The following is a 57,671-nucleotide window of genomic DNA, read 5'->3' on the forward strand; positions in this document are numbered from 1 at the left end:
CAAAGTTAGACTTAATTAACGGTGGCGAAAAAAGTGCCGATTTTAAAAATATTGCCGATGTTGTTAATAAGTCGTTCGAACAAATTGAACAAAATTCAAGAACTGATGAAACAGTAACTGGACTTGCTTCGGGTTTTCCAGCGTTAGATAATTTAACAACAGGCTTTCATGAAGGAGAAATGATTATTATTGCTGCTCGTCCGGCCGTAGGTAAAACGGCCTTCGTGCTAAACATTGCGCAAAAAGTGGCGGTTGCTGATCCGACATTGCCAGTGGTCATATTCTCATTGGAAATGCCAGACACGGCGTTAGTTAATCGTATGTTAGCAGCAGAGGGTAATATTAATTCACAACATATGCGAACGGGACAGTTAGAGTCAGACGAATGGAACGCATTGGCCGTGGCAACTGGTTCATTAGCACGAACGAACATTTACATTGATGATACACCAGGTATTAAGGTGACAGAGATTCGCTCAAAGTTACGACGCCTTTATAAGCGTGAAGGACGCTTAGGACTTGTGATCATTGATTATTTGCAATTGATTGAGGGAACTCGTAATGAAGGACGTCAACAAGAAGTCTCGGCAATTTCACGAGCAATCAAGATGATGGCGATGGAAATGAATGTGCCAATCATTGCATTGTCACAATTATCACGTAGTGTTGAGCAACGCCAAGATAAACGACCAATGTTATCAGATATTCGTGAATCTGGTTCTATTGAGCAGGATGCGGATATCGTGGCATTTTTATATCGTGATGATTATTATGAAAAATCAAACGATGATGCGGATAACCAAAATGATCCACGTGAGGAAGAGCAGCAAGATATTGGTGAAATTGAAGTTATTTTAGAGAAAAATCGTTCTGGTGCTCGTGGAACTGCACGATTATTATTTGTAAAATCATACAATAAATTTTCTAATATTGATTTTCATAATGAAGAGCCAGGTGGCTTTGGTTAACATGTAGATGTCGTAAATCGTGAAGAACGAGGTTGATGATTAAATTCATTAACCTCGCTCTATTTTGTGTGGGCAAAATGAAAAGAGGTTTATCATGCAAAGTACTGCGCAAGGAATGTCATTGCGCTGGTTATTAACAGCAAGTTTTATTAATAGTTTCGCGTTTGGCTTTATTTGGCCACTCACTTCGGTTTATTTATACAATGAGTTGTATCAAACCCTTGTAACTATTGGGTGGGTTATGATGGCGAATGCAATTGGTCAAGCAATTGGTTCAATTATTAGTGGACGTTTATTTGATCGCTTTAAACCCTATCAACTGATTCAGTTTGGTGTGATATTGATGATGATTTTGCAAATTGCGTTCATTTTATGGCATGGTTGGCCAATATATGCCATTATTTTAACGATGGTTGGCTTTTTTGGTGGCTGGTTGACAGCCGTAATTAATGCCTATGGGACACAAGTTCGGTCACATGATGGGCGATTCGTATTTAACATGCTGTATTTTATGAGTAATTTTGGGATGGTATTTTCAACAGCTTTAGTTGGACCAATTTATCCTTTCGGTATCACATGGTTATTTTTATTGGCGTTACTATTGTATATCGTGTTGTTTGTGATTGTACACGTGAAATTCCGGATTGATTTGGGCAATCAGAGTCGGGAAACATTAGCAACAAAAATAAGATTACCGAAATGGAATCTCGTACTTATTTATGCAAGTGTGTTAGGCTTAGTGATTTTATGGATTTCATATGCGCAATGGCAAGGAAATGTTTCTGTTTATATGAATAGTGTTCTGAAATTACCGCTTTGGCAATATTCTATTCTATGGACGATTAATGGTGTATTAATTGCAATTATTCAATTAGGGATGAATGCCTTAAATTTATCGGCTAATCGACGATCAATGTTTATTCAAATATTTGTCGGTATTATTATGTTTGGTTTGTCCTTTCTAGTGTTGCCTTTTAGTCACCATTTTGGTGGTTTTGCTTTGGCCATGATTATTACGACGATTGGTGAAGCAACTGCTTTCCCAATGATTCCTGCATTAGTTAATGAATTAACACCAATGGCTTTGAAAGGACGTTACCAAGGATTATCTGCTGCTGCACCTTCTGTTGGTAGAGCTGTTGGGCCTTTAGTAGGAGGTTTTATTATTCAGGCGCAAGGCTATCATACCTTATTCTATGCTGCTGCAGCATTGACGTTTGTGGCATTTACAGGTGTATTATTTAGTATTTTAGTGGGGTATAAACACACCATTCGTTATGAAGAAGACTAAGCAATCATGCTGAAAAAAGCGTATAACAAAAGATGATTTGAAAATCTCAATCTTTTGTTATACGCTTTTTAAATTATTTTGCTAATTTATCAATGCTATATTAAGATTAGATTAGAATACCGACAGAGGAGTAATGTATGACAGATCAAGAAAAAATAACGCTATTAAGTGATTTAGTTGCAATAAATACAGTGGCTGGTCATGAAGAAGCAGTTGCAAAATATTTACAGGCGTATTTTTTAGCACATGATATTAAAAGTCAATTAGTTTATGTGTCACCAGGCAGAGCGAATTTAGTTGCTGAAATTGGAGATGGACAAGGACCAGTGTTGGCTTTTGCTGGCCATATTGATACTGTTCATGAGGGGGATACAAGCACGTGGCAAACAGCCCCCTTTCAACTTGATGAACGTCATAACAAACTCTATGGTCGTGGCGTGACTGATATGAAAGGTGGCTTGGCCGATTTTGCCATGGCAATGGTTGAACTTCATGATGAAAAGCAATCGCTCCATGGAACGTTACGATTTATTGCGACTGTTGATGAAGAAGGAACAGAGACTGGTGCAAAAAAACTAGTTGCTGATGGTTATTTGGATGACGTTGATGCTGTCATCATTGGTGAACCCACTGGTGTCGCACTATCAGAAATTTCAGATTATTTTGCTAGTGGTGGTGCGGTTATCGATGAGCAAACGCTTACTAATTTAAAACAAGCAATGACTAATGCGACGGCAAAAGAACAACACTTTATATTTTTCGCTCACAAAGGATTTTTGGCATATGAAGTGACAGCAACTGGTAAAGCTGCCCATAGTTCTATGCCAAAATTAGGAATTAATGCCATCGATCATTTGATTACCTATTATCAAGCAGAAAAAAAGTTTTACGATGATTTAACTGAAGAAAGTCCAGTCTTGGCAAAAACGATGCAAGGGGCTAACGTTATTCGTGGTGGGAGTCAACCCAATTCAGTACCTGATTCTGCGACACTAACTGAATTTGCACGACTTATTCCTGAACTGCCAGCTGAAGAATTGATCGCACGACTAAGCCAATTAGTGACTGACGTTAATCGTACTGATGATACAATGCAGTTAAGTTTGCGTGTCAAGGCATACGATGATGCTGTTGTTGCACCTAAGGATGGACCGTTGATTAAAATGATACAATCAATCATTCCAAGTTATTTGTCTGAACCAGTTGCAGCCCCAGCAATCGCTGTATCATTGGGAACAGATGCGACCGAATTTTTGCGTGGTAATCCTAATATGCAGTTAGCCATTATTGGTCCAGGTAATACAACTGCGCACAAAGCAAATGAATATGTTGAACGTGATACTTATTTCGCAATGGTAGACGTGTATCGTCATATTGCACAACAGTATTTGAAGTAGCTTTAAGTTGATGAAATAAGGGGATGTTATCAAAAGGGCTTGGCTGCTCGTTTTTAAAAATGAGTAGTGCCAAGCCCTTAAAAGTCTAAAAAGTTTTAGTTGATATTTTTGTTGCTAGTGAAATGATGGCTAAATTAGTTTTCTTTTTCAATAAATCAATTGTTCAATTACTAGAACGATAAGCAACTTTCATGGTAGTCATTGTCTCACAAAAAATATGGATGCAATGCAGACCAACACCTTAGCGTTTTATGCTGCTTTATTATAACAAGACATTGTTTCGTAATTAAAAGCAACTTGCTATAATTAGAATAACTTGTGAAAGGATTTGGCTACGATGGAAGTATTAGAACAAGCATACGCAAAGTTAAATATTAGCCTTGATACCCCTTTTATTCATAAAAATGGTGAACAGGAGTGGGATATGTTAATGGTGGCCATCGATCTAGCTGACACGGTGACTATTCGCACAACGACTAATCATCAAAAAATTATTGTTGAATCAACAAGTGGCTTGTTACCTTTGAATGAAAAAAATTTAGCCTACCAAGCGGCGAAATTAATGCGTGATATGGCTGGTAAAAATGAAGGTATTGAAATTCATATTATGAAACGCATTCCAGTTGCAGCAGGATTAGGTGGTGGTTCATCGGATGCAGCAGCTGTATTACGTGGCTTAAATCGTATTTGGCAGCTGCACTATACAGAAGAAAAATTAGCAATTATTGGGCTACGTATTGATGCCGATGTCCCCTTTTGTGTTTATTCACGACCTGCTCGGGTACGTGGGCGTGGGGAAATTGTTGAGCCATTGCAACGGGCGTTACCAGCACTATGGATCATTGTCTCTAAACCAGGCATTAGCGTATCGACACCTAAAATTTTAAAGTTAGTTGATTATTCAGATATGCAACACGGTGATATGATTGGATTGATGCATGCAGTGAATGCAGGTGATTTTCAAGCGACTTATCATAAAATGTTCAATGTTCTTGAAACAATTACAGGCACAAAATATCCAGAAATTTTGAAATTAAAGCAAAAAATGTATGATTTTGGTGCTGATGCAGCGCAAATGTCTGGTACTGGGCCAACGGTTTTTGCAATTTCGGAAAAGGAATCTCGTGCGAAGCGGATTTATAATGCAGTGAGAGGATTTGTGCCAGAAACATACCTTGTGCGACTCGTAAATTAGTTAGTAAAATTAAGGTAAAATGGCATTGTTCGTCTTTTGTCTTATTTTTTTTAATTATTTAGCTTTAATAACCATAAAAACGAACAAAGTGCTTTACTTTTTGTTAACTACCCATTATATTTATATTGTAATTCGTAATAGACGAACAATATTGGTAATCATTTAGTAAAAGGGGATAAAAAATGGCTTCAAACGCAAAGATGTGGGTAGCAGGTGCTGCAGTGGTTATAATTGCAGGAGGCGCATATGCTGCCTTATCTGGAAACAAGTCAAATGATGCAAAGAGTGATAAGACTTCAATTGCTTTGGTAACTGATGGTGGTGGGATAGATGATAAGTCATTTAACCAATCAGCTTGGGAAGGTATGAAGTCATGGGCAAAGGCAAATAATGTCAAGCAAGGTAAGGGTGGTTATGCTTATTATCCTTCAAAGACAAGTGCTGATTTTACGACAAATATGGACCAAGCACGTTCAGATGGTTTTAAAAACATTTATGGTATTGGGTTCCAACTTGTCTCAACAATTAACGAGCAATCAAAAAAGCATCCAGATACAAATTATATGATTATTGACGATGTTGCTAAAGCTCGTAAGAATACCGTTTCAGTTACATTTAAATCAGAGCAATCATCATATTTGGCTGGTGTTGCAGCAGCAAAAACAACTAAGACAAATAAGGTTGGTTTTGTGGGTGGTATGAAGTCAGCTGTTGTTGAAACGTTTGAAGCTGGATTTACTGCAGGTGCAAAATCTGTTAATCCTGATATTAAAGTTGATGCACAATATGTTGGTAGCTTTACTGATGCAGGAAAGGGTAAGACGATTGCCTCAACGATGTATCAAAATGGTGCCGATGTGGTCTATTCTGCAGCTGGTGGTTCAGGTGCTGGTGTGTTTACTGAAGCAAAGGACTTAAACGAAAGTAAAAATGCGTCAGATAAGGTTTGGGTCGTTGGTGTTGACCGTGATCAAAATGCTGATGGTGCCTATACTGCCAAAGATGGTAAATCTAACTTTACACTAACGTCTGCTGTTAAGCGTGTTGGCAAGGCTGTTGTTGATGTCACGAACAAAACAGCGAAGGGTAATTTTCCTGGTGGAAAGCATTTGATTTATGGGTTAGATGATAAAGGTGTGGCTGTAACACGTGGTCATATGTCAAGTGATGCTTGGCAAGCTGTTCAAGATGCGAAGAAGAAAATTATTGATGGTGATGTGAAGGTACCAGCCGAATAATGAATAAAATCTAATTATCCAGATTAAGTTAAGAACAATAGTGCCTTAATAAGGCAACCCATAGAGTTGAATGAAAAACTGTCGATTATACCATTATAATTTGGTGAATTGATGGTTTTTTAGATTAACAGTTATAACTGATGATTATATTTTTTGAAAATGATCATACCAGTGAATTAAACGTAATGTTCGTTTTTGTATTAACTATGCTAGTATAATCCGAACGCTTTTATATTTTATTGATAATAAAATATAAAAATAACGTAATATGATCAAATAAAATGGATTATATATTTACTTTAAGTGTTATTTAAGGTATTATGAAGTTACTGCTTGAGGGGAAACGCAAAATATATTAGAAACACATATAGAGATATAATCCAGTATTATGGTATTAATATATTTCTAAGTCAGTGATGAGTGTTTTATAACCAATCACACTGAAAAAGTTAGACAGAAGATGGTGACAATGGTGTCATTATTAGTAATAATGCATATGTTTATGGAGTTAACAATCAACTGTTTGACTACCACCTATCCGTCGAAAGTGTCATAGAGATCGATAATAACGACACTGGTCGAAACCGTCCGCATGATGCGACGATGTTCGGCTTTTTTAGTTTGGCACAATAAAATTATGACAACTTTTTTGAGTAACATTCAGTAACCAAATATTTTTTAATATTTATAAAAATGTCGCCCACTGACAAACATATTGATTTCCGTTATACTTATTAACAAGTAATGAGAGCTGATAAGGAGAATATTAACGCATGGATAATGATGAAGAAGAACTACGTAATGACAAGTTACTAGATGCGATAGCAGTTTTTCGTGAAGAACAAAATGAGGTCACTGAACATAACTTTATCCAAGCACTAATTGATGCTGTTTTTATTGCACCAGTTAATTTTTCAGAACCTCCAATTATTAAAGATGATGGTGATGTAGAATTACCAGATGATGCACAAATGCAGTTAGTCACCTTTGAATTGGAAAATGGTAATGGTGTTTTCCCAGTATTTACGGATCTTGATGCCTATAATGCCCAGTCAATCGAGTCTGAATTACCGGTTTATCCATGGGGGATGGCACTAGCCGATTATTTGCCAATTTTGCAAAACGATGACGCTCAAAGTATTGAAGGATTAGCACTTAATCCATTCACAAATGGTATGCCGATTACACGTGATAATATTGCTTATATTGCCCAACAAGTTGCAGAACAGCAAACAGATGACACGACAGAGTCAACAGAGGGTGACAATGATATGGAAATTTCATCTGCTGAAGAAATTATTCCAACACCATTACGATACGAGTTGATTGGTATTGCAGATGATGCAATGGGGACTATCGAAAGTATGTATTTGCTGTGGTTAACAAATAATGATACAGATACGTCTAATTATCTGTTAGTGATCGATGGACCAGATCGGGATGCCGTTCAAGCGTTATACCAACAAATTGCAACTACTTTTGAAGAAAAGGCTGGGGATGAAGGTAGTGCGGTGGACATTGTTTTTGCTGATGATTTCCAAGTTGACTTATCTGAATTTGATAGTTTATATAATCGGACATTAGACTAACGTTGTGGGTTAATTTGTAAGATAGGAAGTTTAAGAGATAATGAATGAAGAAATTGATTTGACGATTATTGGTGCAGGACCTGTTGGGATGTTTGCAGGCTTTTATGCAGGATTACGTGAGTTAAACGTTGTGATTGTTGAAAGCCTGGCAGATTTAGGTGGTCAGGTGACTAACTTTTATCCCCAAAAAACCATTTTAGATATTGCTGGTTATAAAAATGTTACCGGTGAAGATTTGATTACTGATCTAACAACTCAGCTGTCTCAATTTGACCATAAAATATTACGGGGAACAACTGTAACAGATATTATTCCTGAGGATGATGGTTACCATATCCAAACAAATAATCAACAAGATTTTCATACGAAAGGTGTTTTGTTAGCGACAGGAGCAGGAGCTTTTGAACCACGTCAGATTGCAAGTGATTTATTGGGTGAGCATGTCCAAGCCAACATTCATTATTCGACACATGATATTGATACATTTCAAAATAAACGTGTCCTAGTTGCTGGTGGCGGCGATTCAGCAGTAGACATGGCATTGCAATTAGAATCAGTTGCAAAAACAGTCACTTTGACACATCGACGGGATAAATTTAGAGCACTAGAGCATAGTCTAACTAAGTTGGCAAACTCATCAATTGTGCTAGAGACACCATATACGATTAAACAAATTACTCGTGAAGAAACGGGCGCATTATTGGTGACATTACAACTAGCTCGTGCGGAAGAAACAAAAACAGTATTAGTTGACGAAGTGGTGATTAGTTATGGTTTCCAAACTGAAAATAAAATCATGGCAGGGTGGACAATTCAGCCTGAAGTTAATCAGCAGAATCAAGTATTAGTTGCTCAAAATATGGCAACCTCAGTTCCTAATATTTATGCCATTGGGGATGTTGCTGCTTACAATGGTAAATATGATGTGATTGCGACTGGTTTTGGTGAGGCACCCACGGCAATCAATGACATCATGACACGCATTTTGCCTGACATTAAAGGACCTGCTCATTCGACAGCATTAGTCGTTGAAGATGGTATGGTAAAACGTTAGTGATGCTTTTGTGAAAGCTTTATCAATTACTACTAAATATCATGAAAATTTGTTACAATAATAACGAACAAAATTAGAAAAAGAGGTGTACCAATGGCAAAGTTGGTTTTAATTCGTCACGGTCAAAGTGAATGGAATGCATTAAATTTATTCAATGGATGGGTTGATACAAAGTTAAGTGACAAGGGAATTGCACAGGCAAAGACGGCTGGTCAATTGTTAGCTAAGGAAGGTATTCAATTCGACCAAGCTTATACGTCAGTATTGACACGTGCAATTACGACATTACACTTGGCGTTGGAAGAAGCAGATCAATTATGGATTCCTGAAGTTAAGTCATGGCGTTTGAATGAACGTCATTATGGTGCTTTGCAAGGATTGAATAAGGCTGATGCAGCAAAGAAATGGGGTGATGAACAAGTTCATCAATGGCGTCGTTCATATGACGTTTTGCCACCATTACTAGAAGAGCAATCAGAAACAATGACCATTGATGGTAAGACGTATCCAGCATTGGATCGTCGTTATTCAGATGTACCTGCAGGTGAATTACCAAAAGGTGAAAACTTGAAAGTTACCTTGGATCGTGTTTTGCCATTTTGGGATTCAGATATTTCAAAGGCATTGAAGGACGGTAAGAATGTTGTTATCGGTGCTCATGGCAACTCATTGCGTGCCCTAGTAAAGCATGTTGAGCAAATCTCAGATGCTGACATTATGGGTGTTGAAATTGCTAATGGTGAGCCATGGGTTTACGACTTGGATGAAGACTTGAACGTTGTTTCAAAGAAGATTTTGAAGCCTGAAGCTTAATCTATAATAATTAATAAACAAACGATTTCATCAATCGTTAAAAAAGCAGGATTTCCTATTTTTGGAAATCCTGTTTTTTTATGTAGCTATGAAAATTGACACAAAGTTAGGAATTAATTAATTTTCTTCAGCAATAAACTTTTCATGTTTGACTTTAATAACCAACTTATATAGTTTTAGCCAATCTGCCATTTCTGGTAAGTTTGCCCAAATGACTTGAGGTTTATCAAAATTTGGGTTGTAAGTATCAGATATATAGATATCCGTTTTATCATCGATATCCTCATACGCCATAATATTGAGATTTGTCAGGGATTGACATTCTTTCAAAACATGTTGTGTTAATAAACGACTTTGATTAAAGTTGACGGCAATATAAACAGTATCCTGAAAAATATTTGCTGGTAGAGCAGTTGAAATATAGATACCAAAAAGATAACGACATTGCTTTTCATCAAGTACCATATTGTCTACTTGAGAAGAATGACTAAGAAGAATATCTGTTAATTGTTGACATAAATGATCAATGCCAGGATGTGATTCTTTATGCCACATCATTGTCTTATCATTCATACAATCTTGCATTGGCACAATTGGTAGGAGAGCGGCAACATTAATTGCGGCTAAATTATCTGCAAAATCTTTAAATTCTTTTATATTAGCTTGATCACCTAATGTTTTTCGAGCAGCTTCTACTTGTAATGCAGTAATTTGTTGTATCTCTTTCGCATTGTTCAATCGATTAATATTTTTATTTGGCAATGAGCCATGGTATAAGACATAAATTAAAATCATGTTGGTGCTTTGAATAGCGAATTCACGAGAAGTATTTAATTTAGACATAATTCGATGAGTAAATTCTTGAACATTTTCAGAAGACTCATAATTTACTAAATAGTATTTCGCAGGAATGCTTCGAACACCGCGAATTAATGAACGTACATAATTAATCATTAATAAATGCATGCAACTACGATATACATCTTCTGGTAATTTAAAATCCCAAATATCCTTTGAAAGAGCGATAAATGGTTCTAAATCATCGACATGGTAATCCGTTAAATAGTCAAAGTAGTTGAAGTAGGTCAATGCATCGAATATTAAAAAACGGATTTGCATTTCATCTAAATGGTCTAGGTTAAGGTCATTGAATAAGCGTTTTCTGATCCTAAAGTAAGTAGCACTACTAATATTTAACTTTTGTTGAAATTGTTCTTCAGGAGTATGCCGTCGCAACATAACATTAAAAATAAAAATTTGAAATGGTATAGATTGATTGGCAATATATGATTTTAGATTGTTAAAAGTAGTGTAACTAATTGTGTTGAAGGTAATGTGTGTTTTGTCAAATACAAGATCCAGTTCAGAAAAATTTGAACTGATTTCTTGTGCTCTTGTGAGGGTAACATCTAATTTATATTTACTAATATCTAATTTTTGCTGTAGTTCAATTAACGATAGTTCATTATTTTCTGATTGAAATAATAACTCGAAGAAAGAAAAAATAAGCGTATTTTCTCGTCCTAAAAATGGTTTGAATTTTTTAAACATGTGCAACTCCAATAATACGTACATTAAAACTAAGTATATTGTTAATCGTAAAATTTTATAACAAAAAAATCTATTATTCCCATAATAAAATAAGAAATTGTTACATAATATCAAATTATTTAATATTTTTTTAAAAAACTGAAATAAGTAATCTAACTATTTTATAAAATTAAAAAAATCGGATAGGCACATCTCATTTTTTAGTAATAAAGTAAACGCAAAACGGAGTTTTTTAATTCCTGTTTTTGATAGTTAATTCCTGTTTTTGATAAATTAGGGGGTAGTCAGTTATGGAGCTGAGAAAAATTGTTCGATTTAAAATGTATAAAGCTGGGAAAAAATGGATGTTCGCAGGTATTGCAACGCTAAGTTTAGGCCTTGGTATTGAAGGGACTACTCAAAGTGTTCATGCGGATGATACGTCAGCTAATCAAAATGATAGTACCCTTGAACAGTCTGCAGCATCAAGTGATGCAACAGCTGGCTTTAAAATAGTCACAAGTAGTGATAACGGCGTTAGTTCAGAGGATACACAAGTCAGTGAATCAAGTAATGTTGCAGCCAGCTTGGCAACGTCTAGTCAAGCAGATAGTGTTGCAGTCAGCTCGGCAACATCTAGTCAAACAGATAGTGTTGATAATAACTCGGCTAGCTCAACAAGTGTGACTAGCAATAGTGCAAGTTCATCAATGGCTGATAGTACAGCAAATACTGCTGCAAGCCAAACGACAACAAATAGTATTGCAACATCAGCTAGTTCAGCAAGTGCCAACGTTGCAACAAGTGATGCAACAGAAAATGAAACAACGGCATCAACTGCTCTTACGTCTGATTCAGGAGCAAGTACGATTGCATCTTCTGCTGCAAATAATGCTAGTAGCGTATTACAAAGTAGTCAGTCAAGCTCGTCGGCAGCGTCATCAGCCGCAAGTACAACTAGCAGTACGTCTGTTGTGAATAATGTAAACAGCGTGACGACACAAGATAATCCGCAATCTGAAAATGCTATTACTGTAAGCACGGCACAACAACTATCAGATGCAATTGCTAAAAGTACGTATAATACGATTTATATTGCTAATAATATTGATATGTCTGATTTAAAAAGTGGTAATTGGATAATAATCTCTAATTCAAGAAGTATTACAATTACCTCGGTAGCAGGCAGTCATTACATTCTTGACATGGATTCTTATTATTTTAGTGATAGTGGTAACGGTATTATTACTATTCAAAATTTGGATATTTTTGGTTGTAGTTATTATGGTGTAATTAGAAGTGCGAAAGAATATCATTTTAGTAATGTTAACTATGTTGGCTCACAGTTTGTTTATTCGCCCAATGCTGATATATATATTCATGATAATGTCACAGTGACGACGGTTGCTCAATATAGTAACGGTATTGATGGCCATTCACAACTAAAAACAACACAAGATTCGAGTGTTAGTCGTGGAAACAATCAACAAGTTATTCAAGGGTCATCGGTTACTTTTACAACTGGTAGTCATTTTATTGCAACAACCAGTAATGGTAATGTTTTGCAACTAACAAATGGTGGTAAAGGTGCTGTTTTGGAAGATGGTGCTATTGTTGATCTATACCCTCATACAAATGCAAATGGTACAGGTGAGGGAGTTCAAAACGGGGCATCCTATGCTATCTTAACGAATGGTAATGTGACATTAGGGAAGAGTGCAAAGTTGAACATTTATTTAAATGTCGACTCGACGGACGCCGGTGCTTCTGGTGCCATTGCCTTAGGAAGTAATGCACAAGTAACAGCAGCAGATAATGCTGAAATTAATATCGTAGCTAATGGTAAATTATTAGCTGAGCCAATTTATTTCAATGGGTCTAATGCATCCATTACGATGGATGCTGGTGCAAAATTTAATTTTCAGGGAAATAATCTGGATAATACAACAAAGAGTATTTTTAGCATCACAAGGAGTAATGCAAACTTTATTATTAATAAAGGGGCATCCTTCAATGTATCCATTGATGGTACAGGAGCAATTGCGATTTTTAATATCTCAAGTGGTGGTCAATTTATTGTCACCGATCCGGCACATTTTGTGATTGACCGCTCAAAAAATACCAATGCGAATAGTTCGGTTATTAATAACGCTAGTTTAACGTTTAATGATGTTCGTGTTAAAGATGGGGATAGTTATACAAACTCAGTTAAGACTTTAACGTTAAACTTTAGCAATGGTAAAGTCACTGTTAGCAGTATTGAGGGTAAGACACAGGATACCGAAAATAGAGTTAATGCATTATTAAATAATCAATCGGTCAATGTTCTTGATTTCATTTCTGCTGGGGATGATGTTGTTATTGACGGTGTGAGATTAAATGATAAGACATTGACTGGAAATCTTGTTGATGGTGTATCTGGTGCTTATATTAATGTTGGTATCAAACATGCGGATGGCACCATTGATAGTCTTGGCACAATTAATCAGTTAACTAGTCCCTATTGGAGGGACGGTAAGTATTATGCAGTCATGACTAATGATGCAGGGCAATTCGTTATTGATTTATCAAGCGTATCGTTGAATAATACTGACACGATTGTCATCTATGCAACCAAGGAATTCTTAGAAGATACAGAAAGTTATAATGTTGGAGACTTAAGACTAGCTAATAAGAAAATCCTTGATAAAGAAGACTTAGTTGCATATGGTAACCAAGCTAAGAATAAAATTGACACAACAATGCCTGGGTTAACAACTGATGAGAAAAAACAATATGAGTCTGATATTGATAGTGAAGTGACTTCTGGGAGTTCAGCTATTGATGCGGCGACAACTGAAAATGATGTTGATACATTGCTAGGTCAATCAAAAACTAATATTGATAATGACGTCACTTTAGCTAATGAACGGAGCGCTGCAAAAATCGCACAAGCTAAGCAAGACATTATTGATACTGCTAGTCAAACTAAGCAAGATATTGACAATGATGCCACATTGACAACGGCAGCAAAGACGCAACAAAAGGCAGATGTAGACCAAGCAGTAACGGCAGCAGATGCAGCAATCGACGCAGCAACAGATGCTGATGGTATTGACCAAGCGGTGACGACAGGCGAGACAGTAATCGCAGCAGCGCACCAAGCTGGACAAGCGCTAACGGATCAAAAGAGTGCAGCAAAGACGGCTATACAAACGGCGGCTGATGCAGCGAAAACCGCAATCGAAAACGACGCCACATTGACAACGGCTGAAAAGACGCAACAAAAGGCGGATGTAGACCAAGCAGTAACGGCAGCAGATGCAGCGATCGAAGCTGCTACGGATGCCGACGGCATTAACCAAGCGGTCACAACAGGTGAAACGGCAATCGCAGCAGCGCACCAAGCTGGACAAGCGCTAACGGATCAAAAGAGTGCAGCAAAGACGGCTATACAAACGGCGGCTGATGCAGCGAAAACCGCAATCGAGAACGATGCCACATTGACAACGGCTGAAAAGACGCAACAAAAGGCGGATGTAGACCAAGCAGTGACGGCAGCAGATGCAGCGATCGAAGCTGCTACGGATGCCGACGGCATTAACCAAGCAGTAACGACGGGTGAGACCGCTATTGCAGCAGCACACAAACCTGGTCAGACAACCGATAACCAAAAGGAAGCAGCCAAGGATGCGATCGAAGCCGCAGCAAATCAAGTCAAGCAAGACATTGACAACGATGCCACGTTGACAACGGCCGAAAAGGCGCAACAAAAGGCGGATGTAGACCAAGCAGTAACGGCAGCAGATGCAGCGATCGAAGCTGCTACGGATGCCGACGGCATTAACCAAGCGGTCACCACCGGTGAAACGGCAATCGCAGCAGTGCACCAAGCTGGACAAGCGCTAACGGATCAAAAGAGTGCAGCAAAGACGGCTATACAAACGGCGGCTGATGCAGCGAAAACCGCAATCGAGAACGATGCCACATTGACAACGGCTGAAAAGACGCAACAAAAGGCGGATGTAGACCAAGCAGTGACGGCAGCAGATGCAGCAATCGAAGCTGCTACGGATGCCGACGGCATTAACCAAGCGGTCACAACAGGTGAAACGGCAATCGCAGCAGCGCACCAAGCTGGACAAGCGCTAACGGATCAAAAGAGTGCAGCAAAGACGGCTATACAAACGGCGGCTGATGCAGCGAAAACCGCAATCGATAATGATGCCACATTGACAACGGCCGAAAAGACGCAACAAAAGGCGGATGTAGACCAAGCAGTAACGGCGGCTAATACAGCGATCGAAGCTGCTACGGATGCCGACGGCATTAACCAAGCAGTCACGACGGGTGAGACCGCTATTGCAGCAGCACACAAACCTGGTCAGACAACCGATAACCAAAAGGAAGCAGCCAAGGATGCGATCGAAGCCGCAGCAAATCAAGTCAAGCAAGACATTGACAATGATGCCACATTGACAACGGCTGAAAAGACGCAACAAAAGGCGGATGTAGACCAAGCAGTGACGGCAGCAGATGCAGCGATCGAAGCTGCTACGGATGCCGACGGCATTAACCAAGCGGTCACAACAGGTGAAACGGCAATCGCAGCAGCGCACCAAGCTGGACAAGCGCTAACGGATCAAAAGAGTGCAGCAAAGACGGCTATACAAACGGCGGCTGATGCAGCGAAAACCGCAATCGATAATGATGCCACATTGACAACGGCCGAAAAGACGCAACAAAAGGCGGATGTAGACCAAGCAGTCACGGCGGCTAATACAGCAATCGAAGCTGCTACGGATGCCGACGGCATTAACCAAGCAGTCACGACGGGTGAGACCGCTATCGCAGCAGCACACAAACCTGGTCAGACAACCGATAACCAAAAGGAAGCAGCCAAGGATGCAATCGAAGCCGCAGCAAATCAAGTCAAGCAAGACATTGACAATGATGCCACATTGACAACGGCCGAAAAGACGCAACAAAAGGTGGATGTAGACCAAGCAGTAACGGCAGCAGATGCAGCAATCGAAGCTGCTACGGATGCCGACGGCATTAACCAAGCAGTCACGACGGGTGAGACCGCTATTGCAGCAGCACACAAACCTGGTCAGACAACCGATAACCAAAAGGAAGCAGCCAAGGATGCGATCGAAGCCGCAGCAAATCAAGTCAAGCAAGACATTGACAACGATGCTACGTTGACAACGGCCGAAAAGACGCAACAAAAGGCGGATGTAGACCAAGCAGTAACGGCGGCTAATACAGCAATTGATGCTGCTACGGATGCCGACGGCATTAACCAAGCAGTAACAACGGGTGAGACCGCTATCGCAGCAGCACACAAACCTGGTCAGACAACCGATAACCAAAAGGAAGCAGCCAAGGATGCGATCGAAGCCGCAGCAAATCAAGTCAAGCAAGACATTGACAACGATGCTACGTTGACAACGGCCGAAAAGACGCAACAAAAGGCGGATGTAGACCAAGCAGTAACGGCGGCTAATACAGCAATCGATGATGCTACGAATGCCGACGGCATTAACCAAGCAGTAACAACAGGTGAAACGGCAATCGCAGCAGCGCACCAAGCTGGACAAGCGCTAACGGATCAAAAGAGTGCAGCAAAGACGGCTATACAAACGGCGGCTGATGCAGCGAAAACCGCAATCGAGAACGATGCCACATTGACAACGGCTGAAAAGACGCAACAAAAGGCGGATGTAGACCAAGCAGTGACGGCAGCAGATGCAGCGATCGAAGCTGCTACGGATGCTGACGGCATTAACCAAGCAGTCACGACGGGTGAGACCGCTATTGCAGCAGCACACAAACCTGGTCAGACAACCGATAACCAAAAGGAAGCAGCCAAGGATGCGATCGAAGCCGCAGCAAATCAAGTCAAGCAAGACATTGACAATGATGCCACATTGACAACGGCCGAAAAGACGCAACAAAAGGCGGATGTAGACCAAGCAGTAACGGCAGCAGATGCAGCAATCGAAGCTGCTACGAATGCCGACGGCATTAACCAAGCGGTCACAACAGGTGAAACGGCAATCGCAGCAGCGCACCAAGCTGGACAAGCGCTAACGGATCAAAAGAGTGCAGCAAAGACGGCTATACAAACGGCGGCTGATGCAGCGAAAACCGCAATCGAGAACGATGCCACATTGACAACGGCTGAAAAGACGCAACAAAAGGCGGATGTAGACCAAGCAGTAACGGCAGCAGATGCAGCGATCGAAGCTGCTACGGATGCCGACGGCATTAACCAAGCGGTCACCACCGGTGAAACGGCAATCGCAGCAGCGCACCAAGCTGGACAAGCGCTAACGGATCAAAAGAGTGCAGCAAAGACGGCTATACAAACGGCGGCTGATGCAGCGAAAACCGCAATCGAGAACGATGCCACATTGACAACGGCTGAAAAGACGCAACAAAAGGCGGATGTAGACCAAGCAGTGACGGCAGCAGATGCAGCAATCGAAGCTGCTACGGATGCCGACGGCATTAACCAAGCGGTCACCACCGGTGAAACGGCAATCGCAGCAGCGCACCAAGCTGGACAAGCGCTAACGGATCAAAAGAGTGCAGCAAAGACGGCTATACAAACGGCGGCTGATGCAGCGAAAACCGCAATCGAGAACGATGCCACATTGACAACGGCTGAAAAGACGCAACAAAAGGCGGATGTAGACCAAGCAGTGACGGCAGCAGATGCAGCGATCGAAGCTGCTACGGATGCTGACGGCATTAACCAAGCAGTCACGACGGGTGAGACCGCTATTGCAGCAGCACACAAACCTGGTCAGACAACCGATAACCAAAAGGAAGCAGCCAAGGATGCGATCGAAGCCGCAGCAAATCAAGTCAAGCAAGACATTGACAATGATGCCACGTTGACAACGGCCGAAAAGACGCAACAAAAGGCGGATGTAGACCAAGCAGTAACGGCGGCTAATACAGCAATCGATGATGCTACGAATGCCGACGGCATTAACCAAGCAGTCACGACGGGTGAGACCGCTATTGCAGCAGCACACAAACCTGGTCAGACAACCGATAACCAAAAGGAAGCAGCCAAGGATGCGATCGAAGCCGCAGCAAATCAAGTCAAGCAAGACATTGACAACGATGCTACGTTGACAACGGCCGAAAAGACGCAACAAAAGGCGGATGTAGACCAAGCAGTAACGGCGGCTAATACAGCAATCGATGATGCTACGAATGCCGACGGCATTAACCAAGCAGTAACAACAGGTGAAACGGCAATCGCAGCAGCGCACCAAGCTGGACAAGCGCTAACGGATCAAAAGAGTGCAGCAAAGACGGCTATACAAACGGCGGCTGATGCAGCGAAAACCGCAATCGAGAACGATGCCACATTGACAACGGCTGAAAAGACGCAACAAAAGGCGGATGTAGACCAAGCAGTGACGGCAGCAGATGCAGCGATCGAAGCTGCTACGGATGCTGACGGCATTAACCAAGCAGTCACGACGGGTGAGACCGCTATTGCAGCAGCACACAAACCTGGTCAGACAACCGATAACCAAAAGGAAGCAGCCAAGGATGCGATCGAAGCCGCAGCAAATCAAGTCAAGCAAGACATTGACAATGATGCCACATTGACAACGGCCGAAAAGACGCAACAAAAGGCGGATGTAGACCAAGCAGTCACGGCGGCTAATACAGCAATCGATGATGCTACGAATGCCGACGGCATTAACCAAGCAGTCACGACGGGTGAGACCGCTATTGCAGCAGCACACAAACCTGGTCAGACAACCGATAACCAAAAGGAAGCAGCCAAGGATGCGATCGAAGCCGCAGCAAATCAAGTCAAGCAAGACATTGACAACGATGCTACGTTGACAACGGCCGAAAAGACGCAACAAAAGGCGGATGTAGACCAAGCAGTAACGGCAGCAGATGCAGCGATCGAAGCTGCTATGAATGCCGACGGCATTAACCAAGCAGTCACGACGGGTGAGACCGCTATTGCAGCAGCACACAAACCTGGTCAGACAACCGATAACCAAAAGGAAGCAGCCAAGGATGCAATCGAAGCCGCAGCAAATCAAGTCAAGCAAGACATTGACAATGATGCCACATTGACAACGGCCGAAAAGACGCAACAAAAGGTGGATGTAGACCAAGCAGTAACGGCAGCAGATGCAGCAATCGAAGCTGCTACGGATGCCGACGGCATTAACCAAGCGGTCACAACAGGTGAAACGGCAATCGCAGCAGCGCACCAAGCTGGACAAGCGCTAACGGATCAAAAGAGTGCAGCAAAGACGGCTATACAAACGGCGGCTGATGCAGCGAAAACCGCAATCGAGAACGATGCCACATTGACAACGGCTGAAAAGACGCAACAAAAGGCGGATGTAGACCAAGCAGTGACGGCGGCTAATACAGCAATCGATGATGCTACGGATGCCGACGGCATTAACCAAGCAGTCACGACGGGTGAGACCGCTATCGCAGCAGCGCACAAACCTGGTCAGACAACCGATAACCAAAAGGAAGCAGCCAAAGATGCGATCGAAGCCGCAGCAAATCAAGTCAAGCAAGACATTGACAACGATGCCACGTTGACAACGGCCGAAAAGACGCAACAAAAGGCGGATGTAGATCAAGCAGTAACGGCGGCTAATACAGCAATCGATGATGCTACGAATGCCGACGGCATTAACCAAGCAGTAACAACAGGTGAAACGGCAATCGCAGCAGCGCACCAAGCTGGACAAGCGCTAACGGATCAAAAGAGTGCAGCAAAGACGGCTATACAAACGGCGGCTGATGCAGCGAAAACCGCAATCGAGAACGATGCCACATTGACAACGGCTGAAAAGACGCAACAAAAGGCGGATGTAGACCAAGCAGTGACGGCAGCAGATGCAGCGATCGAAGCTGCTACGGATGCTGACGGCATTAACCAAGCAGTCACGACGGGTGAGACCGCTATTGCAGCAGCACACAAACCTGGTCAGACAACCGATAACCAAAAGGAAGCAGCCAAGGATGCGATCGAAGCCGCAGCAAATCAAGTCAAGCAAGACATTGACAATGATGCCACATTGACAACGGCCGAAAAGACGCAACAAAAGGCGGATGTAGACCAAGCAGTCACGGCGGCTAATACAGCAATCGATGATGCTACGAATGCCGACGGCATTAACCAAGCAGTCACGACGGGTGAGACCGCTATTGCAGCAGCACACAAACCTGGTCAGACAACCGATAACCAAAAGGAAGCAGCCAAGGATGCGATCGAAGCCGCAGCAAATCAAGTCAAGCAAGACATTGACAACGATGCTACGTTGACAACGGCCGAAAAGACGCAACAAAAGGCGGATGTAGATCAAGCAGTAACGGCGGCTAATACAGCAATCGATGATGCTACGAATGCCGACGGCATTAACCAAGCAGTCACGACGGGTGAGACCGCTATCGCAGCAGCGCACAAACCTGGTCAGACAACCGATAACCAAAAGGAAGCAGCCAAGGATGCGATCGAAGCCGCAGCAAATCAAGTCAAGCAAGACATTGACAATGATGCCACGTTGACAACGGCCGAAAAGACGCAACAAAAGGCGGATGTAGACCAAGCAGTAACGGCGGCTAATACAGCAATCGATGATGCTACGAATGCCGACGGCATTAACCAAGCAGTCACGACGGGTGAGACCGCTATTGCAGCAGCACACAAACCTGGTCAGACAACCGATAACCAAAAGGAAGCAGCCAAGGATGCGATCGAAGCCGCAGCAAATCAAGTCAAGCAAGACATTGACAACGATGCTACGTTGACAACGGCCGAAAAGACGCAACAAAAGGCGGATGTAGACCAAGCAGTAACGGCAGCAGATGCAGCGATCGAAGCTGCTACGAATGCCGACGGCATTAACCAAGCAGTCACGACGGGTGAGACCGCTATTGCAGCAGCACACAAACCTGGTCAGACAACCGATAACCAAAAGGAAGCAGCCAAGGATGCGATCGAAGCCGCAGCAAATCAAGTCAAGCAAGACATTGACAACGATGCTACGTTGACAACGGCCGAAAAGACGCAACAAAAGGCGGATGTAGACCAAGCAGTAACGGCGGCTAATACAGCAATCGATGATGCTACGAATGCCGACGGCATTAACCAAGCAGTAACAACAGGTGAAACGGCAATCGCAGCAGCGCACCAAGCTGGACAAGCGCTAACGGATCAAAAGAGTGCAGCAAAGACGGCTATACAAACGGCGGCTGATGCAGCGAAAACCGCAATCGAGAACGATGCCACATTGACAACGGCTGAAAAGACGCAACAAAAGGCGGATGTAGACCAAGCAGTGACGGCAGCAGATGCAGCGATCGAAGCTGCTACGGATGCTGACGGCATTAACCAAGCAGTCACGACGGGTGAGACCGCTATTGCAGCAGCACACAAACCTGGTCAGACAACCGATAACCAAAAGGAAGCAGCCAAGGATGCGATCGAAGCCGCAGCAAATCAAGTCAAGCAAGACATTGACAATGATGCCACATTGACAACGGCCGAAAAGACGCAACAAAAGGCGGATGTAGACCAAGCAGTCACGGCGGCTAATACAGCAATCGATGATGCTACGAATGCCGACGGCATTAACCAAGCAGTCACGACGGGTGAGACCGCTATTGCAGCAGCACACAAACCTGGTCAGACAACCGATAACCAAAAGGAAGCAGCCAAGGATGCGATCGAAGCCGCAGCAAATCAAGTCAAGCAAGACATTGACAACGATGCTACGTTGACAACGGCCGAAAAGACGCAACAAAAGGCGGATGTAGACCAAGCAGTAACGGCAGCAGATGCAGCGATCGAAGCTGCTACGAATGCCGACGGCATTAACCAAGCAGTCACGACGGGTGAGACCGCTATTGCAGCAGCACACAAACCTGGTCAGACAACCGATAACCAAAAGGAAGCAGCCAAGGATGCGATCGAAGCCGCAGCAAATCAAGTCAAGCAAGACATTGACAACGATGCTACGTTGACAACGGCCGAAAAGACGCAACAAAAGGCGGATGTAGACCAAGCAGTGACGGCAGCAGATGCAGCAATCGAAGCTGCTACGGATGCCGACGGCATTAACCAAGCGGTCACAACAGGTGAAACGGCAATCGCAGCAGCGCACCAAGCTGGACAAGCGCTAACGGATCAAAAGAGTGCAGCAAAGACGGCTATACAAACGGCGGCTGATGCAGCGAAAACCGCAATCGATAATGATGCCACATTGACAACGGCCGAAAAGACGCAACAAAAGGCGGATGTAGACCAAGCAGTCACGGCGGCTAATACAGCAATCGAAGCTGCTACGGATGCCGACGGCATTAACCAAGCAGTCACGACGGGTGAGACCGCTATCGCAGCAGCACACAAACCTGGTCAGACAACCGATAACCAAAAGGAAGCAGCCAAGGATGCAATCGAAGCCGCAGCAAATCAAGTCAAGCAAGACATTGACAATGATGCCACATTGACAACGGCCGAAAAGACGCAACAAAAGGTGGATGTAGACCAAGCAGTAACGGCAGCAGATGCAGCAATCGAAGCTGCTACGGATGCCGACGGCATTAACCAAGCGGTCACAACAGGTGAAACGGCAATCGCAGCAGCGCACCAAGCTGGACAAGCGCTAACGGATCAAAAGAGTGCAGCAAAGACGGCTATACAAACGGCGGCTGATGCAGCGAAAACCGCAATCGAGAACGATGCCACATTGACAACGGCTGAAAAGACGCAACAAAAGGCGGATGTAGACCAAGCAGTGACGGCGGCTAATACAGCAATCGATGATGCTACGGATGCCGACGGCATTAACCAAGCGGTCACAACAGGTGAAACGGCAATCGCAGCAGCGCACCAAGCTGGACAAGCGCTAACGGATCAAAAGAGTGCAGCAAAGACGGCTATACAAACGGCGGCTGATGCAGCGAAAACCGCAATCGATAATGATGCCACATTGACAACGGCCGAAAAGACGCAACAAAAGGCGGATGTAGACCAAGCAGTAACGGCGGCTAATACAGCAATCGATGATGCTACGGATGCCGACGGCATTAACCAAGCAGTCACGACGGGTGAGACCGCTATTGCAGCAGCACACAAACCTGGTCAGACAACCGATAACCAAAAGGAAGCAGCCAAGGATGCGATCGAAGCCGCAGCAAATCAAGTCAAGCAAGACATTGACAACGATGCTACGTTGACAACGGCCGAAAAGACGCAACAAAAGGCGGATGTAGACCAAGCAGTAACGGCGGCTAATACAGCAATCGATGATGCTACGAATGCCGACGGCATTAACCAAGCAGTCACGACGGGTGAGACCGCTATTGCAGCAGCACACAAACCTGGTCAGACAACCGATAACCAAAAGGAAGCAGCCAAGGATGCGATCGAAGCCGCAGCAAATCAAGTCAAGCAAGACATTGACAACGATGCTACGTTGACAACGGCCGAAAAGACGCAACAAAAGGCGGATGTAGACCAAGCAGTCACGGCGGCTAATACAGCAATCGATGATGCTACGGATGCCGACGGCATTAACCAAGCAGTCACAACGGGTGAGGCCGCTATCGCAGCAGCACACAAACCTGGTCAGACAACCGATAACCAAAAGGAAGCAGCCAAGGATGCGATCGAAGCCGCAGCAAATCAAGTCAAGCAAGACATTGACAACGATGCTACGTTGACAACGGCCGAAAAGACGCAACAAAAGGCGGATGTAGACCAAGCAGTCACGGCGGCTAATACAGCAATCGATGATGCTACGAATGCCGACGGCATTAACCAAGCAGTAACAACGGGTGAGACCGCTATCGCAGCAGCACACAAACCTGGTCAGACAACCGATAACCAAAAGAAAGCAGCCAAGGATGCGATCGAAGCCGCAGCAAATCAAGTCAAGCAAGACATTGACAACGATGCCACGTTGACAACGGCCGAAAAGACGCAACAAAAGGCGGATGTAGACCAAGCAGTGACGGCAGCAGATGCAGCGATCGAAGCTGCTACGGATGCCGACGGCATTAACCAAGCGGTCACAACAGGTGAAACGGCAATCGCAGCAGCACACAAACCTGGTCAGACAACCGATAACCAAAAGGAAACAGCCAAGGATGCGATCGAAGCCGCAGCAAATCAAGTCAAGCAAGACATTGACAATGATGCCACATTGACAACGGCCGAAAAGACGCAACAAAAGGCGGATGTAGACCAAGCAGTGACGGCAGCAGATGCAGCGATCGAAGCTGCTACGGATGCCGACGGCATTAACCAAGCAGTCACGACGGGTGAGACCGCTATTGTAGCAGCACACAAACCTGGTCAGACAACCGATAACCAAAAGGAAGCAGCCAAGGATGCGATCGAAGCCGCAGCAAATCAAGTCAAGCAAGACATTGACAATGATGCCACGTTGACAACGGCCGAAAAGACGCAACAAAAGGCGGATGTAGACCAAGCAGTGACGGCAGCAGATGCAGCGATCGAAGCTGCTACGGATGCCGACGGCATTAACCAAGCGGTCACAACAGGTGAAACGGCAATCGCAGCAGCGCACCAAGCTGGACAAGCGCTAACGGATCAAAAGAGTGCAGCAAAGACGGCTATACAAACGGCGGCTGATGCAGCGAAAACCGCAATCGATAATGATGCCACATTGACAACGGCTGAAAAGACGCAACAAAAGGCGGATGTAGACCAAGCAGTGACGGCAGCAGATGCAGCGATCGATGATGCTACGGATGCCGACGGCATTAACCAAGCGGTCACAACAGGTGAAACGGCAATCGCAGCAGCGCACCAAGCTGGACAAGCGCTAACGGATCAAAAGAGTGCAGCAAAGACGGCTATACAAACGGCGGCTGATGCAGCGAAAACCGCAATCGAGAACGATGCCACATTGACAACGGCTGAAAAGACGCAACAAAAGGCGGATGTAGACCAAGCAGTGACGGCAGCAGATGCAGCGATCGATGATGCTACGGATGCCGACGGCATTAACCAAGCAGTAACGACGGGTGAGACCGCTATCGCAGCAGCACACAAACCTGGTCAGACAACCGATAACCAAAAGGAAACAGCCAAGGATGCGATCGAAGCCGCAGCAAATCAAGTCAAGCAAGACATTGACAATGATGCCACATTGACAACGGCCGAAAAGACGCAACAAAAGGCGGATGTAGACCAAGCAGTCACGGCGGCTAATACAGCAATCGATGATGCTACGAATGCCGACGGCATTAACCAAGCAGTAACGACGGGTGAGACCGCTATCGCAGCAGCACACAAACCTGGTCAGACAACCGATAACCAAAAGGAAACAGCCAAGGATGCGATCGAAGCCGCAGCAAATCAAGTCAAGCAAGACATTGACAATGATGCCACATTGACAACGGCCGAAAAGACGCAACAAAAGGCGGATGTAGACCAAGCAGTAACGGCTGCTAATGCGGCAATCGACAATGCCACGGATGCTGACGGCATTAACCAATCGGTAGCCACAGGTGAGACGAATATCGCTAATCAACACCAAGTGGGAATGAGTATTGATAAGCAAAAGAATCTCGCTAAAGAGAAAATTCGTGCAGCAGCTAATGAGACAAAGATAGCGATTGATAACGATCCAACGTTAACGACAAAACAAAAGAATGCTCAAAAAGCAGCTGTAGATCAAGTGGCCTTTATAGCAATTCAAAAAATAGATCGTGTGCAAATCGCTGATGCTATTCAAAAAGTAACAATAGATGGTATTAATGAGATTAAAGCTCAGCACCATGTTGGCCAAATTCTTGATGATCAAAAGAACCAGGCTAAGGAAGATGTTATTGCTGAGGGTGATCACATTAAACACGATATTGATAATGATAGTTCTCTAACAACAGTTGAAAAAGAAAAGCAGAAGCAAGCTGTTGACAGTGCCGTACAACATGCGCTACAAGCAATTAATGAAGCAACAAATGCTGATGAAGTTAATAGAGCATTAAATGAAGGAAAGGAGGAAATTGATAAACAACATGTACCAGGTATGAACAATGGACATGTCACAAATTCAAGTCAATATCCACATACAGATGAGGGGGTAACACCATCTGTTCATGCGACTGATAATGATATGGTAAGTGGCAGAGAACCAGGATCTCATGATAGTGATCATAAGCAACAAGTTCAAAATTCAGAAAATATGACACTACCAAATACAGGTGTTCAAACAACTGATGGCAAGCAAGATATTGTTGTAACGTTACTTGCACTATTAGCTAGTCTATTAGGTGCATTAGGTATAAAAGTTAAGAAACATGAAAGTAAAGATTAATATGTGAGTGAGTTATCACAATCACAATTAATAGTTATATTTTACAAGTGACCAGTCTGATGATAAAAAATCAGACTGGTTTTTTGTTAACAGCATTTAAAAAGAAATCGCTTCTTTTTACGAAAAAATCAATCAATAATATGTTAAGAATTATATGATGAAAAATGTAAAATCGTTATTTCAAAATGGGACAATAAAGGACTGTCTATAAACAATGAAAACGTTTACACTTAAAAGGTGATATTTTTTATTATGTTTACTTAAAAGGAGATTTTATTATGCCATTATTTTGGGTATTAGTGGGCATTGTTTTATTAATTTTACTAATCGTGAAATTTAAATTAAATACATATGTCTCATTATTGGTTACAGCGGTATTTTTAGCTTTGGTATTAGGTATTCCAGTTGATAAAATTGGGCCGGCCATTGAAACAGGAATTGGTGGTCAGCTTGGTCACTTGGCCATTGTCTTTGGGCTAGGATCAATGATTGGTAAATTAGTGTCTGATACTGGTGGTGGTTATCGAATTGCGCATACGTTAATTCAAAAATTTGGTCGGAGACAGATTCAAATCGCAATCATCTTGGCATCATTTATTGTTGGTATCGCTCTATTTTTCGAAGTTGGACTAGTTGTTTTACTACCAATTTTGTTTGTTATTGCAAAAGAGTTGAGTGTGCCATTGCTTTATTTGGGTATTCCAATGGCTGCAACTTTGAATACTGCGCATGCCTTTTTACCACCACATCCAGCTCCAACTGCTGTTGCCGGTGTGTTTAATGCAAGTATTGGTCAAGTATTGATACTAGGTATTATTGTTGCTATTCCAACAATTATTATTTCTGGACCAATTTTTAACATGGTTCTTAAGAAAGTTTATCCAAGTGCTTATCACAAAGAAACACCCAATGTTTTTGGTGAGTTTAAGACATTTAAACTTGAAGAAACACCAGGATTTGGTATCAGTATTTTAACTTCAATGATGCCAGTTATTTTGATTGGTGTGGCAACTATTTTAGATCCGTTTCTGGCTAAAAAATCAATTCTTGGTCAAATAGTTGGCTTTATTGGTAGTCCTGATATGGCAATGTTACTATCACTTATTTTTGCTTTGTTTACAATGGGTGTGCTTCGGGGCATTAAAATGTCAGAAATTGGTAATACCTTAACTGAGTCAATCAAACAAATTGCAATGATGTTACTTATCATTGGTGGTGGTGGCGCACTGAAAGAAGTCCTAATTGAGGGTGGCATTTCAGATTATGTTTCAGCACTATTTGCACATACGTCAATGTCACCAATTATTGCTGCTTGGTTAATCACGGCTGTCTTACGTGTTAGTTTGGGATCTTCAACGGTTTCAGGTATTACAGCTGCTGGTTTGATTGCACCATTGGTTGCTAGTTCTAGTATTAATCCAGCTTTAATTGTACTAGCTATTGGTGCTGGTTCAGTTTTCGCTGATCATGTTAATGATGCTGGCTTTTGGATGATTAAAGAATACTTTGGTCTATCGCTAAAGGAAACGTTGCTATCTTGGACAACATTAACAAGTGTACTATCGGTTGCTGGATTAGGTTCAGTATTGTTGCTATCATTGTTTGTATAATAAAAAATAAAATTTAGACATGTCATACGTAAACGATTTTTAATTATTAAACACTTTAAGTCAATGACCTATCAATTAGGTGGATTTGAAGTGTTTTTTTGTACTTTGTTTAAAAAAATATGCATTTATAAGTGAATATAAAGAGTAATAATGAATAAAAAACAAAAAGTATTGATTTTTTTGCATATTTATTCTATTATTTAGAAAACGTTTTAAAGAGAGGATTCAAAATGAGTAAAGAGAAAGTTGTTTTAGCATATTCTGGTGGTCTAGATACATCGGTTGAAATTGCCTGGTTGAAAAATGCGGGTTATGACGTCATTGCATGTTGTATTAATGTTGGTGAAGAAAAAGACTTGGCAAAAATTCAAGAAAAAGGTAAGCAAGTCGGAGCCGTTGAATCAATTGTTATTGATGCAGAAAAAGAATTCGCTGAAGAATATGCGTTGGTTGCTTTACAAGCACATGCATATTATGAAGGTGAATATCCACTAATTTCAGCCTTATCACGTCCTTTGATTGCAAAAAAATTGGTTTTAGTTGCAAAAGAATTTGGCGCAAGTGCCATCGCACACGGTTGTACAGGTAAAGGCAATGACCAGGTGCGGTTTGAAACAGAAATTCATGCCTTAGCGCCTGAAATGAAAATAGAAGATCCTATTCGTGACCAACATATGTCTCGTGAAATGGAAATTGCTTATGCCAAAGAAAATGGGATTCCCGTACCAATTACAAAAGAAAGTCCATATTCTATTGACGAAAATCTATGGGGTCGTGCGAATGAGTGTGGTGTACTTGAGGATCCTTGGGCAACAGCACCTGAGGATGCTTATGCACGAACGACACCGCTTGAGGAAACGCCAGACACACCAGATTATATTGAAATCACTTTCAAGAAAGGTGTTCCAGTTACAATTAATGGGCAGACTTATGAATTGGCTGAATTAATTAAAAAATTAAATCAAGTTGCAGGCAAACATGGGATTGGCCGTATTGATCATGTTGAGAATCGCTTAATTGGGATTAAGTCTCGTGAAATATATGAATGCCCTGGCGCTGAAGTTTTGTTGAAAGCACATAAAGATTTAGAAGATTTGACAACAACCAAAGATTTGGCGCACTTTAAGCCGCTGATTGAAAAAGAAATTGCTGACACAATTTATAATGCTCTTTGGTTCACACCACTATTTGATTCATTAAAGGCCTTTATTGATGAGAGTCAAAAAGAGGTAAATGGGACAGTGCGGGTGAAATTATTTAAAGGGAATGTCATTTGTGAAGGCCGTCAATCTGATAATTCACTTTATAGTTTAGACTTAGCAACATATACCTCAGCAGACGCCTTTGACCAAGAAGCTGCCGCAGGATTTATTAAGTTATACAGTCTGCCTTCAATCGTGCATGCTCAAGTACAACAAAAATTACAAGAAACAAAACAAATAACGACGAAGTAGGAAGAGGGTTACGTGATGGCAACCAATCAAATGTGGGGTGGTCGATTCGAAAAAGGCAATCAAGCAGATGTGGTGACATTTAATGCCTCGATTTCTTTTGATCAAAGATTAGCTAAGTATGATATTCAAGGATCAATTGCCCATGCCCAAATGTTGACACATACAAAAATACTTTCTGAATCAGAAGGTCATCAAATAGTAGCGGGTTTAAAAAAATTACAAGAAAAGCTAGCTGCAGGAGAATTAAAATTTTCAGATACTTTTGAAGATATTCATATGAATATCGAGCATTTATTACAATTAGAAATAGGTGAAGTGGCAGGAAAATTGCATACGGCTAGAAGTCGTAATGATCAAACCGCGACAGATATGCATTTATTTTTAAAAGAAGAAACAACAACGATAATCACTTTAATGAATCAATTATTGCATGTCGTTGTAGAAAAAGCTGATAAACATGTTGATACTATTATGGCGGGTTATACGCATTTACAACATGCGCAACCCATTTCTTATGCACACTATTTAATGGCATATTACGAGATGTTTATGCGTGATAAGAAACGGTTTGATATTGCATTTGAAAGTGCAAATCAGTCACCATTGGGAGCAGCAGCGTTGGCTGGAACGACTTTTCCAATTGATCGTGTGTACAGTGCAGCAAAATTAAATTTTGCGGATAACTACCAAAACTCAATTGACGCTGTATCTGATCGTGACTATTTAATAGACTTTTTACATGCAGCGACAACATTAATGATGCATTTAAGTCGTTTTTGTGAAGAAATCATTCAATGGCAATCTTATGAGTTTGGTTACATTGAAATTAGTGATGCATTTGCAACAGGCAGTTCCATTATGCCACAAAAGAAAAATCCAGATGTGGCAGAATTAATTCGTGGTAAAACTGGTCGAGTATATGGTGCATTGTTTGCCTTATTAACGACGCTAAAAGGATTGCCGTTAGCTTACGATAAAGACTTACAAGAGGACAAAGAAGGCATTTTTGATACGGTTGATACCGTAAAAGATTGTATTTCATTGTTTACTGAAATGTTGGCAACCATTGAAGTTAAGTCAGATAAATTACAGGCATCGTTATATGATGATTTTTCAAATGCGACAGAGTTAGCTGATTATTTGGCCGATAAAGGTATCCCATTCCGACGAGCACATCAAATTGTTGGTAAATTAGTCCATTTTGGTATGGCAAATCAATTACCATTACAAGAAATGTCATTGGCACAATTGCAACAGGCTGAACCATTGATAAAAGATGATGTGTATGCCGCTTTAGATCCCCAAAATGCGATTGCAAGACGAATATCATTAGGTTCTACTGGTTTTGAACAGGTAAAATATCAAATTAAACAAGCAAAGAAAAAATTAGCAAGTTTTGCAGATTAATTATAAAAACGTGTGAATGAGCGCATAGCTAAAGCTCATTCATGCTTTTTTTTGTACCTTAAATTTGTATAAAAAAACATAAATTTACCCTAGCTTTCAGTTTTCAACCCTAATATAGACCATATTAACAAAGCGGTAAGATAAATTAAAAATTATGATTGATTATTTATGAATATTAAAAAATAATTATCTGATTACCCTTTTTAAATGGATGAATGTGTCACGATATTGCTAAAATGTCGTTTATCAGAAGGAGGGGATATTTTGCAAAGTGTTAGTGAACGGAAGACAAAGAAAAGACATTTTGAAAGCAGTCTACCATGGTTGATACCAATCGCTGTGATTATTTTATGGGAGTTGATTGTTGATATGGGTGTGATTGATACAACCTATGTACCCAGTCCATCAGCCGTTTTTAATCAAGCAGTGACACTATGGCAAACGGGGAATTTACAACAAAATATTGGTATTTCGTTATACCCTGCAACGATGGGATTGTTGATTGGTGGTACGTTTGGCTTTTTTTTGGGTATGGCAAATGGATTATTAAAAATCAGTCATTTATTGTTTAACTCTACTGTGCAAATGGTACGTAACATTCCACACCTTGCTTTGATGCCATTGGTCATTATCTGGTTAGGAATTGGTGAACCAGCAAAAGTGACATTGGTTGCCATTGGTGTCATGTTTCCAATCTATATTAATACATTACATGGCATTCGATCGATTGATCCAAAACTGATTGAAATGGGGCATTCATATCAATTATCAAAATGGCAAATGTTAACAAAGATTATCTTTCCAGGTGCAATGCCCACGATTTTAATGGGAGTTCGGTATGCGTTAGGGGTAATGTGGACGACATTAATTGCTTTAAATCCATTTAATGCCCCTAAAAGTGGGACCGTTGGTTTACCGGTTGCGACTAATATTGCCATATTAGTGGATGGCGCTATTTCTCAAAAAGCTGGTCAAGTCGGAGAAATATTATTACGCGGTGATCATGTGATTACTGATTATCTTGATAGCTGACCAGATTCATTTTATCAAGGATGGTTACGAACAGGCGATTTAGGTCAATTTGATGATGATGGTTATTTAAAGATTGTTGGCCGAATCAAAGATATTATTAGTCATGGCGGCGAGAAGGTGGCCCCAGTTGCCATTGAAGATAGTTTACGTCAATTATCATTTATTGAGGATGTTGTCATTATTGGGTTACCTGACGCACTTTATGGCGAGGAAGTTGTTGCAGTGATCATTCCTAGGGCACAGCGTCAATTAACAGAAGTGGCTATGACGAATCAATTATTGCAATACGCGGCAAATCATTTTTCCTTGCCAGCGAGACCAACGAGGGTTTTCTTTGTTAATCAATACCCACATAATCCAACGGGAAAGGTCATGCGAAACCCAACTGAGTCGTTAAAACTATGGTAGAAAAACAACAAAAAAGAAAATATTTATATGAAGTTGATATCTTAAGATTGATTTTCATTACAGGGGTATTATTAAATCACACAACGACAATGGTGGCTAGTAAATTATCAGCAACCTCGTGGGAAGTAAATTTTCTTAACATGACACATCTGTCTTTACAAGAATGGGTTTTATGTTCATTACAGGGCTTGTTTTATTTCTACAACATTTTCATAAAAAGTTGCATATTTGGTCTTTTTGGAAAAAACGTTTTTTAGGGATAGGTATACCATATATTAGTTGGTGTTTTATTTTACTACTTGGTGAGACACTTATGCAAAATAATGGTGCAACCATGAAAACATTTTTATTGGCATTTATCTATTTAGTATCGCATGGAACTGACCACTATATGTATTATATTATTATTACGATGCAATTATATTTTGTGTTTCCATTATTGGTTTGGTTATTCAAAAAATTTCCAAACAGACATTTATTGATTCTCGGGATTTCTTTTTTCATACAATTGAGCATGTTGTTCTTTATTAAGTATCAATTGCCTCAAATACAAACAAACCATTGGCCATTTTTACTGAATTTAATTTATTAGTTTATCAATTTTACTTTATATTGGGAGCAGTTGTTGCCATTCACTATGACAAGTTTAAATGGTTTATTGAACAACGACATCGAGTTCTTGGTTGGGGCACGCTTGTATTAGCGATAGGGACACTTGGTGAATTTTACTATAATCGATATATTTTAAAGTTATCAATGCAAAAGACATTGGAAATTCACCAACCATATATTTTTATATACGATTTATTTATCATCGGATTTATTATTTGGATTGGCTTGCAATATGCAAAATACCGTGAAAACGGTTTGCCACGGTGGTTAGTTAGCTTTGTTTCAACTGGTTCAAAAATCGGGTTTGGTATGTATTTAGGACAAACAATACCAATTATAGGTTTAGCAATGGTTTTACAGGGATTGACATTGCCCACTTGGCTCATCTTTTTATTAATACCGATCATCTTTTTAATAATTATCATGTTGGATTACTGTATGTCGCTTGTATACTACAAATTGCCGCCATTTGGCTTTTTGATTGGTCGACCACAATGGCATTTAACGAAACAAAAATAATATATATGTTTCTGGAAGTAGTAATTTACCAGGCAAAATGGTCATATTGTTACTTTTTTTGGTCGCATAACTGGATCAATATAAACGGTCAGTTAAACACCCTGTTATAATAATGTTATTAAAGAATGGGAAAAGGATAAAGAAATGTACCAAGAGAAGCCAATTGTAAATGGTCTACGTTGGATCAGTGTGACAGAACCATCATATGAAGATGTCCAACAATTACAAAAAAAATTCGAATTAACCAATAAATTTCAGTCATATGTGCAAGATCCACGTGAGCGGTCACGTTTTGATTATAATGAACAAACAGGTATTGGTATGCTGATTTGGCAAGTCATTATTAAAGAAAAAGGGACCTATCAAGTTAAACCTGTGAGTTTTATTGTTACGAAAGAAACATTGGTTTCTGTGGTACCAATTGCGGTTACTCAAGTAAATGATGAATTAGAAAAAATATTTTCGGGAAATGATTTACCATTAGTGAGTATTATGACGGTATTGTTACGCTTACTTTGGCATTTAAATGACCAATACATGGATCAAATTGATGAAATCAATAACAGCCGAGAAAACTTATCTAAATTCCGTAAAAATCCAACCAATATGCAAATTGAGCATTTAGCATCTTTAAGTAATCAGTTGGTCCATTTGACGACAGCAACAGATAATAATGTCATGGCTATCAAACAAATGAAATTAAGTAGCGATTCTGATTCTGATGAATTATCATTGACAAAACGTGAACGTGATCTAGTTGCCGACGTAGAAATAGAGACGGCACAGAGTCAACAAATTACACAAGATACTTCTGATTTAGTTGAAAAATTATCCAATACTTATAATAATATTTTAAATAATTCTTTAAACGATACGATGCGGTTTTTAACAGTTTGGTCATTAATTTTAGCGATACCACCAATTATTTCCGGATTCTATGGGATGAATATGCATTTGCCATTAGCAAAAGGCACATGGGCATGGTTTGGTACATTAATAATGACACTCATATTCATTGCGGCTATCATTTGGTTGGTCAGAAAGAGAAGATAATTAGATAGTAAGATTAGATCTATTGATCATATCGTTGATATAGTAGCCATTTGGCAATTATCAGAAATTAGCGTTTATGATCAACTCATCATAAAAAATACCCCATAATCGTTAGATTTTTATATCTAACAATTATGGGGCGCTTCATATCATTGTTGTGATAGTTAAACTATCTTTTTTTACAAATGTTAGTAACATTAGTTAGTCGTGATATCGTCTAATATAGCAAACATTGCTTGTTTATTTTCAATAGGGATTGCGTGATTTAAAATGTCAGTTGCTGTTTGGTTTAAGACGGAATTAGAAATATACGCCGCATCGTTAACAACCATTTCGCGAATATTTAATTGCTTAGGTTCCAAGTGACATTGTAAACCAACAACGTTTTGATTGAAAATAAATCCTTGATTTGCTAGATGGTCACTACTAAATAGCAGCTGAGCACCTGTTGGTATGTCAAACATCTCTTCGTGCCAATGCAAAACGACTAATTTTTGAGGTATATTGGGAATGGCATCAGTCTGGACATAAATTGGTGCCCAACCAACTTCTTTAACAGGTGATTTATGAACACTGTACCCCAGAGACATTGTGATTTGCTGGGCACCAAAACAAGCACCAAAGATTGGTTTATTCGCTTGAATTAATTGTTTGATCAATGCTCGTTCTTGATGAATCCAAGGCAGATCATCGTTTGGACTCATTGGACCACCTAAAATGACAAGTAAATCAGTTTCATTGGCAGTAGGCAGCAGATGAAACTGATAAGGATGGTAAATATAAACACTATGATGATGTTCATTGGCCCAGTCTAGAATAGTACCGGGACCTTCATTAGGCGTATGTTGTAAAATATTGATCCTCATGATTGTAAGTTACCTCTATTTTTTAATTAAAATTAACTTACCACAATTTAATGATTTGTAAACAGGCGATTATATTAAAAAACATCATGATTTAAAATCTTTGAGAAAATAGTTAAGGATCATCAATTGAACCATGTTAATCGTTCATTGATGATCCAATTCATTAAAAACAGACGAGAAAAATTTAGTGGGTAAAGTCAACGACCATACGACCAACAATTTGATTGTTTTTCATTTCGTCAATAATGTTGTTAATTTCCGATAGTTTACGTGTATGAACAATTGGTTTAACCTGATGCTCAGCACCAAATTGGAAAGCTTCAGTCAAATCTTGTCGTGTGCCGACTAATGAACCGGCCACTTTGATACCATCTAGTACAGTTTTCGAAATATTTAATCCCATCTCACCTTTAGGGAGTGCAATGGCAACTAAAGTACCATCGGGACGAAGCGCATTAACTGCTGTTGTAAACGATGCCGGGCTAACTGCAGTAATGAGGGCACTGTGAACACCACCAACTTTTTCTTGTAAAATTTGTGATGCGTCTTCAGAACGAGAATTGATTGTTAAATCAGCGCCAAGTGATTTTGTGGCAGCTAATTTGTCATCATCAATATCCACTGCAGCCACATGGGCACCAAAAACACGATGTGCGTATTGCACAGCTAAGTTGCCTAAACCACCAGTACCAACAACTTCAACCCATTGGCCAGGTTTAACATCGCCAGTTTTTAAGCCCTTATAAACTGTTACACCGGCACAAGTTAATGAAGTTGCTTCAATCGGATCAAGACCATCGGGTACTTTAACGGCGTAATCAGCAGGGACGATGCATTCTTCGGCCATCGCACCATCAACATTGAAACCAGAATTTTGTACATTTCGACATAATGTTTCACGGCCAGTTGTGCAATATTCACAGTGACCACAGCCACGATAGAACCAAGCAATTGAAACGCGATCACCAATGGTTAAGTTAGTGACACCATCAGCAATTTTAATGACTTTACCAACACCTTCATGACCGATAATGCGACCAGGAACTTTACCAAAATCCCCCGCGGCAACATGTAAATCTGTGTGACATAAACCACAATATTCCATTTTTACAAGTGCTTCACCGTATTTTAACTCACGTAAGGTAACGTCTTTAATATCAACATAGCCATCACAGCTATCTCTAACAACTGCAGCTTTCATCATACTTTCCTCCAAAATAATAGGTATCCCTCGAAACAATTAAATCATAACAAAAAGACACAACGACGTAAAGTGAAAAAAATCACAAAATAAGACAATTTAGCAAAAATTATCTATGTCAATTTTAAAATGGTATGATATTAACTAATGACGACGGTGTGTAGTGGAGGAATATATGGCGAATATTCAAGATATTGCAAAATTAGCAGGTGTATCTAAGGCAACTGTCTCTAGAATATTAAATCAAGATGCAACTTTTTCAGTATCAAATGTTACCAGAGACCGTGTTTGGCAAATAGCTAATCAACTGAATTATAAATTATCAAATGTTGCTAATAGGAATCAGGTAGATAAATTACATTTGGCAATTGTGACTGCTTTAACAACAGACCAAGAACTGGGCGATCCTTATTTCCAACAAATTATGGCCGGTGTTAATGAGCAGGCATTACTATGGGGTATGAAAATTGCGGATGAGATTAGGTTACCAGCATCAGAAACGATTGAATGGGAAAATTTATCAATATATGGTGCTGTCATCGTTATTGGATTATTAACAGAAGATTTATTGTTAAAAATATATAAATATAATCAAAATATCATTATTATCGATGATAGTCGAAATTTTGATAATTTTGATGTTGTTCGAAATGATTTTGATCGTCAAACGAATCAACTACTAAATTTGCTTTATGCCAATGGTCACCGTAACATTACTTTTATTGGGGGTGAAAAGAATCTTATTGGAGAAGTTGGTGTTGAAAAATCTAGTTTTCTAGATGTACGTCACCAATCCTATTTAGACTGGATGATTCTTCATAAATTAGGGAAAAATATTAATACATATATTACTGATTGGACTTCTGATGCAGCAATGCAAGTGATGAAAAAGATTTTAGACGAGCAAACAACAACAACTGCCATATTTGCTAGTAATGATTTACAGGCGATGGGTGTCTATCGAGCGATTCAAGAAGCAGGCTATAAAATACCAACTGATATTGCTGTTGTTAGCTTTGATGATATTGAAATGGCAAAATATTTATTTCCATCTTTAACGACAGTACGTCCAGCAGCAAAAGAGATGGGCAAGGAAGCGATTAATTTAGTCCGTGAAAAATTAATTGGTGAACGTCAGTCAGCCATTCAACTAACGATGAATTCTAAGATTATCAGACGTGAAAGTATATAAAATATATCAATCATATTTGGCGCTATGAACGACATAGCGCTTTTTCATATTGCAAGTAAACAAGTAAAATAAATAGTTGATTAATTTAAAGAAAGCGATTACAATTCTATTTGTAGGCTGGTAAACAAGTAAACAAACTTGCTAATGCTACATCTCAGAATAATCAACTTAAATAATGATAGGGGAAACATTATGGAAGAAATAAATAATCAGTCACAGCAAACAGCTTTACAAAAAATAGTTTCTAGAGTGTCCTATGCCTTTGGTGCTTTTGGTAACGATGTCTTCTATGGCGCGTTGTCGACCTACTTTATTATGTTTGTAACGACACATTTGTTCAATACAGGCGATAAAGCACAAAATAACCGTATGATTATGTATATCACAGCTATTATAACTATTCTACGCGTTATTGAATTAGTGATTGACCCATTTATTGGTAATTGGATCGATCGAACAAAAACACGTTTTGGTCAGTTTAAGCCTTGGGTCGTCATTGGTGGTACAGTAACCTCTATTATGTTGATGTTACTATTTACGGATCTGGGAGGAATCAATCAAACCCATCCTTATTTATATTTAGTTATTTTTGCAATTCTGTATATTACAATGGATATTTTTTATGCCTTTAAGGATGTTGCTTTTTGGTCAATGATTCCAGCACTATCTTTTAATTCAAAAGAACGAGAACGTACTTCTTCATTTGCCCGTATTGGATCAACTTTGGGTGGTGGCCTTGTTGGGGTAGTTGTCATGCCCCTTGTACTATTTTTCTCAGTCAATCGAGTAAATGGTACTGGTGATTCTCGCGGCTGGTTTGCATTCGGTCTAATTGTCGCGCTTGTTGGGATTGCGACTTCATGGATCGTCGGATTAGGAACCAAAGAAGTGCAATCTGATTTACGAAAAAATGTTGCCGATACAGTTGGTTTTAAACAAATATTTGCGACATTAGCACATAATGATCAGTTGATGTGGATTGCGCTAACTTATGGTATTTATGCCATTGGTATTAACATTGAAAATTCACTTGTTTTGTATTACTTTACCTTTATTATGGGAAAGTCAACCTTATTTTCAATTTTTCAAGGAGTCAACATTGTTATTAGTTTAGTTTCAGTTTCTATTTTTCCAAAATTAGTTGATCGATTTAATCGACGGCGTGTCTTTGCAACGTGTATTGGTATTATGTTAGCTGGCCTATTATTGTTCTCACTAGCGGGTAAATCATTTGCGCTAGTTATCATTGCTGCCGAAATGTTCCAAGTACCCCAAGCAGTTATTTTCTTGGTTGTATTAATGATTATTTCTGATTCAGTAGAATATGGACAACTAAAATTGGGACATCGTGATGAATCTTTGACGCTATCCATTCGGCCACTCTTGGATAAATTGGGTGGTGCACTTTCAAATGGAATTGTCGGTCAAGTTGCCGTTATAGCTGGTATGACGACAGGAGCTACCGCAGCATCTATCACAGCTAGTGGTGCATTTAAATTTAAATTAATGATGTTTGGTGTACCAGCAGTATTACTTATCATTGCATTTATGGTGTTTTGGCGTAAATCAACTTTGACCGAGAAACGTCATGCTGAAATTGTGGATGAATTAGCTAAAACTTGGGGTAAAGATATTACAGTAGATACTAATGAAAATAAGAATCGTGCAACTATTTCATTAACGTCTCCAATAAATGGTCAGATTAAGGCGTTGAACACAGTTTCAGATTCAGTATTTGCAAGTGGTCAAGTTGGTCAGGGATTTGCAATCAAACCATCTGATGGTAAGGTTTATGCACCGTTTGATGCACAAATAAAACAAGTGTTCCCGACACGTCATGCGATTGGATTGGTCTCAAAAGATGGTGTGGCCTTGTTAATTCATATTGGTTTTGGCACAGTTCATATGAACGGCACTGGCTTTATAAGTTTGGTGACAGAAGGCCAACAAGTGAAAAAGGGAACACAGTTAATAGAATTTTGGGATCCAGCAATTAAAAAGGCTGGCTTAGATGATACTGTTGCAGTTGTCGTCACAAATCAACAAAAATTTAAAGATTTTGAATTACTTGTTGAACCAAATAAAGTCGTTAACGCCAATAGCGAACCAGTTTTCTCGTTACAACAAGTTAAAAATTAGTGGAGATAGCAACCTATGAAAAATGATAGTCTAATAGAATATGATGATGAAACACATTCATTTCATCTGCATAATGATGAAATATCTTACTTATTAGGGATTGAAGAAGGTGGTGTACTCGCACATTTGTACTATGGTAAGCGAATTAAGCAGTATCATGGTCAATTAAAATATCCTCGTATTGACCGCGGTTTTTCAGGAAATTTGCCAAATGCAACTGATAGAACATACTCTTTGGATGCTATTTTACGTGAATATAGTTATGAAGGCGATGGAGATTTTCGTTCGCCAGCTATTATTGTGCGACAACATGATGGTAGTAGATCTGCTTTTTTTAAATATTTTGATTTTACGATATCTAATGGTAAGCCGACATTAGAAGGATTGCCAGCCACATATACTTTAAATGATAATGAAGCACAGACGCTAACAGTTCATTTGGTAGATGAGGTTAGTCAAGTGACATTAGCGTTGAACTATACAATTTATCGTGATCGTCCGGTGATTACACGTTCTGTCAAAGTTATCAATAACGGTTCTGAAGCAATACATTTAGAAAAAATTTCTTCGATGATGATTGATTTACCAGTTGGCGAAAAACAGGTGATATCTTTACCAGGTGGTCATGCAAATGAGCGTCACATTAATCGCGAGCCGATAACGTTTGGGACGAAAGTGTTTCAAAGTCGTCGTGGAACGACCAGTCATCATATGAATAATTTTATCGCAATTTGCAATCCCAATACTGATGAATTTCAAGGAGAAGTACTTGGGTTAAGTTTTGCTTATTCGGGGAATCATAAAGAAGAAGTTAGTAAGGATCCATATGGCACATACCGCATTGCAGTGGGGATTAACGATGATCAGTTTGATTGGGAACTTGCCCCAAAAGATTCGTTCCAAGCACCTGAAGTCATTATGACGTATTCAGATAAGGGATTAAATGGTATGAGCCATGCCATACATTCATTATTACAACAAAGAATGGTACGAAGTAAATATAAGAATGAATTGCGTCCCATTGTGGTCAATAATTGGGAAGCGACTTTCATGGATTTTGATGAAGCACGCTTGCAACCAATTGTTGACGAGGCAAAATCAATGGGTATTGAAATGTTTGTCCTAGATGATGGTTGGTTTGGTCATCGTGATGATGATCATTCATCGTTGGGAGACTGGCAAGTATTTTCAAAAAAGTTTCCACAAGGACTGCAACATTTTGCCAATTATATCCATGAACGCGGTTTAAAGTTCGGCATTTGGTTTGAACCAGAAATGATTTCAATAGATTCAACGCTATATAAAAAGCACCCAGAGTATATGCTAAAAGTTCCTAATCGTGAGCCAAGTCCTTCGCGTAGTCAATTTGTTTTAGATATTGGACGTCAAGAAGTTCGGGAAAATATTCATGAACAGATGCGTCAAATATTTGAACAAGTAGATATTGACTACGTTAAATGGGATATGAATCGTAACCTATCAGACATTTATGCAAATGATTTACCCGCTAATCGCCAAGGTGAAGTCATGCACCGCTACGTTCTTGGACTATATAAACTATTAGAAGAGTTAACGAGTGAGTATCCTGACATTCTATGGGAAGGCTGTTCAGGTGGCGGTGGTCGTATTGATGCAGGCTTTTTGTATTATATGCCTCAGTCATGGACTAGTGATAATACAGATGCTGTTGCAAGAATGGGAATTCAATATGGTACGTCATTAGCATATCCAATATCTTCATTTACATCACATGTATCAGAGACTCCCAATCAACAAACTGGGCGAGATACGTCATTAAAAACGCGTGGTGCGGTTGCAATGAGTAGTGTATTTGGATATGAACTAGATTTAACACAAATGACTGAGGCTGAAAAGCAAGCAGTTAAAAAACAAGTTTCCCAATATAAAGCGATTCGAAAATTAGTACAATTCGGTGAGTACAGTCGTTTAATTGATCCTAATCAAAATAATCGTTGTGCTTGGATGTTTGTTAGCCCAAATAAAGATGAAGTTTTAGTATTTTCATTTAAAATTTTATCTGAAGCACAACCAACAAACGAAGTCATTAAATTAGTTAATCTAGACGCAGACAAACTTTATAAAAACGTTGAAACAGGGGATGTTATTGGTGGTGATGAATTAATGCAAACTGGCATATATGAACCAGTTACGTTGTCAGATTTCTCGACGAAGATTTATCATTATAAAGCACTAGATTAAATCAATTTCAAAACTAAAAATAAATTTAACTCTAATTTGAGGATGCTATGAATCAAATTAGAGTTTTATTGTTTACTCGGTTGATAGATAAAGTGTGCCTATTTAAATGATTTAACAAATTGGCCCTCTTTATGTCGTGTAATCTTTCAGAAAATTGTGTATCCTAATGGTGAAGCATATTGGTGGGAATCATTCATCAGATTATTTGATTTTGATGAATTGAGGTTTCGAATGAGGGGCAGCAATATAAAGTTTATTAAATATTTTTTATTTAAATTTTGTGGTCTAAATGAGCGATAATGACGATTTTAGTATGCACTCAGTCAATCATCACAGCGAATGTGGCAAAAAAATGAAAAGGATATGTAAAACAGATGGTTCAAAATCAGGAAATTAGAGCTTATTGGCAAAAATTTTGTCAATTGAACAATATACCAGTGGAGACGGCATATTCTGCTTGGACTTATGGTGATAGTGTGCAAATGGCAGATGAATTAGCAAGATTAACGGTTCAAGGTGTTAAAACAGCGACAACGTCAGCAGCTGAATTATATGAGCAAAATGAACCAAAACCATATACTGGTGAATATAATATTATTTTAAATGGACAAGGACAACCAGTTTGTGTGACACAAACAATGGTCGTTGAAACGATACCATATGATAATGTATCATCTGAACACGCGTATCATGAAGGCGAAGGTGATCGCACGTTACATTATTGGCGGCAAGTTCATGAATCTTTTTTTAAGTCTGAATATGATAAAATGAAGAAAGTATTTCATGAAAAAATACCTTGTATTTGTGAAGTATTTGAAGTAGTAGATGTGAATGATAAACAAGGTATGTCATTTTAAGGGGGGGAATATCATGACAGAAAATGTATTTACAATGAAGCAATTTGATTTGTCTGGCAAAATTGCCATTATTACTGGCGGTGCCTCAGGATTAGGACAATATTACACAAAAGCATTGAGTACCGCAGGCGCAGACGTAATGGTAGTATCGCGTTCACATAATGGGTGGTCCGATATTAAAAATTATGTCGCAAATACAGGACACCGTGTTGAATTTTTAGCCATTGATATTACGGCAGATGGCGCAGCTGACAAGATAGTAGCTGAAGCGGTGGCAAAGTTTGGCAAAATTGATATATTAGTTAACAATGCAGGGATGACCATTCGGCATGAGTGGGACGAATTTCCTAAAGAAGATTGGGATAAAGTGATCAACTTGAATTTAAATGCACTTTATTATTTATCACAGGCGACCGCTAAAGTTATGGCGCAGCAAGAGAGTGGTAAAATTATTAATATTGCATCAATGCAATCATATCGTGCTGGTAAGTTTATTTATCCATATGCAGCCAGCAAGCATGGTGTGGTTGGCCTAACCAAAGCATATGCCGATGCCTTAGCATCACACAATATCCAAGTTAATGCCATTGCACCAGGCTATGTGAATACAGATATGACAAAACCTCTTCAGGAAGATCCAGTTCGTGGACCTGAAATTTTGAATCATATTCCAGCGGGTCACTGGGCTGATCCATCAGAATTAATGGGTGTTGTTGTCTTTTTGGCTAGTGACGCTGCTAGTTACGTGACAGGTGTCACATTACCAGTTGATGGTGGTTATTTACTGCGCTAAGATAATGTCGTTGTCATTTTTTCGTACACGTTGGCTTTTGTTACTTGGTTAGAAATAGCAAAATTAATAATTTCTATCGCATATGATAAATATGGGAACCTCATCAGACAATTATAGAAATATAAAACGATCAGGACGAACCTAGTATGACTAGATTCGTCCTGATCGTTTTATGCTGATTATATAAATAATAATTATGCTTTTTTAGAAATTGAAGCATCTTGGACGCCTAAAAGACTTAAGACGAAGGCGACAATTGGCACGCCGACAATTAATCCCCAGGCACCTAACAAATGTTCCATGACGATAATTGTGGCAAAGGTCAAAAAGATTGGTAGCTCAGTACGACTAGCCATTAGTCTTGGATGTAAGAAATATGATTCAAATAAATGAATGATCGCAACAAGAATCCAGACTTCTAATGTACCAACCCAACCTAGCGCAGCAAAAGAAATAATACTCAAAGGAATCAATGAAATTAGGACACCTGCAATAGGAATCAGTCCTAGTATAAAGATAAGTAAAGCCATGACCATGATACTTGGTACCTTAATAATGCTTAAGCCAATGACCATTAAAATGGTGTTAATAAAGGCAATCGTTAGTTGTACCTCAATAACACTGCCAAAGATTAACACAAACGTGCTGGTTAGTTCGTAGACGTTTTTAAAAAATTTTGGATAATTTGAATTTAAAAATTGGCTACCAAAGACACGTAATCGTTGCCATGAAACAGCAAAAATAAAACTCAAAAAAACAGATAGTAAGATTTTTGAGAGAATACTACCAATCGTATTTAAAGTATCCCAACCACTAGCAAGTAAGCTTTTCCAATTTTTGCTAATTTCACTCAACAAATCCAAATTTTGATAGGTATCGTTGAGATATTTTTTAATATCAGGGAAACTTTTAATGACTTTCATGACTTCATCAGGAATCACTGCAAATTGTTCGACTAACGTTGGCACGATAAACGTGAAAGCCATAACAAAGATAAGGATGCTTAGGATGAATAAAAGTAAGACAGAAAAGCCATAGGGTATTTTTGTCCAGTGACTAATTTTATTTGCACTTTTAATTGCTAAATAACTGAAAATAATTGTTAGTAAAACAATGCTGATTAAATCTCTAATAATGTATAAGAAAAGCAAAATGAAAACTAAGGCAATTAATTTTTGGATATCGGTTCGTTTAAATATTGTTTTAAAATCTATCACAAAGTTACTCCTTAAATGATTCAATATAACCATCCTAATTATACCCACAGTTATTATAAGAAAGGCAAGCGGAAATATTGAAGTTTATATGAAATATAAGTTGCTTGTTTGGGTTAGCACATTTAAGTTGTTAAAATATCATTTATGTAACAGAGCGTTATGATTTTGAAAATTAGTTAATAAAACGCATAATTTATGAATTAAATGTAAATTTTGTTCGCTTATAAAATGAAAATGCGATAACAAAAGCTTTTATATAGGGGATTGTCAATTTATTTAACGAAATATTAATGAATAATAACTTGAAAATGAGTATCAAATAATCTAATAATTTGACTATTGTTTCAAAATAAGTAACAGAGAGTTACGTGATGATGGTTAGGAAAGTGGGTAAAAAAATGGTTTCACGTCGGTTGAAAATTATAGGTGGTGTAGCGGTTGTTGTCGTTGTTGGTGGGATTGTCTATGGTGTTTCTAATGCTTCAAAATCTTCAAGTAAGAAGAATTATACTGTTGCAATGGTCACCGATGTTGGTGGGATTGACGATAAATCTTTTAACCAATCAGCATGGGAAGGTTTGCAGAGTTGGGGGAAACAGCATGGTCTAAAAAAAGGTGCAAATGGGTATAATTATTTGCAATCTAAATCACAAGCAGAATTTGCACCAAACTTTCAACAAGCAGTGCAAAGTAAATATGACTTAATTGCAGGCATTGGCTATTCATTGCATAATGCCACGGTGAGTTCCGCACAAAAGAATCCCAAAACGGATTATGTCTTAGTGGATGATATTGATCAGAAAAAGACAAAAAATGTGGTATCAGTTATGTTTCGATCAGAACAATCATCATACTTAGCTGGTGTTGCTGCAGCAACAAAGGCAAAGGCATTAAATCAAACAACAGTTGGGTTCGTTGGTGGGATGCATAGCAATATTATTGATGCGTTTGAAGCTGGTTATACTGCCGGTGTGAAATCAGTTGATAAGAATTTAAAGGTTGATGTGCAATATGCAGATTCATTTGGGGATGCTGCGAAGGGACAAACAATCACAGATGCGATGATGGCTAAAGGTGAGAAAATTATCTTTCAAGCAGCCGGGGCAACTGGTAATGGTGTATTTACAGCTGCCAAGGACAATAATCAATCATTAGTAGCCAATTCTAAAGATAAAGTTTGGGTTATTGGTGTTGATATGGATCAATCTAACATGGGTAATTACAAAACGAAAGATGGTAAGCACAGTAACTTTACGTTAACGTCATCAATTACAGGCGTTGGTCGTGGGTTACAATTGATTGCAAACAAAGCCATGAAGAATCAATTCCCAGGTGGTAAGATTGTTGCTTATGGTTTAAAAGAGGGTGGTGTTTCAACACCAACTAAGAATTTAACAACTGCTGAGAAAAAAGCAGTACTGAAAGCAAAGCAAGGTATTATTAAGGGAAATATTAAAGTGCCAGCACACCCAGCTAATTCTAAATTCAATCAATCATTCTAATTTAAAAAAAGTTCCAAAAAATTACCGAATGGCAAAAATTAATTTTTAATAATTAATCTATTTAAAACGTTTTATGACAAACGTTTCATTTAATTGAATTTATAATTGTTCGCTTTTAATGAATAACTAAGCTTAAAAAGTACGTAAAAGGTTTTACCAAAAGACCAAAAAGATAACATTTTTCGTTGCACATCATTTGGAGACAGTCTATACTATTCAAAGGAATTAACGTTCTGAACAGTGTTAACCTATTTGTTAACTAACGATAATACAGTTGATTTAAATGAACGAAAGTTGAGGAGAATGGGACATGGTTTCACGTCGAAATATCGTCATTGGTGGTGTGGCAATTGTCATTATTGCGGGTGTGGGCGCAACAATGATTAGTAATAAGAACGCAAGTAATAATAAAAAAGATTTTTCCGTTGCAATGGTTACTGATGTTGGTGGTGTAGATGATCGTTCATTTAACCAATCTGCTTGGCAGGGTGTTAAGGACTGGGGAAAGTCGCACAATCTTAAAAAGGGTAAAGATGGTTATAATTACTTTGCTTCAAAAACAAATGCTGACTTTGCGCCAAATTTCCAACAAGGTGTTTCTGCTAACTATAACTTATTGATTGGTGTAGGTTATGCAACCAATGATGCACTTGTTGAGTCTGCCGAAAAAAATAAAAAGACAGACTATGTATTGATTGATGATAAGGCAAAGAAGCCACTAAAAAACGTTGCATCAATGATGTTTAAACAACATGAAGCATCATATTTAGCAGGTGTTGCAGCAGCGACGAAAGCAAAAGAAATTGGTGACAATAAAGTTGGCTTTATTGGTGGGATGAGTTCTGCCACAATTAAAGCCTTCCAAGCTGGTTATATTGCTGGTGTGAAATCAGTTGACCCAAATATCAAGGTAGATTCACAGTTTATTGAATCATTTACAGATACAGCAAAATCGAAAACGATTGCTGATGCGATGTATACTTCAGGTTCACACATTATCTTCCAAGCAGCAGGACCTGCTGGAAATTCAGTGTTTACATCAGCAAAGGATATCGACACAAAGTTAAACAAGGATGATAAAAGTAAAGCTTGGGTAATTGGTGTTGATATGGATCAAAAAGATCAAGGAAATTATAAAACTAAAGATGGGCAAGCTGCCAACTTAACATTAGCATCAGCAGTTAAGAAGATTCCTAGCTCGATCGTTAAAATTTCTAATCAAGCAATGAAGGGACATTTCCCAGGTGGTAAAACGGTTTCATTTGGTTTGAAAAATGGCGGGGTTGGTCTAACGACGGCAAACTTGAATGACACAGAGAAAAAGGCTGTTCAAAAAGCTGAAAAGGCAGTCAAGTCGGGCGAAGTGACAGTACCAAACAAAATGAAATAAATTTGTAGATAGATAAGCGTTAGAGGGGAAGCGGAACAGAATAATGTTCGGCTTTTTCTAGTGTTAGAACATATTTCGTTAGCGTTATGTGACAAAAATGTTAAAAGACGAAAGATTTCAGTCGGTATACTAGCAAAACGTTAAAAACATCTGTAAAATTAAATTCGTATATTAGATTTTATTAGTAAGCAAGTGAATAAATTTTCAGGGAGAAAGAAAATATGGCAGATGAGCCAATTGTGCTAGAAATGCATCATATTGTGAAGCAATTTGGCGATTTTCGTGCAAATGATGGGATTGATTTACAAGTAAGACGCGGACAGATTCATGCGTTACTCGGTGAAAATGGTGCGGGAAAGTCAACATTAATGAATCAATTGTCTGGTTTATTACAACCAACTTCTGGTGATATTTTAATTAATGGCCAAAAAATTGTGGTCGATAGTCCAGCGAAAGCAGCGGAACTTGGTATCGGGATGGTTCATCAGCATTTTATGTTAATGGATGCCTTTACAGTTACTGAAAACATTATTTTGGGATCTGAACCAGTTAATGGCATAAAATTAAATATCAAACAAGCTGGTCAGGACATTAAGCAATTATCAGAACAATATGGCTTAGATGTTGATCCAAATGCGTTGGTTAGTGATATTTCGGTTGGTATGCAACAACGTGTTGAAATTTTGAAGACACTTTATCGTGGTGCTGATATCTTAATCTTTGATGAACCAACTGCGGTTTTGACACCGCAAGAAATTGAAGAATTAATGGATATTATGCGTCATTTAGCTGCTGAAGGTAAGTCAATTATTTTAATAACACATAAGTTAGATGAAATTAAAGCAGTCGCTGATCAAGTAACTGTAATTCGACGTGGTCAATCAATTGATTCCTTCCCAGTAGCAGGGGTATCTTCACAGGAATTAGCAGATATCATGGTAGGACGTTCTGTTTCGCTATATTCGACAGAAAAAACGCCTGCACAACCCAAAGAGACTGTTTTATCATTAGAACATTTGACAGTCAAAGATAATCGTGGCGTGATCGCAGTTAAAGATTTGAATCTTGATATTCATGCAGGAGAAGTTGTTGGAATTGCTGGTATTGATGGTAATGGGCAATCAGAATTAATCTCAGCAATAACAGGACTAATGCCAACTGCTTCCGGAAAAGTGCTATTGAATGGTAAAAATATGACGAATAAAAAACCGCGTCAAATAACCGAAGCCGGCATTGCACACATACCTGAAGATCGGCAACGTTTTGGGTTAGAATTAGAAATGACGTTGGCAGAAAATATGGCATTACAAACATACTATAAACGACCTTTATCGAAGTATGGTGTGTTAGATTATGAAGCAATCAATGAACATGCTCGTGAATTAATTGCAAAGTTTGATGTGCGCACTGTGAATGAATTAGTACCAGCTGGTTCTTTATCAGGAGGAAATCAACAAAAAGCTATTATTGCACGTGAATTAGACCGTCATTCTGATTTTATTATTGCCGCGCAACCAACTCGTGGTTTGGATGTCGGGGCTATTGAATACATTCACCAACAGCTGATTTATCAACGTGATGCTAACAAGGCAGTGATGCTCGTCAGTTTTGAGTTAGATGAAATTTTGAATGTTGCAGATCGTATTGCAGTTATTTCACATGGTGAGATTACGGGTATTGTCAATGCAAATGAAACTTCGAAGAATGAGCTTGGTCTGTTAATGGCAGGTATGTCACTAGAAGAGGCTCGATCACAAATAGCAGGAGAATAATCACGTGAATAAAATTAATTCATATAGTACAGGGCTTGTTGCTGGCTTGGCTGTCTTCTTTGGTTTATTGGTCGGCGCAATTATTATGTTGGTATCAGGATTTAATCCGGTAACTGGGTACATTAGTTTAGTACAGTCAGCATTAGGATCGTCATTAAATATTGGTGAAGTATTACGTGCGATGACACCGTTGATTTTGACTGCTGCTGGCTTTTTGGTAGCACAAGCTGCTGGTTTTTTTAACATTGGTCTTTCGGGACAAGTTTGGGTTGGCTGGATTTCGTCAACGTGGTTTGTACTAGCAAATCAAGGTATGAATCCATGGCTTTTGATTCCAATAGCCGTTATTATTGGTGCCCTTGGTGGTGCTGTCATGGGCTATATTCCAGGCTGGTTACGAGCACAATTTGGCGCATCTGAAGTTATTACCACAATTATGTTAAATTACATTGCTTTGTATGCTGGTAATGCCATTGTACAAGGGTTGCCTAAAAAATTGATGGCAACGACTGATATGACCAAGACACTAGATACATCTAATTCATTACGTTGGGATTTATTATCTAATTTAACGGGTGGATCACGACTAAATATTGGGTTTATTATCGCAGTAATTGCATTGCTTGGTATTTGGTTTATTATGAAACGCACAACACTTGGTTTTGAAATTCGTGCTGTCGGATTGAACCCTAATGCGGCACGTTATGCAGGGATGTCAGCAAAGCGAAATGCCATTATTGCAATGACAATTTCTGGTACATTAGCTGGTTTGGCAGGTGCAACAGAAGGATTAGGAACTTATTTAAATATTTTTTCACAATCTTCAGCACCACAGGTTGGCTATGATGGGATGGCTGTTGCCTTGTTAGCTTCTGGGTCATTCCTAGGTATTTTATTTGCAGCATTCTTATTCTCTGTTTTATCAGTGGGAGGCCTAGGTATGCCTTTAGCAACTGGCGTGCCAACTGAATTAGTTTCCGTTGTTACAGCGTCAATTATCTTCTTTATTGGTGCTAATTATTTGATTCGTTTAATCCTTGTTAAGTTAGATGAGGATGATCCTAAGCAAAAGGATAAAAAGAATAAGCGTCAAAAATCAACGACAACGAATCCAAAGGAGGCTAAGTGATTATGAGTTTAGAAATCATCTTACAATTAGTCATTTCAAGTACATTAGTTTATTCAGCACCATTGATTTTCACGGCCTTAGGTGGCACATTTTCGGAACGCGCGGGAATTGTTAACGTTGGTCTTGAAGGAACCATGATTATGGGTGCTTTTGCGGGAGTTGTTTTTAATTTAACTTTTGCTAATCAATTTGGTAGTGCGACACCTTGGTTAGGCTTAATTGCTGGTGGTGTTATTGGACTAGTATTTTCATTACTACATGCGGTAGCGACGATTACACTGCGTGCTGACCACATTGTGTCAGGAACAGTGATGAATTTAATGGCACCAGCATTAGGTGTTTATATTATTAAGTTGATGTATGGTAAAGGTCAAACGTCAATGATTTCACAGAATTTTGGTTACTGGAATGTACCTCTTTTGAGTAAAATACCAGTTATTGGACCAATCTTATTTACAAAAACATCATCAACTGCTTGGGTTGCTATTCTGATTGCCTTTGTTGCATCATGGGTATTATTCAAGACGCGCTTTGGTTTGCGGTTACGTTCAGTTGGTGAAAATCCACAGGCTGCTGATACACTTGGATTGAAAGTTTATGCACTACGTTATTCGGGTGTTTTAATTTCAGGTGTGTTAGGTGGTATTGGCGGGGCCTTGTTTGCACAGTCAATTGCAGGTAATTTTTCAGCTTCAACAATTGTAGGTCAAGGATATATGTCAATGGCCGCAATGATTTTTGGTCGTTGGAATCCAATCGGTGCAATGGGTGCAGCCTTATTCTTTGGTTTCTCACAATCAATGGCCATTGTTGGTGCACAACTGCCAGTGATTGATCAAATTCCAGCAGTTTATCTACAAATTGCACCATATGTCTTTACGATTTTGATTTTGGTTATTTTCTTTGCAAAGTCAAAGGCACCAGCAGCAGATGGTGTTAATTATATTAAGTCTGTTTAATCATTAGTTAATGAATGTCATTCCTAATTGTACGTAAGGAGTGGCATTTTTTAATAGGTCGGTTATTGCTATAATAGAATGTACAGTTAAGCATGTGAGGGTATGGAGACATGTTCAACTATGAAATGGATAAGGGGTGGAAATTGAGATGATTACAACAATTGCATTGGATTTAGATAATACATTACTCAACTCAGAAAAAGAGATTTCAGCAGAAAATGAACGTATTTTAAAAAAATTACACCGTACTGGTAAGCGAATTGTTTTGTGCACGGGACGCCCAATTCAAGGTATTCAAAAATTTCTTAAACAATTAGCACTATTTGAACCAAATGATTATGCCGTTACATTTAATGGTGGCTTAATTCAACACAATCAAAGTAAAGACATTTTGGCACAGACAACGATTAGTAAACAAGATATTGCTGTTTTATTTGCTGATGCATTGGTTCGACACTATCCAATTGATGTGATTGGCGCTAATCAAGTTTATTCATTGATTGAATTAGGAAAGTCTGCTTATGAAGACTTTATGGGCGCAGCTTTACCTTTTAAAGATGTTGCTTTTGAAGACTTACCTGTTGATCAAGCATTTGGGAAAGCTGTTTGTGCAGCACCAGCAGATGTTGTTCAACGAGTTCGCCAAGAAATGCCAAATGAATTAACAGATTTATTACATATCGTGCCTTCGCGTACAGAACTATTAGAATTTTTGCCTAACCAAGTGAATAAAGCGCGTGGTTTGTCGCAATTAATGTCACATTTTGGTGAATCACTTGAAAATGTGATGACCTTTGGTGATGAAGAAAATGATTTTGAAATGATTCAGCAGGCGGGTATTGGTGTTGCGATGGGTAATGCAATTCCCCAAATTAAGGCAGTCGCTAATGCTGAAACATTGACTAATAATGAAGATGGTGTTGCTGCATATTTGAAGCAATATTTTGATGTGAAATAGTTGATATTGTCATTTTTATAAAGCAAAAATCGCAGTTGTGCTAGACATACTCTAATACGACTGCGATTTTCATTTTATATGTTTGTTTCACTCTCATCAGTTTTGGTTATTTTTTTAATTGCGCCACAATATTTTCTAAATGAACACCATGTGATCCTTTCAGCATAATCATATCATCAGCCGTTAAATCAGCTAATAAATCATTTAAAAGAGCTTTTTGGTCATTAACGGCATATCTTTTAACAGCTCGTGAGGTATATTTGGTTTTTAAAGCATTTTCGAGAGCCACAATTTCTTCACCGACGAGATAAACGTGGGCAATCTTTTGTGGATCCAAATTAGCAGCAATACTAGCATGTAGTGTCGCGGAAGCATCTCCGAGTTGTAGCATGTCACCAAGAACAGCCACACGTTTACCAGCTACTGGTGTATTTGCAAAAAAGTTGAGCACTTCTTTTGTTGCTGTTGGATTAGAATTATAAACATCGGACAGAATTTTGCCACCAAATTTACCAGTTAGCCATTCTGTACGATTTTCTGTAATCGGTGCATTTGCTAAAGCTTGGGCAATTTTTGTGTCAGAAATATGTAGTAAATGGCCAACCGTAATTGCAGCCAAAGCATTGGTAATATTGTAACGACCAGTGAGTGGAATAGTATACCGTTGATTACTTTGGTTAGTTGTAAAGCTAGCTTGTAAAGGAGTCATTTCAATATCGCTCGCAAATAAGTCATTAGTACTGTTTAAACCAAAGGACTCATTTTGGAGGCTAGCATGTTGGCTAACACGTTCAATTAACAAAGGTTCGTCACCATTAAATACGAGATGACCATGCGCTTTTAAGCCGTTAATAATTTCCATTTTCCCATCGGCGATGCGTTCACGAGTCTTGAAAAATTCGATATGAGCTTCCCCAATCATGGTTAATAATGCAATATCTGGTTTTACCATATTAGACAAGAATGTTAAGTCACCAGGATGATCCATACCAATTTCGATGACTAATAATTCGGTATCAGCTGGCATAGATAGAATCGTTTGTGGTACGCCAATTTCGTTATTAAAGTTTTTGGGTGTTTTGATTGTTTTATAGCTTGTCTCACCAATGGCGGCAATAAAATCTTTCGTTGTTGTTTTACCATTTGAACCAGAAACAGCAACCACTTTTGGCGCAACTTTTGCTAGGTAAGCACTGGCTAATTGTTGATAAGCTGCCAAGGTATCAGGCACAATAATGATTGGTAAATTTGTTGGCATATGTTGATGATCTGCTTGCCACAATGCAACGGTAGCACCATTTTTAATTGCAGCATCAATGTAATCATGGCCATCATTATCAGCAACCAATGGGATAAATAAACTACCCGCAGTTACTTGGCGAGAATCAAAAGTGGTATTGGTCACGATTGCAGCTGCTTCATTTTTAATGGGCGCTTCGAGAATTGTTGCCATTTCTTGTAAAGTTAGCTTCATATTTTTATTTCCTTTTTTAAGATGTTTCTTTATATTTTACATTGTTCATAAAGGACCAGCAAACAAAGTTAGTTGGATACGTATTTTTCAAGATTTTTTCGTTCGTATGGTTTATACTATTAAAGATAGTAATTAGAAATTTGGACGAGCTTGCTCGGTAATAAATAAGAGGTGAAATTCATGGCCAAAGAAATCGGCGTTGATTTAGGAACGGCGAATGTGCTGATTTATGTTGATGGGGAAGGTATTATTTTAAATGAACCATCCGTAGTGGCAATTGATACAAAAACAGAGAAAATTTTAGCCGTTGGTACGGAAGCTTACCAAATGGTTGGTCGTACACCAGGAAATATTCGTGCTGTTCGTCCTCTAAAAGACGGGGTTATTTCAGATTTTGACATGACAGAAGCAATGTTGTCACGCTTTATGTCAAAATTAAATGTTAAAAATGTCATGTCACGACCAAGTGTGATGGTATGCGCGCCAACGAACATTACCAGCATTGAGCGCAAAGCAATTATTGGTGCAGCTGAAAAATCAGGTGGTGGTAAAGTTTACTTGGAATATGAACCCAAAGTTGCAGCAGTTGGGGCAGGATTAGATATTTTCTCGCCGATTGCATCAATGGTCATTGACATGGGTGGTGGTACATCGGATATTGCGGTACTTTCACTTGGGGATATTGTGACGTCGGAATCGATTCGTGTTGCTGGTGATAAAATGAATGCGGATATCTCGGCGATGGTTAAAAAGGATCACGGGTTACAAATTGGTGAACGGACAGCTGAACAAATTAAAATTCAGATTGGTACGGCAACGCCATTAGATGATCCTGAAGAAATGGATGTGCGCGGTCGTGATAGTTTTACAGGAATGCCACGAACAGTGACACTCAATGCTAATGAAGTTGAAGTGGCAATGCACGATACATTAACACAAATTGTCGATGCGGCACATGCTGTTTTGGCTCGTATTCAACCGGAATTGGCGTCAGATATTATTGATCGCGGTATTGTATTAACCGGTGGTGGTGCACTGTTACGTGGGGTTGATAAATTGATTGCACAACATCTAGGTGTTCCTGTTATGATTTCAGAGAAGCCACTAGATAATGTTGCTAAAGGAGCAGGGATGCTTCTTGCACACATGCATGCAAATTAAGGAAGGTTATTATGGCACGAAAAAATAAACCGGTTGCTGTTGAAATCAACGAATTAGATGATAATATTTCAGAAGTGATGATTAATAAGGTGACGTTAGGGCAAGTTGATGAAAAAACATCACCATTGGCTGTGACGTTTGCAGATGGTCATCAAACAACAACAGATAGTTTTGATGATGCTGTTGCAAGTTTACTTGCAGAATTCAATTTACATCATTAATTGATAAGCCAATGAGAAAGGAGGCAATATGCTGAAACGTTTTTTCTCAAGAGATGGTGGCGAGATTGATTGGTCAATTATTTTTGTGGTTTTAATGTTAGCGTTGATTGGATTAGCTTCACTCTACGTTGCAGGAACACATGATGCGAGTGTCAATGTCACACGTATGGTACTTTTACAGTTAGCTTACTATGTTGTCGGTATTATTGGTGTTGCAATCATTATGCAATTTGATTCTGAACAATTGTGGCGTATCGCACCCTATGGGTTTGCCATTAGCATGGTCTTGATGATTGCTGTCTTATTCTTCTATTCAAGAAGTTATTATGCTAGTACGGGTGGAAAGTGGTTTGCTATTGGACCAGTAACCTTTCAACCAGCAGAGATTATGAAACCAGCATTTATTATTATGCTAGCAAGGGTCATTACAGATCATAATATTGCGAATCCAACACATACCATGAAATCAGATTGGCATCTGCTAACGAAAATTGTTTTATGGACACTACCAGTGTTAATTGTTAATGGTAGTGATTTTGGAACAAACATGGTGTTCATTGCTGTTGTGTTTGGTATGACACTAGTTTCTGGTTTATCCTGGTTATACTTGGGACCGATTATTGCCATTGTTGGTTCGTTAGGTTCAGTAGCCATATTATTTGTGACACAAACATGGGGTCGGCATTTACTTGAACATATTGGTTTCAAAGCATACCAGTTTACTCGTGTGGACGCGTGGTTAAATCCACAAAATGATACGTCAAATGGTGCGTATCAATTATGGCAGTCAATGAAAGCCATTGGTTCTGGTGGCATCACTGGTACAGGATTTAATGTATCACACGTTGATGTACCAGTTCGCGAATCAGATATGATTTTCTCAGTTATTGGTGAAAACTTTGGGTTTGTTGGTGGCATTCTGTTGTTGATTTTATATTTCTTGTTGATTTATCAAATTATTCAAGTTGTCTTTGATTCATCAAATCAATTTTATGCCTATATTGCAACAGGTGTTGTTATGATGTTATTGTTCCATATTTTTGAGAATATTGGGATGAATATTGGTTTAGTACCTTTAACAGGTATTCCACTACCATTTATTTCGCAAGGTGGTTCGGCGTTAATTGGTAACATGATTGGTATTGGTTTGATTATGTCGATGAGATATCATAATAAATCATTCTCGTTATCTGAACGCGAAGGATTTTCATAATGTGAGATGGTTTAAAAAGAAGTTGAGACCAATTAGCTAGGTTCTTGTACTGATTTTTAAACCTTTTTTTGTGAGTTATGATATGATAAAAATGATTTTGAAAACAAAGGAGTATCACATGCTAACAATCGGATTTATTGGTGCTGGTAATATGGCCAAGGCAATGATGCAAGGCTGGTCGGGTAATCAGGAAGTACAATTAGTTGTTTATTCCCCTCATTCGGGAAAAAAAGTGGCAAACGACTTGCATATGACGGCAAAAAATTCAGCGTTAGATGTTTGGATGTCATCGGATTTGGTCGTTTTGGCAACACCACCTGAACAATTAGCAGCTGTTGCAAATGAACTACAACCAGGTATTGCAATGAAACCTGATGTGATTGTCGTTTCGGTACTTGGTGGTATTTCTTTAGCACAACTACAGAAAGCTTTGGGTCAAAAAATAGTGGTTGTTCGTGCTTTGCCAAATGTTAATGTGGCTGTAAAATATGGTTACACTGCCTTAGCTTTTGATAAGGATGTGGCTGCAGATATTAAAGGGGCAGTGGCGGCATTGTTCTTGGAATTTGGTCGAGCTGATGAACTGCCAGAGGAGCAATTTGGTATTGCAAGTGCAATTGCTGGTTCTGGACCAGCTTTTGTTGCGGCCTTTACAGAAGCCTTGAAGCAAGTTGGCGTTGCGAAAGGCTTATCAGAAAGTATCGCAGCTCGATTAGCCGAACAAACGGTCGTTGGCACGGCGCAGCATATGATGCAGGCTAAAAAGGCACCAATGGTATTAGCTAATGAAGTGATGACACCCGGTGGGTCAACTGCGGCGGGATATGAAGTCTTGACGACGGGTGGCTTGAATCAATTAATCAAGGATACGATTACTGCAACAATGGCTAAAA

The 57,671-nt window shown here is 39.4% G+C and carries 37 protein-coding genes (2 of these 37 cut by a window edge); 32 read left to right on the forward strand and 5 right to left on the reverse strand.

Annotated elements, in window-relative coordinates:
* The 8 genes from dnaB to gpmA form a co-directional block, all read left to right on the forward strand.
* Window positions 1-968, forward strand: the 3' portion of a protein-coding gene (gene dnaB, locus ACSKY2_RS08765; RefSeq protein ID WP_489840121.1) for a replicative DNA helicase. 448 nt of this gene lie to the left of the window's left edge; only the last 968 of its 1,416 coding nucleotides appear in the window; its start codon lies beyond the left edge, outside the window; its stop codon occupies window positions 966-968.
* 94 nt (window positions 969-1,062) lie between these two features.
* Entirely contained in the window at window positions 1,063-2,259 is a 1,197-nt protein-coding gene (locus tag ACSKY2_RS08770) for an MDR family MFS transporter (RefSeq protein WP_489877483.1), read from the forward strand.
* 137 nt (window positions 2,260-2,396) lie between these two features.
* On the forward strand, window positions 2,397-3,656 hold the full coding sequence (locus tag ACSKY2_RS08775; protein WP_489877484.1) for a M20/M25/M40 family metallo-hydrolase: 1,260 nt from the start codon (window positions 2,397-2,399) through the stop codon (window positions 3,654-3,656).
* A gap of 337 nt (window positions 3,657-3,993) precedes the next feature.
* Entirely contained in the window at window positions 3,994-4,851 is an 858-nt protein-coding gene (gene ispE / locus ACSKY2_RS08780) for a 4-(cytidine 5'-diphospho)-2-C-methyl-D-erythritol kinase (RefSeq protein WP_489877485.1), read from the forward strand.
* A gap of 182 nt (window positions 4,852-5,033) precedes the next feature.
* Window positions 5,034-6,089, forward strand: coding sequence for a BMP family lipoprotein (locus ACSKY2_RS08785; protein WP_489877486.1), 1,056 nt, complete (start codon window positions 5,034-5,036; stop codon window positions 6,087-6,089).
* 773 nt (window positions 6,090-6,862) lie between these two features.
* The gene (locus ACSKY2_RS08790; RefSeq protein WP_489877487.1) at window positions 6,863-7,678 is read left to right on the forward strand and encodes an SseB family protein; all 816 of its coding nucleotides are present in this window, start codon (window positions 6,863-6,865) and stop codon (window positions 7,676-7,678) included.
* A gap of 40 nt (window positions 7,679-7,718) precedes the next feature.
* Complete coding sequence (locus ACSKY2_RS08795) at window positions 7,719-8,732, forward strand: NAD(P)/FAD-dependent oxidoreductase (RefSeq protein ID WP_489877488.1); 1,014 nt, start codon at window positions 7,719-7,721, stop codon at window positions 8,730-8,732.
* A 93-nt stretch (window positions 8,733-8,825) separates the two neighbouring features.
* Window positions 8,826-9,545, forward strand: coding sequence for a 2,3-diphosphoglycerate-dependent phosphoglycerate mutase (gpmA, locus tag ACSKY2_RS08800; RefSeq protein ID WP_489840114.1), 720 nt, complete (start codon window positions 8,826-8,828; stop codon window positions 9,543-9,545).
* 117 nt (window positions 9,546-9,662) lie between these two features.
* On the opposite strand, the gene ACSKY2_RS08805 is transcribed toward gpmA, so the two are convergent.
* The gene (locus ACSKY2_RS08805) at window positions 9,663-11,096 is read right to left on the reverse strand and encodes a hypothetical protein (RefSeq protein ID WP_491737194.1); all 1,434 of its coding nucleotides are present in this window, start codon (window positions 11,094-11,096) and stop codon (window positions 9,663-9,665) included.
* Between the two features lie 290 nt (window positions 11,097-11,386).
* Here ACSKY2_RS08805 and ACSKY2_RS08810 point away from each other — a divergent pair, with 290 nt between their 5' ends.
* The 9 genes from ACSKY2_RS08810 (at window position 11,387) to ACSKY2_RS08850 (ending at window position 34,514) form a co-directional block, all read left to right on the forward strand.
* Window positions 11,387-26,419, forward strand: a complete 15,033-nt coding sequence (locus ACSKY2_RS08810) for a DUF1542 domain-containing protein (protein WP_491737195.1) — start codon at window positions 11,387-11,389, stop codon at window positions 26,417-26,419.
* 278 nt (window positions 26,420-26,697) lie between these two features.
* Window positions 26,698-28,029 (forward strand): gluconate:H+ symporter, encoded by a 1,332-nt coding sequence (locus ACSKY2_RS08815; protein ID WP_489877495.1) that lies wholly within the window; start codon window positions 26,698-26,700, stop codon window positions 28,027-28,029.
* A gap of 230 nt (window positions 28,030-28,259) precedes the next feature.
* Window positions 28,260-29,483 carry an argininosuccinate synthase gene (locus ACSKY2_RS08820; RefSeq protein WP_489877496.1) on the forward strand — a complete coding sequence of 408 codons (1,224 nt, stop codon included), beginning with the start codon at window positions 28,260-28,262 and terminating at the stop codon, window positions 29,481-29,483.
* 15 nt (window positions 29,484-29,498) lie between these two features.
* On the forward strand, window positions 29,499-30,890 hold the full coding sequence (gene argH / locus ACSKY2_RS08825; RefSeq protein WP_489877497.1) for an argininosuccinate lyase: 1,392 nt from the start codon (window positions 29,499-29,501) through the stop codon (window positions 30,888-30,890).
* 264 nt (window positions 30,891-31,154) lie between these two features.
* A complete protein-coding gene (locus tag ACSKY2_RS08830) occupies window positions 31,155-31,922 on the forward strand; it encodes an ABC transporter permease (RefSeq protein WP_489877498.1) in 768 nt (255 codons plus the stop codon).
* A gap of 96 nt (window positions 31,923-32,018) precedes the next feature.
* Window positions 32,019-32,330: an AMP-binding enzyme gene (locus ACSKY2_RS08835; protein ID WP_489878248.1), complete on the forward strand. Its 312-nt coding sequence runs from the start codon at window positions 32,019-32,021 to the stop codon at window positions 32,328-32,330.
* A 172-nt stretch (window positions 32,331-32,502) separates the two neighbouring features.
* Entirely contained in the window at window positions 32,503-32,922 is a 420-nt protein-coding gene (locus tag ACSKY2_RS08840; protein ID WP_489877499.1) for an acyltransferase family protein, read from the forward strand.
* Window positions 32,892-33,461, forward strand: a complete 570-nt coding sequence (locus ACSKY2_RS08845; RefSeq protein ID WP_489877500.1) for a hypothetical protein — start codon at window positions 32,892-32,894, stop codon at window positions 33,459-33,461. Before ACSKY2_RS08840 ends, ACSKY2_RS08845 begins: the two co-directional genes overlap by 31 nt.
* 144 nt (window positions 33,462-33,605) lie before the next feature.
* On the forward strand, window positions 33,606-34,514 hold the full coding sequence (locus ACSKY2_RS08850) for a magnesium transporter CorA family protein (RefSeq protein WP_489877501.1): 909 nt from the start codon (window positions 33,606-33,608) through the stop codon (window positions 34,512-34,514).
* A 197-nt stretch (window positions 34,515-34,711) separates the two neighbouring features.
* Here the strand turns inward: ACSKY2_RS08850 and ACSKY2_RS08855 are convergent, their stop codons facing one another.
* Both ACSKY2_RS08855 and adhP read right to left on the reverse strand, forming a co-directional pair.
* A complete protein-coding gene (locus ACSKY2_RS08855) occupies window positions 34,712-35,380 on the reverse strand; it encodes a type 1 glutamine amidotransferase (protein WP_489877502.1) in 669 nt (222 codons plus the stop codon).
* Window positions 35,381-35,564: 184 nt separating this feature from the next.
* Window positions 35,565-36,581 (reverse strand): alcohol dehydrogenase AdhP, encoded by a 1,017-nt coding sequence (gene adhP / locus ACSKY2_RS08860; protein ID WP_489878249.1) that lies wholly within the window; start codon window positions 36,579-36,581, stop codon window positions 35,565-35,567.
* 175 nt (window positions 36,582-36,756) lie between these two features.
* On the opposite strand from adhP, the gene ACSKY2_RS08865 reads away from it, so the two are divergent.
* The 5 genes from ACSKY2_RS08865 (at window position 36,757) to ACSKY2_RS08885 (ending at window position 43,782) form a co-directional block, all read left to right on the forward strand.
* Complete coding sequence (locus ACSKY2_RS08865; protein WP_489877503.1) at window positions 36,757-37,773, forward strand: LacI family DNA-binding transcriptional regulator; 1,017 nt, start codon at window positions 36,757-36,759, stop codon at window positions 37,771-37,773.
* A gap of 192 nt (window positions 37,774-37,965) precedes the next feature.
* Window positions 37,966-39,912, forward strand: coding sequence for a sugar MFS transporter (locus ACSKY2_RS08870; protein WP_489877504.1), 1,947 nt, complete (start codon window positions 37,966-37,968; stop codon window positions 39,910-39,912).
* Between the two features lie 15 nt (window positions 39,913-39,927).
* Window positions 39,928-42,132 (forward strand): alpha-galactosidase, encoded by a 2,205-nt coding sequence (locus ACSKY2_RS08875; RefSeq protein ID WP_489877505.1) that lies wholly within the window; start codon window positions 39,928-39,930, stop codon window positions 42,130-42,132.
* Between the two features lie 374 nt (window positions 42,133-42,506).
* Window positions 42,507-42,989, forward strand: a complete 483-nt coding sequence (locus tag ACSKY2_RS08880) for an ASCH domain-containing protein (protein ID WP_489877506.1) — start codon at window positions 42,507-42,509, stop codon at window positions 42,987-42,989.
* 13 nt (window positions 42,990-43,002) lie between these two features.
* Window positions 43,003-43,782: a glucose 1-dehydrogenase gene (locus ACSKY2_RS08885; protein WP_489840097.1), complete on the forward strand. Its 780-nt coding sequence runs from the start codon at window positions 43,003-43,005 to the stop codon at window positions 43,780-43,782.
* Window positions 43,783-43,976: 194 nt separating this feature from the next.
* Here the strand turns inward: ACSKY2_RS08885 and ACSKY2_RS08890 are convergent, their stop codons facing one another.
* The gene (locus ACSKY2_RS08890) at window positions 43,977-44,999 is read right to left on the reverse strand and encodes an AI-2E family transporter (protein ID WP_489877507.1); all 1,023 of its coding nucleotides are present in this window, start codon (window positions 44,997-44,999) and stop codon (window positions 43,977-43,979) included.
* Between the two features lie 398 nt (window positions 45,000-45,397).
* Here ACSKY2_RS08890 and ACSKY2_RS08895 point away from each other — a divergent pair, with 398 nt between their 5' ends.
* The 6 genes from ACSKY2_RS08895 (at window position 45,398) to ACSKY2_RS08920 (ending at window position 52,709) form a co-directional block, all read left to right on the forward strand.
* Window positions 45,398-46,501, forward strand: a complete 1,104-nt coding sequence (locus ACSKY2_RS08895; protein WP_489840602.1) for a BMP family lipoprotein — start codon at window positions 45,398-45,400, stop codon at window positions 46,499-46,501.
* A 310-nt stretch (window positions 46,502-46,811) separates the two neighbouring features.
* Window positions 46,812-47,891 (forward strand): BMP family lipoprotein, encoded by a 1,080-nt coding sequence (locus tag ACSKY2_RS08900; RefSeq protein WP_489877508.1) that lies wholly within the window; start codon window positions 46,812-46,814, stop codon window positions 47,889-47,891.
* Window positions 47,892-48,112: 221 nt separating this feature from the next.
* On the forward strand, window positions 48,113-49,663 hold the full coding sequence (locus ACSKY2_RS08905) for an ABC transporter ATP-binding protein (RefSeq protein WP_489877509.1): 1,551 nt from the start codon (window positions 48,113-48,115) through the stop codon (window positions 49,661-49,663).
* 4 nt (window positions 49,664-49,667) lie between these two features.
* On the forward strand, window positions 49,668-50,792 hold the full coding sequence (locus ACSKY2_RS08910) for an ABC transporter permease (protein WP_489877510.1): 1,125 nt from the start codon (window positions 49,668-49,670) through the stop codon (window positions 50,790-50,792).
* 2 nt (window positions 50,793-50,794) lie between these two features.
* Entirely contained in the window at window positions 50,795-51,751 is a 957-nt protein-coding gene (locus ACSKY2_RS08915; RefSeq protein ID WP_489877511.1) for an ABC transporter permease, read from the forward strand.
* A 148-nt stretch (window positions 51,752-51,899) separates the two neighbouring features.
* Entirely contained in the window at window positions 51,900-52,709 is an 810-nt protein-coding gene (locus ACSKY2_RS08920; protein WP_489840091.1) for a Cof-type HAD-IIB family hydrolase, read from the forward strand.
* A gap of 106 nt (window positions 52,710-52,815) precedes the next feature.
* On the opposite strand, the gene ACSKY2_RS08925 is transcribed toward ACSKY2_RS08920, so the two are convergent.
* On the reverse strand, window positions 52,816-54,183 hold the full coding sequence (locus ACSKY2_RS08925) for a UDP-N-acetylmuramoyl-tripeptide--D-alanyl-D-alanine ligase (RefSeq protein WP_489877512.1): 1,368 nt from the start codon (window positions 54,181-54,183) through the stop codon (window positions 52,816-52,818).
* A 180-nt stretch (window positions 54,184-54,363) separates the two neighbouring features.
* On the opposite strand from ACSKY2_RS08925, the gene ACSKY2_RS08930 reads away from it, so the two are divergent.
* The 4 genes from ACSKY2_RS08930 to proC all read left to right on the forward strand — a co-directional run.
* A complete protein-coding gene (locus ACSKY2_RS08930) occupies window positions 54,364-55,344 on the forward strand; it encodes a rod shape-determining protein (protein ID WP_489840089.1) in 981 nt (326 codons plus the stop codon).
* Between the two features lie 11 nt (window positions 55,345-55,355).
* On the forward strand, window positions 55,356-55,565 hold the full coding sequence (locus tag ACSKY2_RS08935; RefSeq protein WP_489877513.1) for a DUF2969 family protein: 210 nt from the start codon (window positions 55,356-55,358) through the stop codon (window positions 55,563-55,565).
* A 28-nt stretch (window positions 55,566-55,593) separates the two neighbouring features.
* The gene (locus ACSKY2_RS08940) at window positions 55,594-56,778 is read left to right on the forward strand and encodes an FtsW/RodA/SpoVE family cell cycle protein (protein ID WP_489877514.1); all 1,185 of its coding nucleotides are present in this window, start codon (window positions 55,594-55,596) and stop codon (window positions 56,776-56,778) included.
* A 118-nt stretch (window positions 56,779-56,896) separates the two neighbouring features.
* Window positions 56,897-57,671: the 5' portion of a pyrroline-5-carboxylate reductase gene (gene proC, locus ACSKY2_RS08945; protein WP_489877515.1), read on the forward strand. Its footprint extends 17 nt past the window's final position; only the first 775 of its 792 coding nucleotides appear in the window; its start codon is at window positions 56,897-56,899; its stop codon lies off the right edge, out of view.

Source organism: Weissella sp. ESL1156 (assembly GCF_058505625.1).

Coding starts and splice junctions, on each gene's coding strand:
- ACSKY2_RS08770 (WP_489877483.1), top strand. CDS start 1,063: ATGCAAAGTACTGCGCAAGGAATGTCATTGCGCTGGTTATTAACAGCA.
- ACSKY2_RS08775 (WP_489877484.1), top strand. CDS start 2,397: ATGACAGATCAAGAAAAAATAACGCTATTAAGTGATTTAGTTGCAATA.
- ispE (WP_489877485.1), top strand. CDS start 3,994: ATGGAAGTATTAGAACAAGCATACGCAAAGTTAAATATTAGCCTTGAT.
- ACSKY2_RS08785 (WP_489877486.1), top strand. CDS start 5,034: ATGGCTTCAAACGCAAAGATGTGGGTAGCAGGTGCTGCAGTGGTTATA.
- ACSKY2_RS08790 (WP_489877487.1), top strand. CDS start 6,863: ATGGATAATGATGAAGAAGAACTACGTAATGACAAGTTACTAGATGCG.
- ACSKY2_RS08795 (WP_489877488.1), top strand. CDS start 7,719: ATGAATGAAGAAATTGATTTGACGATTATTGGTGCAGGACCTGTTGGG.
- gpmA (WP_489840114.1), top strand. CDS start 8,826: ATGGCAAAGTTGGTTTTAATTCGTCACGGTCAAAGTGAATGGAATGCA.
- ACSKY2_RS08805 (WP_491737194.1), bottom strand. CDS start 11,096: ATGTTTAAAAAATTCAAACCATTTTTAGGACGAGAAAATACGCTTATT.
- ACSKY2_RS08810 (WP_491737195.1), top strand. CDS start 11,387: ATGGAGCTGAGAAAAATTGTTCGATTTAAAATGTATAAAGCTGGGAAA.
- ACSKY2_RS08815 (WP_489877495.1), top strand. CDS start 26,698: ATGCCATTATTTTGGGTATTAGTGGGCATTGTTTTATTAATTTTACTA.
- ACSKY2_RS08820 (WP_489877496.1), top strand. CDS start 28,260: ATGAGTAAAGAGAAAGTTGTTTTAGCATATTCTGGTGGTCTAGATACA.
- argH (WP_489877497.1), top strand. CDS start 29,499: ATGGCAACCAATCAAATGTGGGGTGGTCGATTCGAAAAAGGCAATCAA.
- ACSKY2_RS08840 (WP_489877499.1), top strand. CDS start 32,503: ATGTTCATTACAGGGCTTGTTTTATTTCTACAACATTTTCATAAAAAG.
- ACSKY2_RS08850 (WP_489877501.1), top strand. CDS start 33,606: ATGTACCAAGAGAAGCCAATTGTAAATGGTCTACGTTGGATCAGTGTG.
- ACSKY2_RS08855 (WP_489877502.1), bottom strand. CDS start 35,380: ATGAGGATCAATATTTTACAACATACGCCTAATGAAGGTCCCGGTACT.
- adhP (WP_489878249.1), bottom strand. CDS start 36,581: ATGAAAGCTGCAGTTGTTAGAGATAGCTGTGATGGCTATGTTGATATT.
- ACSKY2_RS08865 (WP_489877503.1), top strand. CDS start 36,757: ATGGCGAATATTCAAGATATTGCAAAATTAGCAGGTGTATCTAAGGCA.
- ACSKY2_RS08870 (WP_489877504.1), top strand. CDS start 37,966: ATGGAAGAAATAAATAATCAGTCACAGCAAACAGCTTTACAAAAAATA.
- ACSKY2_RS08875 (WP_489877505.1), top strand. CDS start 39,928: ATGAAAAATGATAGTCTAATAGAATATGATGATGAAACACATTCATTT.
- ACSKY2_RS08880 (WP_489877506.1), top strand. CDS start 42,507: ATGGTTCAAAATCAGGAAATTAGAGCTTATTGGCAAAAATTTTGTCAA.
- ACSKY2_RS08885 (WP_489840097.1), top strand. CDS start 43,003: ATGACAGAAAATGTATTTACAATGAAGCAATTTGATTTGTCTGGCAAA.
- ACSKY2_RS08895 (WP_489840602.1), top strand. CDS start 45,398: ATGGTTTCACGTCGGTTGAAAATTATAGGTGGTGTAGCGGTTGTTGTC.
- ACSKY2_RS08900 (WP_489877508.1), top strand. CDS start 46,812: ATGGTTTCACGTCGAAATATCGTCATTGGTGGTGTGGCAATTGTCATT.
- ACSKY2_RS08905 (WP_489877509.1), top strand. CDS start 48,113: ATGGCAGATGAGCCAATTGTGCTAGAAATGCATCATATTGTGAAGCAA.
- ACSKY2_RS08915 (WP_489877511.1), top strand. CDS start 50,795: ATGAGTTTAGAAATCATCTTACAATTAGTCATTTCAAGTACATTAGTT.
- ACSKY2_RS08920 (WP_489840091.1), top strand. CDS start 51,900: ATGATTACAACAATTGCATTGGATTTAGATAATACATTACTCAACTCA.
- ACSKY2_RS08925 (WP_489877512.1), bottom strand. CDS start 54,183: ATGAAGCTAACTTTACAAGAAATGGCAACAATTCTCGAAGCGCCCATT.
- ACSKY2_RS08930 (WP_489840089.1), top strand. CDS start 54,364: ATGGCCAAAGAAATCGGCGTTGATTTAGGAACGGCGAATGTGCTGATT.
- ACSKY2_RS08935 (WP_489877513.1), top strand. CDS start 55,356: ATGGCACGAAAAAATAAACCGGTTGCTGTTGAAATCAACGAATTAGAT.
- ACSKY2_RS08940 (WP_489877514.1), top strand. CDS start 55,594: ATGCTGAAACGTTTTTTCTCAAGAGATGGTGGCGAGATTGATTGGTCA.